Source organism: Mesorhizobium sp. M7A.F.Ca.US.010.02.1.1 (assembly GCF_004023085.1).
Classification (GTDB): Bacteria; Pseudomonadota; Alphaproteobacteria; order Rhizobiales; family Rhizobiaceae; genus Mesorhizobium.
Genome location: NZ_RZRV01000002.1, coordinates 172551 through 230221 on the forward strand (window position 1 = coordinate 172551; position 57671 = coordinate 230221).

Below are 57671 nucleotides of genomic sequence, written 5' to 3' on the forward strand. Positions count from 1 at the left end.
AAAGATGACCTGTATGTCCGACCTGAGTTTCCGGTCGATGGCGATGCCGCCGACACCCGGACGCGAATAGATACGCTCCCGCAGGGAGATGCTGCCCTCGTCCGGCCGGTCGAGCCCGGCGATCAGCCGGCCGATTGTCGACTTGCCGGAACCGGATTCGCCGACGAGACCGACGATCTCGTTTTCGCGGACGGTGAACGAGATATTCGTGAGCACCGGCCTGATCAGACCGCCTGCGGCGGAGCGGCCTGCGAACGAACGCGCGATTGCCGAGACGGAGAGCAAATCGGGCATCGACGGCAGCGCCGGGAGTAGCGATGATCGCGCCGCGCGGGCCACCAGGCCGCCAAGCCGCGCCGCACCGAGCAGCTCCCTGGTGTAGGCTTGGCGCGGTGCCCTGTAGATCAGCTCGGCCGGCGCCTGCTCCACCACATGCCCCGCACGCATCACCAAGACATCGTCGGCAATGTCCGAAACGACGGCCAGATCGTGGCTGACGAAGATCATCGCCGTGCCGTGGTCCTGCTGAATTCGTTTCAGCAGATCGAGGATCGACGCTTGCACGGTGACGTCGAGCGCCGTCGTCGGTTCGTCGGCGATGATCAGACCGGGATTGAGCGCGATCGCCGCTGCGATCATCACGCGCTGGCGCATGCCGCCGGAGAACTGCCTGGGATAGTCGTTCACGCGGGCCGAAGGGTCGGGGATGCCGACATCGGCCAGAAGATCGAGAACGCGCTGACGCAGCTCCCCACGTCCCACCCTGCGGTGGGCGGTGATCGCTTCGGCGATCTGCTGGCCGATCGTCTTCAACGGATGAAGATTGCTGAGCGGGTCCTGGAAGACGAAGCCGATGCCGGCACCTCTCCGCCGGCGCAGGTCGCCGGCGGAGAGGCCCAGTATCTCATCGCCCTTGTGCAGCACGCTGCCGCGAACGCTCGCCGCCGGCGGCAGAAGGCCGGTGGCGCCGAGCAGCGACACACTCTTGCCCGAGCCCGATTCGCCGACGATGGCGAGTGTCTTGCCTGGCTCGACTCCAAACGAGACGCCATGCACCACTTCCACCGCGCCGAATGCGACGCGCAGATCGGCGACAGAGAAGATGGGCACGCGCGCCTCCTTTTGCCAATCCGGCCTTGCTACTGCTTGAGGGCTATGTTGGTGATGTCGGCATTCACGGCCAGCGACGACCACACCCAGTTGGCGAGGCGATCGGAAGTGACCACGACCTTGCGCTTCTCGAACAACGGGATCCATGGCAGATCGGCGGAGACGAGTTTGTCGGCCTTCGTCCAGATCGGTCCCGGATCGTCGGAGGGATAGGCCTGCGCCGCGAGCTTGTTGAGTTCCGGATTGCTGTAGCAGATGGCGTGGACGTTGCCGGTGCCGCAAGGTGCCGCGTCCGAATTCAGCCAGCCGCCGAGGAGCATGCGCGTGCTCGGTCCCTGCCAGTCCGGGGAGAATGTGCCGCCGAGGGACACGTCCCAGCGGCTCTTCGGATCCTGGATGAAGGCGTACCACTGCGTCGGCGGGATCGGGATCAGGTTGAGCGTGATACCCGCTGCTTCCAGATCCTCCTTCAGCGTCACGGCAATCGCTTCGAACTGCGCGTTGCCCCTGTAGATCGCGTCGAACGCAATGCCATTCGGATATCCCGCTTCGGCGAGCAGTTCCTTTGCCTTGGCCGGATCACCCCTGTAGCTTTCGGTCGGATACGGGTCGAACTTCTCGTAGCCGAGAATGGTCGAGGTGATGATCTGGGTGAGCGGCACCGCGCCGATCGAGCCAGCCTGGGTCTGCGCCAGATGTTCGCGGTTCACCGCATAGGTCAGCGCCTGCCGGACCTTCAGCTTGCGCAGCGCCTCGGCCCCGTCGCTCTTGACCTCCGGCCGCTGGTTGAAGGTGATGAAGTTCGCCGATCCACTGTTCGTCACATGGATGTCGGGGCTCTTCTGCGACAGGAAGCGCTGGATCGTCGGAATGGGCGGGATGTCGAGATAGAGCGACAGATCAGCCTCACCGGCGATGATCTTCTGGACGACGCTGTCCTCGCTGTTGGCGGTGAAATCGATATCGATCTCATCGGCATAGGCCCTGCGCGCCTGGTCGGACTCCGCCTTGAAATTCTTTGCCTTCTTCAGAACCAGCTTCTGACCCTGCTCATAGGTGTCGACATAGTAAGGGCCGCTGGACGGCAGGTTCTTGCGCGACTCCAGCGAGTCCGGGAAATATTTGGACGCGATCTCGGGCGCCACCGGGGACACGAAATTCATCGAAAGGATGTTGAGGAAGTCGTAGTTCTTGGTGTCCGACTTGATGACCAGCGTGTGCTCGTCGGGAGCCGAGACGCCGGCAATCTCGTGCGTGTCGGTGAAAGCCTTGGTCGCAGCGAGATCGCCTGTCGGCACTTTCGCGAATTCCTTGCAATAGTCGACGAAGCCGGAGATCACGAGGTTGAAATAGTTGATGGCGGCGACCTGCTTGTTGGGATCGCAGAAGCGCTTGACGCCATAGACGAAATCACTGGCGACGATCTTGCGCTCGATGCTGCCGGAGAAGAACACGTCGTCCTTCAAATGGAAGGTGTAGACCTTGCCGTCGTCGCTGATGTCCCAGGACTTGGCGAGATCCGGCACGAGCGTGGTGTCCTCCTTGAGGCCGGCTGGCGAGCCGGGATAGGTCACCAACTGGCGCGTTGTTGCGCGCAGGATTTCCCAGGAATCGATGCTGTAGCCGGTGAGCGGATCGAACGCATCGAGATCGGACTGGATCGAAGCAATCCGCAGGACCCCGCCATGTTTCAGATCTTCCGCTTGCGCGGATGAACCAAGAACATAAATCGACAGAATGCCACCTGCAATTCCCAATAGTAACTTACGCGCAACATGTGTTGTCATTACTTCTCTCCGATTATAAATAATTCTTCAAAATACCATTGCATTTAGCGAGAATAATTTTGAGATAAAATTACCCATTTTTCAAACACACTTTCAAAATACATTTTATATTAGCTCCGCCTGTCAAAACATTGTTCCGGAATGAGGCAAGGCCGGCGCCGTGAACAGCGTGTCGAGCGTTTCGACCGCAGCCCGGTCGAAGTCGCCGAGGCGCCCCGTCTGCGCGAGCTGCCACCACTTCACGCCGCCGAGATAGGCCGCCGAAACCGCGGCCACGTCCGTCACCACGGCGGCGGACAGATTGGTGCGCTCGGCTCCTTCTGGCGAGAGGCGCAGCCTGGTCGCGTTCTCGGGCAGGATGGCATCGGAGACTTCCAGCACGACGCTGCCCTGCCCGGCATAGGACCGGGCTGTTAGAGCCTTTTCAGCGTCCAGGAGCCGCAGCCATGTTTCGTCGCGCGCCGCCGAAACGCGAACGCTTCGAAAATCCTCGAACAGCCACGGCAGCAGATCGTCCGCGGGACGGCTCCAGAAGACGATGCGATGCGGCAGGTCGACCGCCAGCAGATGTGCGACGAGCGCGACATAGGCGGCCGGACTGTAGGCCACGATATCATCGACCACGATGGTGCGTTCCGAGCTGGTGAACCAGCTGTCGAGGCCGACAGGGTGATAGCGCACGAACCCGGTTTCCGAACCCTTGTCGCCGTGAACGGCGACGTAGTTAGGCGTGCCGCTGTGCGTCTGGCGCAACGCCTGAAAATCCCACCAATAGGCCGAGCGTGTGATGACGCCCGCGCGCGAAACAGGCTGACCCGCGTAGATGCGCGCCTGTATCGCCCAGGCATCGTCGCTGTCGATCAGCCGAATCTTGTCGGAGTACGTCAGCCCTGCCCGCAGGCGCGCGCGCTGGGTGTCGACTTCCAGGCTGACAGAAGTATTGGCGATCGCATAGCCAAAGTTGCCGTAGATGCGCGCGTCGGAGGCCCGCAAGGTGGCCGCCGCCTCGCCCTGTTCGCGCGCGGCGCGCAGCTGCGCCTTGAACAGCGCCGTGGCGGCGCCACGCCGCGTATGGGTGGGCAGCACGCCGACATGGGTGACCGCGGCCTGCGGCAACCAGGCGCCGCCGGGAACCGCGATCCGTCCCGAATAGGAGTCGGTTGTGCCAACGAGCGTCTCGCCGTCGAAGGCGCCCCAGGTGCGATCCGGCTCGAACAGTCTGTCGATCAGCGCGTCGTCGATCGGGCCGAGCGGCGGCAGGCCGACCATGGCCGTGCGGAAGGTGCGTGCGGCCTGCGCGAGTTCGGCCTTCCCGGTCAGCAGGCGCACATCCGATATCATGATGCCTTCCGCGTGGGCACGGCTTCAGGCTTGTGCGCTTCCGGCTGCGGCGGCTGCGCATAGGTTCGCGGTCTCGGCAGCGTTTCGGCCAGCAGATATGTGCCGACCTCGCGCGCCCGGTAGGAGACCGGATCGTGGACGGTATGGGTGCGCGCGTTGCGCCAATAGATGTCGAGGCCATATTTGTTGGCCGTCGAGCGCGCGCCCGTCGCTTCGAAGATGCGCGCCGTCACGTCGAGCACGACGTCGTTGGCGACGATCTTGCCCTGGTCGATGATCGTTGCGAGTTCGCCCCATTGCTGCGCCGTCACCGACGCTCCGGCATGCAGTGCCGCCTCGTAAAGCGCCGCGGCCTTGTCGGCGATTGCTATGCCCGCCGCAATGCCGGCGGATAGCCGGCCGAACAGCACCAGATGGTAGGGATCGTCGATCGCCCGTTCCAGCCCGGACTCCGGCCAGGGCCGGCCGAAGCGGCGGACATGATCGGCGGCGGCGGCAAGAGCGCCCTCGGCGATGCCGAGATAGAAATTGATGAAGATGAGCTGGCTGAACAGGACGCGCAGGCCGTCGCGCAATTCGACATCGCCCTCATAATCGTCGAGGGCGCTGAGCAGCTCATCCTCGAAGACTTCGACACGGTCGAAAGTGACACTGCCGCTCGCCGTCAGTCTCTGGCCGAGATTGTCCCAGTCGCCGCCGAAGCTGATGCCCTTGCGCGTCGGCGGGATCTGATAGTGAGCGCGTTTGCCGTTGTCCCAGAGGCTGACGGTGATGACTTGGGCCACCGAGGCGCCGGTTGCGAAGGTGCGCCTGCCGTTCAGGAAGCGGCGGTCGCCGACATGCTCGATCTCGTTCCACTGGTCGCGCGGGTTGCTGACGCCGCCCTGGAACCAGCCTTGTGCGCCGACGCCACGCGCCGTCTTTTCCCACTGCTGACGCGTGCCGAGAATGTAAGTCCAGACACCGTTGGAATAATGATACGCGATCAGTTGTCCGATCGAGCCGTCGGCGGCCGCGATGATGCGGCTGATCTTGAGCGCCTGGACGAGGTTTGCGCCGGCGCCGCCGAATTCGCGTGGCGCAGCCAAGCCGAGCAGGCCGCTTTCGCGCAGCAGCGCCAGTTCTTCCACCGGGTCCTTGTTTGCCCGGTCGCGTTCGAGCGCCGTTGCCGCGAGTTGCCGCGCCACGTCGCGGGCCTTCTCGGCCCAGGTCTCGAATTCGGCGTCGCTGAGGCCCGGATAGATCTGAATGTCCGACATTGTCTTCTCGTCATGCTCCATTGTCGCGACCACCAAAGGCCGCACATGTTTCAGGCTGCGAGCAGCCCTTTCGATTTCAAGACCGCCAGCGCGCCTTCGGCGAAATGATAGGCTTCCTCGACATGCGGCTGGCCCGACAGGATGAAGTGGTCGAAACCGACGGCGTGGTACTCCTCGATGAGCGACGCCACCTGCTCGTGGCTGCCGACGATCGCGGTGCCGGCGCCGCCGCGAACCAGGCCGTAGCCGGCCCACAGATGCGGCGATATTTCGAGATCGCGCACGCTGCGCGCGGTGAGCGCCGCGGTGCCGCTGTCGCTATGCAACGCGTTCATCCGGCGCTGGCCGGCCGATTCCGTGCGCGCCAGGATTGCCTGCGCCTGCGCGATCCGCTCCGGCGTCAGTCTCTCCAGCAGCCTCTCGGCCTCCTCCCAGGCCTGCGCCTCGGTATCGCGACTGATGACATGCAGGCGTATGCCGAAGCTTAGTTTGCGGCCCTGCGCGGCGGCGAGTTCCCGCACATGGCCTATCCGGGCAGCCTCGGTTGCCGGGCTCTCGCCCCAGACCAGATAGGTGTCGACATGGCGCGCGGCGACCGCTTGCGCAGCACCACTTGCGCCACCGAAGAAGATATCGGGAAGCGGCCATTTGCCGAAATCGATCTGGGCGCCTTCGATGTCATAGTGCTTTCCCCTGAAATCGAAGCGCCGGCCCGAACCGGCTGGCAGGACCACGCCGCGCAGGATCTCGAGGAACTCTCCCGTGCGTTCATAGCGCTGGTCGTGGCCGAGATGATCGCCGAAGCGTTTCTGCTCCAGCGGATCGCCTCCGGTGACGACGTTGAGCAGCAGCCGCCCACCCGATATGCGCTGAAGGGTCGCCGCCTGGTGGGCGACCAGCGTCGGCGAGATCAGGCCGGGACGGAAGGCGACGAGGAACTTCAACCGCGTCGTGACCTGCGCCAGTGCTGCCGTGACTATCCAGGCATCCTCGCACCAGGTTCCGGTCGGCGTCAGCACGGCTTCGAAGCCCAACGTCTCCGCGGTCTTGGCGACCAGCGAGAGATAATCGAGGCTCGCTTCCCGAAACCGCGATCGTGACGGGCCGTTGCCGAGATGGGAATCATCGCCAGAGCCGACGATTTCCCGGCTGTCGCCGTTGGTCGGCAGATACCAGTGGAGATGGATGCCGCTCACTCGGCCGCCTCGACGATGGTACCCCAGTTCGAGCGGTCGCGTGCGGCTGTTCCCGGATGGTCGTCGCGCAGCAGCCGCTGGCCCGCTCCCTGGAAGCGCTCGCGGATCGTGGTGCCGGGCGCGCCACGTTCCCGGATGCGACCCCGCCGCCGCAGCTCCGGGACGACGAATTCGATGAAGTCCTCGAACGTGCCCGGACTGACGACATAGGCCAGGTTGAAGCCGTCGACGCCGGATTCATCGGCGATGCGTTCGAGCTCGTCGGCGATCCTCTGCGGTGAGCCGACCAGCTTGGGATGGATGCCGCCGAGCCCGATATACTCGGCGATCCCGGCCACGGTCCAGCGCCGGTCGGCATCGATCCGCGTCAGATTGGCAAGGGCTGAACGGCCGGCATTTGTCTCGATATATTCGAGCGGGTGGTCGAGTGGGTATTGCGACCAGTCGACGCCGGTCCATGCCGAAAACAGCGCCAGGGCCGCTTCGACACTGGTGTAGGATAGATAGTCCTTGTGCTTGGCCTCGGCCTCTTCGTCCGTGGCTCCGGTGATGACGGTGACCGCGGTGATAAACTTTATCGCATCCGGCGCCCGTCCGAGTTCGACGGCGCGGGCACGGATCGCCTCGACCGAGCGGCGGATGGAGGCCGTGCTGGTGCCGCCGAGGAACACCACCTCGCCGTTGCGAGCAGCGAATTCGCGCCCGCGCGGCGAGGTTCCCGCCTGGAACAGAAGCGGCGTGCGCTGCGGACTGGGCTGCGCGAGATGCGCGCCGGGCACGGAGAAATATTTGCCGAGATGGCCGATCGGATGGACTTTGGAAGAGTCGGTGTAGAGCCCCTTCTCACGATCGTGCACGACCGCCCCGTCCTCCCAGGATCCCTCCCAGAGCTTGTAGGTGACATCCAGGAATTCCTGCGCCAGATCATAACGCTCGTCATGGTCGATCTGGCGTTCCAGGCCGAGATTCTTCGCCGCCGATTCCAGAACCGAGGTGACGACGTTCCAGGCGATGCGGCCCTTGGTCAGATGATCCAACGTGGTGAACTTGCGGGCCAGGAGATAGGGCTGCTCGTAAGTGGTCGACACGGTGATGCCGAAGCCGAGATGCTTGGTGGCGGCGGCCATTGCCGAGACCAGCAGCAGCGGGTCGTTGACCGGCGACTGGGCTGCGGTGCGCAGCGACGCATCCGGTGTCCCCCGGAAGACATCGAGGTGGCCAAGCGCGTCGGCGAGGAACAGCGCGTCGAAGCCGCCGTCGTCGAGCAGCTTTGCCAGCGAGGTCCAGTATTCGAGGCTGGTGTAGGTGTTGGCGCGGTCGCTCGGATGACGCCAGAGGCCCGCCGACACGTGACCGACCACGGTCATACCGAAGCCGTTGAGGATGAGAGGCTTGACCGCCTTATGGGTGGAACTTGCCATGCTTCGGCTCACGAATAGTAGGTTGGCGGCGGCACACGGCCGTTAAGCGCGAAGTCACCGACTTCCAGCACCTTGTAGTGGACGGGATCATGCAGGCTGTGGGTGCGGACGTTGCGCCAGTAGCGGTCGAAGCCGAACGAGCGCGCCGTCGAGCGGGCGCCGGTGAGCTCGAATATCCGCGACGTCACTTCTAGGGCGACCTCGGTCGAATGCACCTTCGACTGGTAGGCGATTGCCGCGGCGCGGCCGCGCTCTTCCGCGGTGAGATCCTTACCGCGCTCGAAGGCGCGCTGCACGGCCTCGCCGGCGGCGTCCGCGAGCGCCTGCGCGGACGCCAGCGCGATCGAAAGCCGGCCGAAGCGCTCGACAACCAGCGTGTCCTCGGCGGCTTTCTTTGCCGGCGAGGACAGCCATGGCCTGCCGCGTTGGGTGATGTAATCCCTGGCGTCTTCCAGGGCAGCAAGGGCGGTGCCGAGATAAAGTTCGCCGAAGGCTGCATGAACGATCGGCACATGCAGCGTGGCATGCGGCGGATGAACCGTATCATCAGGCCAATGCCCGACCAGATCGTCGGCGGATGCGGCGACATTTTCGAGCGCCGCACTGCCGCTGACCGTCAGCCTCTGGCCGATATTGTCCCAGTCATTGCCGAAGCTGAGGCCTGACGTGGGGTTGGCGACGATGAACTGGCCGATATGACCGCTGGCATCGGTGCCGGCGATCCGCGTGCTCCCGGCAAAGCGCACCCAGACCTGCAGCGTGTCGGCCACCTGCGCACCACTGGTGAAAGGCTTGGCGCCGTTGAGCACGAAACCGCCGTCCACCTGCCTCGCCTCGACAAGCGGCTCATAGGCGGCCTGCGCGATGCCGGCATGAAACCAGCCCTTGGAGAGAAAGCCTTGAAGCCGTCTTTCGATCAGGGACTTGTTGTCGCCGTCCAATCCGATTGCCGTGCCGAAGAGATGGTAGATGACGATCTGGGCTATCGATGTATCGCCCCTGGCCAGGATGCGGACGATCCTGAGCACTTCGGCCGGCGTCGCGCCACCGCCGCCAAATCGCTTGGGAATATAGATCGTCAGCAGGCCGGCCAGACGCAAAAGGTCTATCTCGGCATGCGGGGCGGCCCCGGCCAGATCGCGCGCTGCAGCTGTTCGCTTGAGTTCGCGCACGACCTCCTCGGCCTTCTCGGCCCAGCCTTGGAAATCGCTGCGCTGTTCATGCTGAACGGTGGCGTGGATGGTCATGATACCAAAGCCTCCGGCTGACGGCCCTGCGAGAAAGCGTGTTGCGCCGCCGGATGATCGGCGGGCGGGCGGCTGTCACGCCCGAAGAGCCTGGAGCGCAGCGAGGGACCGAGATCCTCGCGAATGCGCCCGCGCCGCCGCAACTCGGGAACGACATGGGCGGAGAAATCGATGAAGCTGCCGGGGCTGACCACATGCGTCAAATTGATGCCGTCGGTATCGGTGGCTTCCAGCCATTGCTCGAGCTCGTCCGCAACGGTCTTCGGACCGCCGACAAACGACTTGCCGCGCCCAAAACCACCCTCCGGGGAAAACGCCTGGCGCAAGGTCCACTGGCGGCCCGACGACGGGTCGTCGAACATGCGCAGCAGGGAGCGGTTGGAATCGGTTTCGGTGTAGCGGATAGGCTGGTCGAGATCGTGCCTGGAAAAATCGATGCCGGTCGTTGCCGAATAATGCACCAGCGCGCCTTCGACATCGTAGTGCGACCTGTAGTCAGCGAGCTTGGCGGCCGCGGCGGCGTCGGTTTCATCCGTGATCACCGAGACCGCGGATATGAACTTGATGCTGCCTGGAGCCCTGCCTTCATCGCGGGCAAGCCGCTTCACCTCAGCGACATTGCGGCGGATGCCATCGACATCGGCACCGGCGACAAAGACCACCTCCGCGTGACGAGCGGCAAAGCGCTGGCCGCGCGGCGAACCGCCCGCCTGGAACAGCACCGGCACCCTCTGCGGACTGGGCTCCGAGAGATGCGGACCCGGAACGTTGAAGTAGCGACCGGAATGACCGATCGGATGGACCTTTTCCGGATCGGTATAGAGACCGTCCGGGTTGGCGGCGCTGCCGCGATCACGCACCAGGGCACCGTCTTCCCAGGAACCCTGCCAGAGCTTGTAGGCGACATCCATGAACTCGTCGGCGATCTCGTAGCGCTCGTCATGCGCCACCTGCCTGTCGAGACCGAGATTGCGCGCCGCGCTGTCGAGCTGCGAGGTGACGACGTTCCAGGCGATCCGCCCCTTGGTGAGATGATCGAGCGTGGTGAATTTGCGCGCCAGCAGATATGGCTTTTCGTAGGTCGTCGAAACGGTGACGCCGAAACCCAGCCGGCTTGTCGCGCCGGCAAGCGCTGAGACCAGCAACAGCGGATCGTTGACGGGGGACTGCACGCCCTTTGCCAGCGAGGCGTCGTATCCACCGCCATAGACGTCGAGAAGGCCCAGCGCGTCGGCGATGAACAAGCAATCGAAGCCGCCCTCCTCCAGTGCTTTGGCAAGTTCGATCCAGTAGTCCAGCTCGGCATGTCGATAGGCCTGGTCGGCCGGATGACGCCAAAGGCCGTAGGCGACATGGGAGACGGCATTCATGGTGAAGCCATTGAGAATAATAGGAGATTTTGCCATATGACAACCCAGACAAACGCGCTCAGCACGGGATCGATCTTTGTCTATCGATTTAGTGTAATTCAAAGCATCGCGCGTGGAGATTTTTCCTAAAGATCGCGGTGTTTGTGACAATCCATTACTGGATGGTGTCGAAGCGGCCAGTATCGAGCCGCATCACCAAGGTTGTCGTCAAGCCATGCGGACAATCCATGCCCAGCTTCGCCGAACTGCGGCAGCGCATGGCTGCCCTGGCGCGATGCGACCCAGGGCGTTTCTCAGCAATGTGGCATATAAGCACCGCGGAAGTGCAAAACCGGCGCGATAGTTTCAGATCCTGCCAGCCGAACTGAGGGGCCCGCTCAAGCCAGCTCGAACCGCTCGATGGCGCGCATGATGCCACGCAGCTCGGCGAGGCCTTTCAGCCGGCCGATCAGCGAATAGCCGGGATTGATCCTGGTCTTGCCGATGTCGTCGGCGAGCAGATGGCCATGGTCGGGCCGCATCGGAATACGCCAGTCGGCACGGCCCTCTCGGCGGCGGCGTGCCTCTTCCTGCATCAGAGCGAGAATCACATTCGCCATGTCCGTGCCGCCCTCGAGATGCTCGGCCTCGTGGAACGAGCCGTCATCCTCGATGGTGATGTTGCGCAGATGGGCGAAATGGATGCGGTCGGCGAATTCCTTGACCATGGCGACGATGTCGTTGTCGGCGCGCGTGCCATAAGAGCCGGTGCAGAACGTCAGGCCGTTGGCGGGGCTGTCGACGGCGTTGAGGATGAAACGCGCATCCTCGGCGGTCGAAACGATGCGTGGCAGGCCATAGAGCGAGAAGGGCGGGTCGTCGGGATGGATACACATGCGCACCCCCTCCTCTTCGGCCACAGGAATGATCTCGCGCAGGAACCAGGCAAGGTTGTCGCGCAGCTCCCCTGGCCCGATCGCGTCGTATTCCGCCAGGGCCTCGCGAAAACTGTCCCTGTTATAACTGCGCTCGGTTGCCGGCAGGCCGGCGATCAGATTGCGCTCGATCCTGTCGATCGCCTCGCCGCTCAATTCCTTCAGCCGCGCTTCCGCCTCGGCGATGCGGGCGGGGGTATAGCCGGCCTCGGCATTGACGCGCTTCAGCACAAACAAATCGTAGGCCGCGAAATCGATCGCGTCGAAACGCAGCGCATAACCTGTCGTTGGCAGCCGATAGGCGAGATCCGTGCGCGTCCAGTCGACCACCGGCATGAAATTGTAGCAGACCGTCGCAATGCCGGCCTTGGCGAGCGCGCGGATCGAGTCGCGATAGTAGCCGGCGTAGCGCTCGCGTTCCGGCGTGCCGATCTTGAAGGAGTTGTGGACCGGAATGCTCTCGACCACCGACCATGTCAGGCCGGCGGCCTCGATGACACGCTTGCGCTCCAGAATGCTCTCGAGCGGCCAGGCGCGACCGTCGTAGATATCGTGCAAGGCGCTCACCACGCCGGTCGCACCGGCCTGCCTGACATGATCGAGCGTTACCGGATCGTTCGGTCCATACCAGCGCCAGCACTGTTCCATTGCCGCTTCCTTCTGCGAGAGAACGGCAACCTATTGTTGGACCACAATGGGTGTCAAACTAGGAACGGTTTCGGACAGCGAATGAAGGAGTTTTCCCAATGAAGGATTTCGACGGCAAGGTGGCTTTGGTGACGGGCACGACCGGGATTGGCCTCGCAACCGCCAGACGCCTCGCTGCAGGGGGTGCTGCGATCGTCGCCTGCGGCATCGACCGCGCGGCCAACGCTGCGCTGAAATGGGAACTGGAAAGCTCCGCAGCCGGGGCGCTTGTCATAGGCGCCGACGTCTCCGTGCCCGATCAGGTTCGCGACGCGGTCGCGACTGGCGTCGAGCGGTTCGGCGGCCTCGATATCATCGTCAATTCGGCGGCGGTGCATCCGTACGGAACCGCGACCAGCACCGATTTCGAGACCTGGAACAGGGCGATGTCGGTCAATGTCGGGTCGATCTATCTGACAGCGCATTTCGGCATCCCGGAAATGGTCCGCAGGGGCGGCGGCGCCATCATCAACGTCGCTTCGGTGCAGGGCTTTGCCTGCCAGCAAAACGTCGCCGCCTATGCCACCACCAAGGGCGCCATCCACACGCTGACGCGTGCCCTGGCCCTCGACCATGCGCGCTCCGGCATCCGCGTCAATTCCGTCAGCCCGGGCTCGATCCGCACCCCGATCCTGGAGAAGGCCGCCCGCGGCGAGAACGGCACGGATGCCGATGTCGAGGCCGCCTACAAGCGCTTCGGCGAAGCGCACCCCATCGGGCGCATCGGCGAGCCGGAGGAAGTGGCTGAACTCATCGCTTTCCTGTGTTCGTCGAAGGCCGGCTTCTGCACTGGCGCGGACTACAAGATCGATGGCGGCCTGACCGCCGGCATCGGCGTGAAGTAAATCATGAGGGGTCGGGCGACCGGGAGTCGTTGACGTCCGACTATTTACACTTCGCCATTGAAGGCCGAGACAGGCTGCACGGTGAGCGCGCCCCGGCGCCGCACCCTAGCGAAATTTCGGAAACGCGCCGCCAGCCGGCGCGTTGGCCCAGCTCTGCAAGGTCTGGCCGCCGTCGATCAGCCAATCCACGCCTGTGACGTGCCTCGCCTCGTCGGAGGCCAGGAAAGCCACGGCGGCCGCGACATCGTCCGGCTGGCCGATGCGGCGCAACGGAATGCGGTCGGCGAAATGCTGGACGCTGCTCTTGAATTCGCCGTCGCCGGAAACCGGCACGCCAAGCGTCGTCTCGATCACGCCGGGGCAGATGGCGTTGACGCGTATGCCGTAAGGCGCGGCATCGAGCGCTGCGACCCGCGTCAGGCCGACCACCCCGTGTTTGGAAGCGACATAGCCGGCACCACCCGAAAGGATGTCCCAACCGGCCATGGACGAGCCCATGTTGACGATCGAGCCTTCGGTCCCGGCCTCGATCATCGCCCGAAGCGACGCCTGCAGCACGAGGAAGATGCCGCGCAGATTGATGCGGATGGTCGTATCCCAGTCTTCGACCGGCAGGTCGTGAACGGGAGCGACGACGCCGGAAATTCCGGCATTGTTGAACACCACGTCGAGGCCGCCGAACGCCTCGACGATCGTTGCGACGGCGCGCCGCACATCCGCTTCATCGGTGACGTCAGCCTCGATCGCCAGGGCGTCGTCGCCGAGGGAGCTGGCCAATTGCCGCGCCGCCGCGCCATTGCGGTCGACAATGGCGACCCGCGCGCCTTCGTCAAGGAAACGCCGCACCGCTGCGCTGCCGATCGCGCCGGCGCCGCCGGTGACGAGGACCTTTTTCTGGTCGAACCGTTTCATCCTTCGGTCTCCGGCTTTGGATAGGAACGCCATGAATACTTTGGTTCGAAACCGATCGTTTCGCGCGCATGGACCGTGTCGAGCACGGCGCCGAAGCCGGCGATCGGCCGCGACAGAGCGACATCAGGATAGACCCGGCGCACGAGCGCTTCGGTCTCCTCTTCCATGAATGTGTCGGCGGCGCTCAGGAGGACGCGCAGATGGCCATCGCCTTGCCATTCAAGCGCCCGCAGGAAGCCCTGCCCGGCGTCGCGCGCATCGAGATAGGCCCACAGGTCGCGGGCACTGTCGGCGGTGGCGCGGCGCGGCCCGACGCCCTCGAAAAAAGAACCCGGCGTCTGGATCCACGGCAGGCGGATACTGACCGCCGAGAAGGCCCCCCGGCGCACCGCCGCGTCGACGATTTCCTCGCCCAGCCATTTCGACAGGCCGTACGGGTCCTGCGCGCCGACCGGATGGTTCAAGTCGACCGGCAGATAGGGCGGCCGCACAGGTTTCTCGAAAAAGGGATAGCCGAAAACGCTGAAGGACGAGGCATAGACGAAGCGCCTGGCGCCGGCCATGGCAGCTGCCTCGACCACATTGTAGGCGGTCGTGATGTTGGTCTTGAACACCTCGCCGCCGGCCCGGCCGGTCGGCCGCGGAATGGCCGCGACATGCACAACGGCATCGCAATCGCGCACCAGCTGCAGCGTCGATCCCAGATCGGTTAAATCGGCGGTTGCGTGGCGCCATGCGACCTCACCCGGCACCACGGCATCGACACCAAGCACATCGTGGCCGGCCGCAACCAGAGCCTCGGCCACATGGCGGCCAAGCAGGCCGCTGGCTCCGGTGACGATGGTTTTCATATCTCGGCCTCGGCTCCGCAATTAAGCGGCTTGAATATTGTTGATGGTCATACAAATCGAGCACATGCCTGACAAGCGTTGTCAAGGCCATTTCGCGATGGACAAATAGCGCATACGCTTGTCGGAGCGCGGTGCGCAAGGCCGACCAGCACGCTTTGCGTCGAACGGGATTGACTTGGCATCCGCTAGGGTTTTTTGTATGAGCATCAACGATCGGTCAAAGGAGCTCGCCATGTCCGTGGACAGTTTTTCCTCACATCGGCACGATGACGCGGTGCGCCTCGATCCACGCCGTGCAGCCGTTATCGTCATCGATATGGTCAATGAGTTCTGCAAGCCCGGCGGGGCCATGGTCCTGCCTGGGTACGAGACGCTGGTCGCGCCGCAACTGGCCGTGATCGAGGCCGCGCGCGCCGCCGGCGTGCCGGTGATCTGGGTCCATGACAGCCACCGGCCGGGCATGCGACGCGAGCGCGAATGGCTGAAGCGCACACCGCATTGCCTGGATGGAAGCTGGGGGCCGGAGATCATCGAGGATCTCGGCGCCCGCGATGACGAGATCCATGTGATCAAGCGGCGCTACTCGGCCTTCTTTCAAACCGACCTCGACCTGACGCTGAAAGACATGCAGACCGATCAGTTGATCATCTTCGGCGTGGTCACCAACATCTGTGTGCGCTCGACCGTCCATGATGCCTTTTTCGAGGGCTATGAGGTGGTGGTGCCAAGCGATTGCTGCGCGGCGACGGGACCACGCGAGCAGGAAAGCTCGCTCTATGACATAGCGACCCATTTCGGCGTGGTCAGCGATTCGGCTGATGTCGTCGCAGCCCTCCGCGACGGGAGGTCGCTTCAACCAGCGGAGGTCGCGGCTTGAGCTTTTTTCAAACCGGCGACATCCAAGACAGCGGCGATAGGAGTCCGGTGTGACGACTGAAAAGAAACCGCAATCCGAAAAAGGCGCGACGCCGAAAACGCCGAGCGGCGATGCACCCCCGAGCCGCGAGCAAGTGCTGCAACAATACGCCGAGACCGGCTATGAATTGGACCGCCACCCGGCGCACGTCATCCGCCGGGCGCATCAGCGCGCGACGTTGCGCTTCCAGCAGGTGATGGCCGGCGAAGACCTTTCGCCAACGCAATTCGCGGCGCTCGCCACGATCCTCAAGCATGGCGAAGTCTCGCAGAACCATCTCGGCCGGCTGACGGCGATGGACCCGTCGACCATCAGCATCGTCATGCGCAAACTGCTCAAACACGGGCTGATCACGCGCAGCGCCTCCGAAACCGACCAACGCCTGACGATGATCGCGCTGACCGGCAAAGGGACCGACTATACGCTGGAGCGGCTCGAACGCAGCGTCGAGGTCGGGCGGCGGTTCCTGTCGCCGCTCTCACCGGCTGAGCAGGCGACGCTGCTTCGCCTGCTCCAGCGCATCAACGACGACGACCCATCGAATGGCGACGGCGGCAAATAAGCCGCGTCCAGTCCTTTTTTCCATAACAGCAAAAGTGAGAACCGATGTCGTCCGACTCCCAGTCGTCTGCCAACACGCTCGTCGTCCGCAATATCGGTCTCATGCTGAGTGGCGATCTCGCACAACCGATCATCGACGCCGACACCATCGTCGTGAGCGATGGACGCATCACCAGCATTGGCAAGGCAGGCGACATTGATGGCGGCAGCGCGGCGACGATCATCGATGCGATGGGCTGTGCGGTCTCGCCGGGTCTTATCGATAACCACGCCCATCCGGTGGCCGGCGACTGGACGCCTCGGCAGAACCAGATCGGCTGGATGGATTCGACTGTGCATGGCGGCGTCACCACCATGATCTCGGCGGGGGAAGTCCACACGCCGGGCCGACCGCGCGACCTTGTCGGGCTGAAGGCGCTGGCGATCGCTGCCCAACGCACCTTCTCCAACTTCCGTCCGAACGGCATGAAGATCCTGGCCGGGGCACCGATCCTGGAACCCGGCCTTACCGAGGAAGACTTCCGCAGTCTCGCCGAGGCCGGCGTGACGCTTGTCGGCGAGGTCGGACTTGGCGGCGTCAAGGACGGTCCGACCGGCCGGCAGATGATCGCCTGGGCGCGCAAATACGGCATGACCTCGATGACCCACACGGGCGGTCCATCCCTGCCCGGCTCCGGCCGCATCGGCGCGGATGTCGTGCTGGAGGTCGACGCCGACATCGTCGCCCACGTCAATGGCGGGCCAACCGCCCTGCCCGACGCGGAAATACGGCAGATCTGCGAGAAGGGCTCGAGGGCGCTTGAAATCGTCCATAACGGCAATTTGCGCACCGGACTGTTCGTGCTCGACCTGGCAAGGCAGCGCGGCGAACTTTCGCGCGTCATCCTCGGCACCGACAGCCCGGCCGGATCCGGCGTGCAGCCGCTCGGCATCCTGCGAACCCTGACCATGCTGGCTTCGCTGGGTGGTATCGCGCCGGAAGTGGCGTTCTGTCTTGCCAGCGGCAACACGGCGCGTGTGCGCGGACTGGATGATCGCGGCATCATCGAGGCCGGTCGCGCCGCCGACCTGATCTTCATGGATCAAGCGATCGGCGGTGCCGGCGACGGGCTGCTCGACAGCGTGGCGCTGGGCAATCTTCCAGGCATTGGAATGGTCGTCATCGACGGCGTGGTGCGGACCGGCCGGAGCAGAAATACGCCTCCGGCGATGCGGGTGCCGGAAGTCCTGGCGGCCTGACGGTCAGCCGACGCCGTCAATCCCGACAATCTTGTCCTTGGTCAGCCCGCCGACGCGCGGGTGCGGCCTGCCGGAATCGGTGACGGCGATAGCGACGACGATCTCGTCGGCCCGCGGTGCGTCGGGAACACGAACCTCCATGCCGTCGAAATGGCTGCGCACCCGCGCCGCATCCTTGTGACCGAGCGGAATATCGAGCGGCACGCCGAGGCCGCCGCGCTTCTTCGATGAAGGAATGAGCGCGGCCCCCTTGCCGAGCACATCGCGGAACGGGGCACCGAGCTTTGGATGAAGGATGGCGGCGGCATGTTCGAGCTCACCGTCGGCGCCGACGGCGGCGGCCTTGCCGAAGCTCTCGACCCGGTCGCCGGCAATGCCCAGAGCAGCGACGGCGCGCTTGGGCAAGATATCTCCCAATGCTTCGCCTATGGCGCTCAGTGCCGACAGGTCCTCGACGTAGGTACCCGCATAGGGGTTGCGGATCACCGCGATGGCCGCGGCACGCCGCGTCGGCGGATCGACGGGCCGCCCGCCTTCGATCCGGGTTTCCTCGACGATGGTGATGATACGGCGGATTTCCGGGTTCATCGCAATCCGTCCTCGCCCTTGATGTCGGCGGCGGCAAGGCCGCCGACCCGTGCATGAACGCGTGCGCCGGTGGTCATCGCCAGGATGACGGCCATTTCGTCGCCGCGCGGCGCATCGGCAATGCCGATCTCGATCGCATCGAAATGGCTGCGCACATAGGAGGCGTTTATGTGCGTGATCGGGATATCGATGCGCGTTCCGGGGCCGCCGACCTTCTTGGTCGAAGGCACGATCGCCTTGGCATTGCCGAGCAGTTCGCGCATCGCATAGCCGCCCGGATTGTGCCAGAGCGCGCCATGTTCAAGCTCGCCGGCGGCACCGACTATGGCACCCTTGCCATAGCCTTCGATAGCCTGGCCGCCTTCACCAATGGCGTCGATCAGGCGCCGAGCCATATCGAGACCGAGCGGCTTCAGGTCTTCCATGAAGCCGGTGATCTCTTCGACATAACGTCCGGCAAAAGGGTTGGCGATGACCGCGACGACCGCGCCCCGCTTGAGCGGGCGTGCCGCGTGGGGTCCGCCCTCATGGAATATCTCTTCGACCTGAACCAAAAATTTCCTGACCACCACAGCCGGCATCGTTCGCTTCCTTCATCCCGTCGTTCATAAAAACTCATTAGAGTATCAACAATTATGCCCATGGACATTTGTCAAGCGCAGACGTCGAGCAAGTGGGCGAAGGGCCAAGAAAACTGCATCGGATGACGATTGACAGCCTGTTAAGCCGCTCCTAAACTCATATGACCATCAACGAACTCGCCGTTGTCCCGGCGGACACGTGGGGATGGTCAAAGCGTGGCTTCAAAAGCTGAAAAAAGCTGAAGGGGAATGACATGAAAAGGGCGCTCAAGAGTTTATTTCTGGCCGGCACGATGCTTGCCATTTCGTTCGGACCGGCCGCGGCACAGGCCAAGGTTTCCGTGGCCGCCATCTCGGGATATTTTGCCCAGGGCTTCGGCGTTTCGATCGTCAACGGCCTCAACAAGGCCAAGACCGATTTCGGCATCGACCTCAAGCTGGTCGACACCGGCAATCGCGCGCTCGACTACCAGCAGCAGTTCGAGAATCTTGCCAAGGGCAAACAGTACGACCTCATCTTCGTGATGGGCTGGGAGCTGGTGGACTCGCTGCAAAAGGTCAGCGCCGAATATCCTGACCAGCGCTTCGTGTTCATCGATGGCGTCCTCGACAACCCCAAGATGATCTACGCCAATTTCGCCGAGGAGCAGGGATCCTTCGTCGCCGGCGCGCTTGCCGGCATGATCGAAGCCAAGGGCACCGCCTTCGACAAGATCGGCGACGGCAAGGCGATCGGCTTTGTCGGCGGCCGAGATATCCCGGTGATCCGCAACTTCCTGGGCGGCTACGAGCAAGGCGCTAAATATGCCGCGCCCGACGTCAAGGTAAACTCCGTCTTCGCCGGAACCTTCGACGACCCGGCCAAGGGAAGCGAACTTGCCCAGGCGCTTTACGGCCAGGGCTCCGACATTGTCTACAACGTCGCCGGCCCGACGGGTGAAGGCGTGATGCAGGCAAGTGCCGCGGTCGACAAATATTCGATCGGCGTCGACATCGACATGTGTGGCTCGGCTCCCGGAAATGTGCTCGCCAGCATGCTGAAGCGCGGCGACATCGCCGTCTACACGCTGATCAAGGACGAGGTCGAGGGCCGCAAGATCACCGCCGGCACCCGCACTTTCGACCTCGCCTCGGGCGGTGTCGAGGTCAAGGTCTGCGATGACATCGCCGCCAAGATCCCGGCAGAGATGACCGCCAAGCTCGATGAGATCAAAAAGGGCATCGTTGACGGCAAGATCGTGATCGCCAAGGCAAAATAAGCCAACAACAGCGCCTCCCTCCCAAGAAAGCGCTACACTGATCCGCCGCGGCTTGCCGCGGCGGATCAGTGTCCAATCTGCGAGAGCCACGTTGTCGAACACGCCGGGGTCGCCGACCCTCCACAGCAATGCCGCGATGGCCGTCGAGTTGACTGGCATCACCAAGCGTTTTGGCGCATTCGTCGCCAATGACGGCATCGACCTTGCGGTCCGCTGCGGCGAGATCCACGCCATCATCGGCGAGAACGGTGCCGGCAAGACGACGCTGATGAACATCCTGTTCGGCCTCTTGCAGCCGGACGAAGGCTCGATCCGGCTGAACGGTGAAGAGATCGTGATCGCCGACCCGTCCGTGGCGATAAAGGCCGGCCTCGGCATGGTTCACCAGCATTTCAAGCTGGTTCCCTCGCTCTCGGTTGCCGACAACGTCTTTCTCGGTATGGAAATCCGTCGCCATGGGCTGATCGACCACGCCGCACAAATTGCGCGCACGCGCGACCTGTCGAAGCGCTTCGGCCTGCAGGTCGATCCGACCGAGCGCGTCGGGCTGCTCTCGGTCGGCATAGAGCAACGCATCGAAATCCTGAAGGTCCTGGTGCGCGGCGCGCGCACCATCATCCTCGACGAACCGACCGCCGTGCTGACGCCGCAGGAGAGCCGTGAGCTGTTCCAGACGCTGCGCAGCTTCGTGGCCGAGGGCATGACGGTGATCTTCATTTCGCACCACCTGGAGGAGGTGATGGAAGTGTCCGACACGGTGACGGTGCTGCGCAATGGCAGGAAGGTGGCGACCCGGCCGACGGCCGAGCTCAGCAAGGACGAGTTGGTGCACATGATGGTCGGCCGCGAGGTCAGCTTCGACCGCCGGGCGCGTGCGTCGCTGCACGGCGATGTAGTGCTCGAAGTGAAGGATCTGTGGGCGCGCGACGATCGCCTGCTGCCGGCCCTTCGCAACGCCAGTTTCACCGTCCGCTCCGGCGAGGTGGTGGGGATCGCGGGTGTGGCCGGCAATGGTCAGACGGAGCTGGCGGAAGTGCTTTCGGGCCTGCGACCGGCAAGCCATGGCGGGGCGTGGCTGAAGGGCCGGAATCTCACCGCTCTCTCCCCCGCCGCGATCCGCCAGGCAGGCCTCGCCCATGTTCCAGGCGACCGCATGGTGCGCGGGGTCGATCGCAACGCTTCGATAGCGGCCAACACCCTGATGGGCCGCCAGCATCGCGCACCATGGAGCCGCGGCGGCATGCTCAACTGGAATGCCATAAATCAAAACGCCGAAACACTGATCAAGAGCTTCGATATTCGCGCGCGCGCAACCGGCGATGCCGTCAAGCGGCTTTCGGGCGGAAACATCCAGAAGGTCGTTCTGCCACGCGAGTTCACCAACGGCGCCGACTTCCTGCTGATCGATCAGCCGACGCGTGGCGTCGACATCGGCGCCCAGGAGGCCATTCATGACGAGATCATGCGCCAGCGGGCCGCCGGCCGCGCAATCCTGCTGATTTCCGTGCAGCTCGACGAACTGGCCGCTCTTGCCGACCGTATCCTGGTGATGTTCAACGGGCGGATCATGGGCGAGGTAGCCGGCGACGACGCCGACGAGGAGCGCATCGGCATGATGATGGCAGGCGTGGCGGCGCCGGGATTCGCCGCGGAGACCGCATGATGAACGACCATTTGCGTGCCGTTTCAGGCCAGATCATCGCCATCGGCGTGGCGCTGCTGATGGGCGCGATCATCATCCTCATGGTTGGCGAAAGCCCGGTGCGTGTGTTCATGACACTGCTTCGCGGCGCCTTCGGCGATCAGGAGAAGATCGCCGGGACCCTGCTGCAGACGACGCCGATCCTGATCTGCGGTGTCGCCGCCTGTATCGGCTTGCGCGGCGGCATGTTCAACGTCGGCATCGAGGGCCAGCTGTTCCTCGGCGGTTTCGCCGCCGCGTGGGTCGGCTTTGCCATGCCCCTGCCCGCGGGCATTCACACGCTGGCCGCGCTTGCGCTCGCGGTCGTGGCAGGCGCGGCCTGGGTCGCCATCCCCGCCTATTTCCGCGCCCGCTACAACACCAACGAGGTCGTCTCGACGATCCTGTCGAACTACGTGGCGGTGCTGCTCACCTCCTATTTCACCATCTTCCTGTTCAAGCGGCCGGGTGGCTGGTCGGAGACGCCGCCGATCCTGGCGACATCCTATCTGCCGGAGATCTTCACCTTTTCGCGGTTGAACTGGGGCCTGGTCATTGGCCTGGTGCTGGCGGTCGGCGCAGCCCTTGTCTTCCGCTACACCAAATGGGGTTACAGCGTCTCGATGGTCGGTTCGGCGCCGAAATTCGCCGAATATGGCGGCGTCAACGTGAAACGGCAGGGTTTCCTGGTCCTGCTGCTTTCAGGGGCCGTCGGCGGGCTGGCCGGCGGCGTCGAGACGCTCGGCGTCCATCACCGCTTCATGGAAGGATTTGCCCCCGGTTTCGGCTTCGACGGGCTGATCGCCGCCCTGCTTGCCAATGGCTCGCCTGTCGCCACCGTCTTCACCGCACTGTTCTTCGGCGCCCTGCGCAACGGATCGCTGCTGCTCGAGGTCGATACCAGCGCATCACGCGAGATCATCACCGTGATCCAGGCGCTGATCATCCTCAGCGTCTCGGCCCAGGTGCTGGTGAGAAAGCGCGGCGACAGCCAGGCAGGGGAGCGGCGATGGAAATTCTAGACAAGCTCATCAACGTCGCGCTGATCGCGGCGACGCTTCGCACCACCGCGCCCATCCTTCTGGTCGCGCTTGGCGGCTCGTTCACCACCAAGGCCGGCATCTTCAACATCGGCCTCGAGGGGCAGATGCTGGTCGGCGCCTTCTTCGCCGTCCTCGGTTCGATCTGGACCGGTTCCGCACTGGCGGGGGTCGCCTGCGGCGTTGCGGCGGCGCTCGTCTTCGCCCTGGTTTTTGCTGTCCTGGTGGTGAGCTTCAAGGCCAATGAAGTGGTCGTCGGGCTGGCGCTCAACATCCTGGCCGGCGGCATGACGATCTCGCTGATGAAAGCGATCTTCGGCACGCGCGGCTCGATCGTCGGTCACGGCATCGTCGGCCTGCCGAAAGTCCAGCTGCCCGGTGCCCGCGACCTTCTCGGCTCATGGGCGCCGCTGATCTCCGGCTTCACGCCGCTCGTCTATGTCGCCTTCATCGCCGTGCCGCTGCTGGTCGTCTGCTACAACCGGACGCGGCTCGGCCTCTATATCCGTGTCGTCGGCGAAAAGCCGGAAGCCGCCGAGGCGCTTGGCATCTCGATCACCCGCGTCCGCTACATCGCGTCCCTGCTGTGCGGATTGCTGGCGGGCCTCGCCGGCGCCCATCTGTCACTCGGCTACATCACCATGTTCACCGAAAACATGTCGTCGGGCCGTGGTTTCATGGCGGTGGCGATCCTGATCTTTTCCAACGGCGATCCGCTGAAGGTGCTGGCCGGCTGCCTGCTGTTCGGCTTCGCCGATGCTTTTTCGTTGCGCCTGCAGACGTTCGGCTATCCGTCCTACCTGGTTCTCACCGTCCCTTATGTCGTCGCGCTGATAGCATTGTTCGCGCTGTCCTACCGGGCGCGTCCAAGGGTTATCGCGGAGACGCTGGAATCGATGCGTAAGCTGCTGTCGGTAGACAAGAACACTGAACCCGGCGGCAAAAATCCCCAGTGAAGGAAGCCTTTATGGAACGCATAATCCTCGACGTGGATTCGGCCGGCGACGATATTCTCGCCGTGCTGTTTGCAGCGGTCAATCCGAAGCTCCGGCTCGAGGGGGTGACCACCGTGACCGGTGCGGCCGGCCCGATCGAACAGGTCACCAACGTCGTGCTCAACACGCTGACGCTCGCCGGGCGTGACGATATCCCGGTTCACGCCGGCGCGTGGCGGCCGATCGTCGGCAACGCCAAGGCCGACATGGAGGCGCCGGTGCATTTCGAAAGACGGCTCGTTGCCCGTTTCGGCGATCGCCTGAAGAAGTTCAACCCGCCGGCGCCGACGCCGGTGCGGCAGGCTACATCGGGACATGCGGTCGATTTCATCATCGGCACGGTCATGGCCAATCCGGGCGAGATCACGCTGGTGACGACCGGCCCGCTGACCAACGCGGCCATGGCGCTGTTGCAGGAGCCGGGACTGACCGGTGCACTGAAGCGGCTGATCGTGCTCGGCGGCAATTTCCAGACGCCGGGCAACATCACGCCTTTGTCGGAGTACAACATCTGGGCCGATCCGGAGGCTTCGCGCATCGTGCTCAACGCCGATGTCGAGAAGATCCTCGTCCCGCTCGACATCTGCGAGGACAACCGCGTCGCCGATTCGATGCTGACACGCGACGACATCGCCGACATGCAGGCCGTCGCGAGGGACAATCCGGTCCTGGAGATGATCGCCGACAGCTTTCCGATCTACATCGACATCTGGCGCGAATTCTTCGACCTCGTCGGGTTCCCGATGGACGACGTGATCACCGTGGCGCTGGCTTTCGATCCCGGCCTGGCGACGATGACCGAGCCGCTGTTCGCCGATGTCGTGCTCGATGGCAGGCTGGCGCGCGGCCAGACCGTCGCCTATCGCGGCCGGCAATTGCTGCCAGGCGGCGGGCCCAAGACCACCCGCATCTGCACCGGCCTCGACGGCCGGCGTTTCCTCGACGGCTTCAAGAAAACCATAGCGCGCTACGAGCGGGCGGCGTGAAAGACGACATGATGACCAAGCCAACTCCTATCCTGTTCGACTGCGACCCCGGCCACGACGACGCCATCGCGCTGGTCATGGCGCATCGCTCGCCGGCCATCGAACTCATCGGCGTCACCACGACCTGCGGCAATGCGGAAGTCGAGAAGACGACCGCCAATGCCTTGCGCATCCTGGAGTATATCGGCGCCGGCGACGTGCCTGTCGCGCAAGGCTGTCACCGTCCGCTGGCGCGTCCGCTGGTGCTCGGCACCGCCGATGGCCCAAGCGGGCTCGAGGGCTCGCCCTACCTGCCGCAGGCGACGATCAAGCCGGTTGACCAGCACGCCGTCGATTTCCTGGCCGACAGACTGCGCGCCGCGCCCGAACCGATCCTGGTCGTCGCCACCGGCCCGCTCAGCAATATCGGCCTGATGATCCTCAAGCATCGCGACGTGCTGCCCAAGATCAAGGAGCTGATCTGGATGGGCGGCGTGTTCTACCGCAAGAGCGAGATCATCACGCCGACCGAGTTCAATGCGTTCTGCGACCCCGAGGCGCTGAAGATCGTTCTGGACAGCGGCGTGCCGATCCTGATGGTCGGTCTCGACGTCACCATGCAGGTGCTGATCGAGGCGCCGCAATATGCCGAACTCGCCACCATCGACACGCCGCTCGGCCGGCTCGTCAACGACTGGCTGCTGTTCTACGAGAAGCTGCACCGCAACTCGATGGGCGTCGGCGGGGCCATGCACGATCCGCTCGCGCTGGCACTGGCCATCGACCCGACATTGGTGCGCACGCGCCCTGCCCATATCGGCGTCGATCTGTCCGGCACCTACGCCTTCGGCGCGACCATCGCCGATTACTGGGGCGAGCGCGGTGAAAAGGACAATGCCCGCATCGCCCACGAGGTCGATGCGGACCGCTTCTTCAAGCTGATGTTCGATCTGCTGCGGGACTGAACGGAGCGCAAGCTGCGCCTGGCAGCGTTTCACGATAGGAATTTTTTCTTGACTCCCTGCCCTCAGCTATGGTATATTTTTGTCTATGGTGCAGATTTACGCCAATGACCCGCCGCACAGGCGGGTTTTTGTTTGCTCCGTCAAATCTCCCTGACAATTCAGCCGCGTGAGATGTCAGGGTCAGTTGAGCTGGTTGAGGATTCCAGAGCTGCTCGCGACCATCAAACTCCTGTAGATCAGGAACGCCAGCGTACAGATCGCTGCCAGCGAGATCGGCACGCCGAATGGCACCACGCCCTTGCGGTCCAGATGCTGCACGACAAGCCGAAAAGCGCCCGCGGGCAGCATGAACGGGTTTTTCACGATCGCCGCGGTCGCCAGGGCGAAAACCAGAAGCAGCACCGAAAACACCGCGAGGGCGCCGCCGCTGATCAGGAATGGCACAACTGCCAGCAGCTTGACATCGCCGGCGCCGATCTTGCGCAAGACCCAGAAGGGCAAGAGCGCGACGAACAGCAGAAGCCCTGCACTGGCGCTCAGCCCCATGTCCCACCACGAGCCGGACTGGAGCGACAGCAGCAGCAGGCCCCCAGCGCCCAGGCAGAGCAGCAGCAGCACGTCGCGATTGGAAATTTTCTGGGTGGTGAAATCGAGCCAGCCAATCCTTGCTAGCAGAGGGATGGCGAGCACCTTCAGCAGCAGCGCCTCGACCAGCAGCATGCTAGCGCTCGACGTTCTGCACGCTTGACGACAAAAGCTTCAGATTGTTGGCGACGGTCGGGTCGTTGGGCGCCAGTTCGTAAGCCTTGAGGAAGTTCGAGCGCGCATCCTGCAGCTTACCGCGCAGCAGGTAGGAATAGCCGACATTGTTGTAATATTCGGGCGTCGCGCCGACCAGCTTGAAGGCCCTGGCATAGGCCTTGTCGGAAAGGTCGAAGCGGTGGATCCGGTCGGTGCAGGCGGCCAGCCCCATCCAGGCGTTACCATCATTGGGCGCCAGCTGCGTCGCCTTGAAGAACAGCGCGCCGGCATTGCCGTAATTTTCGGCGCGGAACTGGTTCTTGGCTTCGGCGACGGCCTGGTCCGAAGCATAATATTCGACATCGCTGACGGTTTTCAGTCCGTCGAAAGCATCGCCAAAAGACGTCACGTCGCCTTTCGACGGCTCGTTGGTGCGAACGACACCGTCGGTTGTGTCCGCCGTCTGGCAACCGGCGAGCACCGCCATGAGCAGACAGGCCGCGGCCGCGATAACCCTCTTCATAAATTGTGTCCCCTGGGGTCCCCGACTCACATTAGGATCAAATCATATACCAAACTAGAAGAAAATGCCTTTCATCCGGATGATGACCGGCAACATGATCACCATCATAACCACAGGAAAGATACACAGTCCCAACGGAATCATCATCTTTACCGGGAGTGCATTGGCGCGCTCCTCGGCACTCAGAATTCTCTGGCTGCGCATCTCGGCGCTATAAACACGCAAGGCATCGGTAAGGCTGGTGCCCAGTTCTTCCGATTGCCGGAACAGCACAGCCAATGCCCGCGCCTCGTCAAGACCGATCCGGTCCGAGAGTTCGCGTAGTGCCTCACGCAATGGTTTGCCGGCGCGCAACTGCAAATTCATGATCGACAGTTGTATTCCCAGCCATTTGTGGGTGGCAGCCATTTCGTGACTGACACGTTCGACCGCCGCCTCCAGACTCATGCCGGCATCGGCGCAGGTGATCATCATGTCCATGAAGTCGGGAAAGGCCCGGCGATAGATTCGTTTCTGACCGTTCTCGAAGCGATCGAGCATGATGCTCGGAATCACCATGCAGGCGAGGCCAAATAGAGCAGAGCCAGCAAAGGTTATGAAACCGGGCAGCTGAGGCGGCAGTATCCGCGACAACAGTGCATAGATGGCCAAAAACCCCACGCAGACCGCGACCAGACGGGACAGGGTATAAAACAGAGGCGCGCTTGATTGATAAAAGCCGGCGCGAAAGAGCTTCGCTTCCAAGGCGTTTGGCTCATCCCGTTCCTTCTCGATCGACTTGAAATAGGCATCGACCGGCCGCTGCGCCGCAATTTTGGCGAGCTGATCTTGTCCAAGCATGGACCGGCGGTCTGTAATTTCCTCCCCTATCAAGCTCTGCGCGACAAGCTTTCGTGTCTGCAGAGCCGGCAAAAAGACAAGCGCACCGAACAGGAAAAAGGACGCCGCCGCCGCAAATACGACGATAGACACCAAGAAACCAATATCCTGAATATTTGGAAACAAGTTATTCTTCGCTCCTGTCAGAAATCGAAATTCACCATCCGATACATGATAAAATCTCCCAGCAAAGCCAACATCCCGAATAATGTGAAGATTGGGAATATTAGTTGGTCGTGCCACACGCCCCCATAATAAGATGGGGAAATTATTTGGAGGACCGCGAACATAACGAGGGGGAACAGTGATATGACCCAGGCCGACACGCGCCCCTCGGCGGAAAGCGCCCGGATTTTCATTCGAAGCTTCTGCCTTTCTCGGAGCACAGAGGATAGGTTGGACAAGATTTCGGTCAAATTGCCACCCGTCTTCGCCTGGATCGACAGCGACACCGATAGCAGTTGAAGGCCCTCGAAGCCGACACGCTGCGAAAGCTTTCGCACGGCCTGCTCGATGCTGAGACCGAAGGTGATCTCATCGGAGACGATGCCGAACTCGGTGCCGAGCGGATCGGGCATTTCGCGCGCGACCAGACCGATCGCGACCGAAGCCGGGTGTCCGGCGCGCAGCGAACGAACGATCATGTCGAGCGCATCCGGCAGCTGCTTGGCAAACTTCTGGATTCGTTTGTTGCGGGCACGCCGGAGGACGAGAAGCGGCAAGACCAATCCGACGACCAGAAAGACAATGAGCGATGCCAAAGCGGAAAAATTGAAAAAGATCGCCAGCAGCAACGCCATCGCCAGCCCCGCAAACAGGAACGTTGCGGCGAACGTCAGGGGATTCCCGGTAATGCCGGACTGGGTATAGAGCCTGTTCAACCAGACCATGCCAAAGAGAAAGTCGCCGGAGTCCGTGAGGCCGCGCTCTCGCAGCAACCCTTGTAGCGTTTGTTCAGCCGGGACCTCGCCGGCGAGCCGCTTCAGCCGGCGATTGACTGCCATGGACCGTGAGCGGCGACCGGCAAAGGAAAGATACAGGGCCTCGCCGGCGAGAATGAGTGAGGCTGCCGCCAGCATGTAGATGAAGTAGAGCAGAGCTTGACCGGTCGGCATCAGAGGGCCACCTGCGGATTAAAAGCGTCCTTGGCGAAATGATGGCCAAGCGTCGCGGCCTCCGGAGCGAAGCGCGGACGGACACCCGTTGCGCGAAAATCTCCGATGACCTTGCCTTCAGCTGTCACCTCACGGCGGACGAAATGATAGATTTCCTGAAGTTGCACGACATTGCCTTCCATGCCGGTCAGTTCCGATATGGAGGTGACACGCCGGCCGCCGTCCGAAAGGCGCTGTGTCTGGACGATGATGTCGATGGCCGAGGCGATCTGCGCCCGGATTGAATCATGCGTCATCGGCATGCCGGCCATGCCCACCATCTGCTCCAGCCGCGAGATCGCATCGCGCGGCGTGTTGGCATGGATGGTGGTCATCGAGCCTTCATGGCCGGTGTTCATCGCCTGCAGCATGTCGAAGGCTTCCTCGCCACGCACCTCGCCGACGATGATGCGGTCCGGTCGCATGCGCAGCGCGTTCTTCAGCAATTCACGCTGGCGCACCTCACCCTTGCCCTCGACATTGGGTGGACGCGTTTCCAGCCGCCCGACATGCGGCTGCTGCAATTGCAGTTCCGCCGCATCCTCGATGGTGATCAGCCGCTCCTTAGAAGGGATGTAGCTCGACAGTGCATTGAGCAGCGTCGTCTTGCCGCTGCCGGTGCCGCCGGAAACCAGAATCGATTTGCGCGCCTGGACTGCGATCCGCAGCAGGTCGATCATCGGTGGCCGGATCGAATTGAATGCCATCAAACGCTCAAGCGAATAGGGATTCTTGGAGAATTTGCGGATCGACACCAGGGGGCCGTCGACCGAGACCGGCCGCACCGCGATGTTGACGCGCGAACCGTCCTCCAGCCGCGCATCGACCATAGGCGACGATTCATCGACACGCCGGCCGATAGCCGAAACGATCTTGTTGATGACGCGCAGCAGATGCGCCTCGTCCCGAAACCGGATTGGCGTCTCTTCGACGATGCCCCGCCGCTCGATGAAAACGCGCTTGTGGGTGTTGATCATGATGTCGGTAATTGAATCGTCCTTGAGCAGTGGCTCGATCGGTCCGAGACCCAGCATCTCGTCGGCGGTGTCGCTGGTGAGTTGATCGAGTTCGCGCGCATTCAGCGGCACCGCACGAGCGCGGACGAACTCGCGCACGATCGGACGGATCTCATTCAGGATCTCATCCTTGGAAGCACTTTCAAGTGCGGTCAGGTTGAACCGGTCGATCAAATGGCGATGCAGTTCGACCTTGATCGTCAGAAAATCGTCACCATGCGCTTCGATCTCAGCTGGCGGAGATACTGCGGAAACAACAGCCAGCGCTGCGAACGGCTCGGGTTTTGCCTCGACCTTCGACTCACTTGGTCCCTTGATGAACCGGCCCAGCATAATCGCTTATACTCCCCTTAGTCCTTCATTAGCGGAAACTAACTGTTAACCACGGGAGGCACAAGCGCCCAAGTGGTCGACCTACCATCAATACTTTCTACATAGTTAAGATCAGGAGCCTGTAATAACGCGCTTATTTGACATGGCTGCCGTCTCGTGGCCAAGGCGTCGGTATCGCTTTCCAGGCCCAATCCGATCCCGGGACAAACCGCCCAGGATAGACAGCTAAACCCTTAGATATAAAGGAATATGCATTATTGCTAATGCTTGCGCAATCCTGCCCCACCCGGGGCGAAATTGTGAACGAATGGTTAAGATCGGTTGAAAAATGAAAAGAATCAAGCTCTTGGCAAGATTCACCTTTGCAATCTTCTTGCCGAATCACGTATATGAAAGTTAAGGGACTCTTAATCCCGTTTGACTCTGCGTTTTCTCGGGACCTAGGATCGAGATGACGGGGGATGCTTGGGTATGGATTTCATCTCTTGCTCTGTCTCGTCGGGTTCAAACTCCAAGGGAGAAATTGACATGAAGAAGCTCATGACGATGACCCGGCAGTTCCGCGACGATGAAAACGGCGCTGCCATGGTCGAATATTCCATTCTGATCGGAATCATTGCGGTCGCCGCGATCGGTTTCATCATCGGCATCGGCGGGTGGGTCACGGGTCGCTTCACCGGTCTTTGCACGGCAATGCAAGCCAGCGGCGTAGGCGCCTGCGCAGAGAATGCCGGCAGCTAATCCATAATCCCCAGGCCCGGAATTGACCTTCCGGGCCTGGGTTCAAATCGCCGCGGGCGAATTCCCGCGTCTGCTGGGGCTTGGGGTTCATGCGTGCCAATACACTGATCATGGTCGTGCTCGCCGGCGTGTTCGGCGTTCTCGCGGTGGTACTTGTCAACATATGGCTCGCCGGCCAGCGAAGCGCCATGGCGCAAACGGGCATCGTCCAAGGCAGCACGGTTGTCGTTGCGGCGATGCCGCTGAAGTTCGGCGATGCGCTGAGCGCAGATAAATTGCGCGAAGTCGCATGGCCTGCGGGTGCGGTTCCGGCCGGGGCGTTCAAGACAACGAAAGACCTGTTGGCTGGTGACGGTGCCAAGCAGGCACTGCAAGCGATCGGCGTCAATGAGCCGATTCTTGCTACCAAGATTACTGGCCCCGGCCAACGCGCCACACTCTCGGCAGTGCTTGGCGAAGGCATGAAGGCCGTTTCCATCCGCGTCAATGACGTGCTCGGCGTCGCCGGCTTCGTTTTCCCGGGCGATCGAGTCGATATTCTACTCACGCGCACGGCGCGCGGCGATGATGGCACGGACAAGAGTTTCGTCGACGTGTTGCTGCAGAGCATGAAGGTGCTCGCCATCGACCAGGTGGCCGACGAAAGCAAGGACAGCCCGACGGTGGTGAAATCCGTGACGCTGGAGGCCAGCACCAGGGACGCGCAGAAGCTGACGCTGGCGGCAGGGGCCGGGCAGCTGTCGCTGGCGCTGCGCCAGGCCGCCGCCAACAAGGGCGAGACGACCGAACGGGTGACGCTTTCCGACCTGACCGGCGAAACGCCGGCCGATGTCGTCGCCAGGCAGGCGGAGCTCGACAGGAAGGCAGCGGCGGAAGCCGCGGCTGCAGCCGAGCGCAAGCGCGCCGAAGACAAGATCGCCGGGTTGACCCAGGCTGTGGAGAAAGTGGGAAGCCGCCTCGATGAGTTGGGCAAGGTAAAACCGGCGCCGGCTGTGGCAGCTGAGCCGCAGGTGAAAGAAGTTGTCAAGGAAGTGGTCAAATATGTGCAGCCGGAACCACCGGCGCGGGCGACAGTCGGTGTCTTTCGGGGTATAAAGCTTGAAACATATGATGTGCCGCGACAAAAATAACACCGGCATATCAGATACGTGGAGAGCGAATCAGCCGGCGAGGGGGTAGTGTTAATGCGCGTATTTCGGGGATCACTGACCACCGTTCTGGCCTTTTTCTGTGTGTTGCTGTCGTTTAGCTTCGCCGTTCAGGCTGCAGACCGCTTCATCGACGTGTCGACCCCCAGCGTCCACCGGGTTTTCCTGCCGATGTCGCAATCGGTGACGATCCAGGTGAGCGCCAATCTGGGCGACATCGTCGTCGGCGACGAGAAGATCGCCGATGCCCAGCCGATGACCGACCGCACGCTCTATGTCATCGGCAAGGGGGCCGGTACCACCACGGTCAACCTGTTCTCGACGGACAAGCGTTCGCTCGGCGCCCTGCAGATCGAGGTCGGCGTCGATGTCAGCGACATGGCGCAGGCGATCCGCCAGGTGGCGCCAAAGTCGCGCATCGAAATCGGCTCGGTCAACGGCAGGGTCAGGCTTGGCGGCCATGTCAAGGACGGCCCCACGCTGGCGGCGATCCTGGAGGTGGCGCAGCAATATGGACCCGATGCCATCATCAACTCGGTCATCGTAGACGACAGCCAGCAGGTCAATCTGGAAGTGCGCGTGCTGGAAGCCAAGCGCAACGCCGGCCGCGATCTCGGCGTGTCGATCAAAACCACGAACCGCGACGGCTCCACTCAGGTCGGAACAGGCATCGCCGCTGCCGATAAAGACAACGTGATTTTAGGCACTGGAGGATTGCTCAGCAACCTGCTGTCTGTATCCTCTCCGTTTGGCGCACTGCTGACACGCGTCATTGATAGCAACATCAAAGTCGATTTGTACATTGAGGCGCTCGAAGCCAAGGGCGTGGTGCGCACGCTCGCCAACCCCAACCTCACTACGCTTTCCGGCGAGGAAGCCAGCTTCAATGCCGGCGGCGAAGTGCCTATCCGTACTCTCGACAAGGATGGCCAGATAAGCATCGAGTACAAGCAATTCGGCGTCAATCTGATGTTCACACCGGTGGTACTCGACGACGGCAAGATCCACATGAGGCTGGCACCGGAAGTCAGCGACCTGACTGGCTTCACCACCGCCGGCGACCCGATCTTCACCAACCGCAAGCTGGCCACCGTCGTCGAATTGCGCGACGGCCAGAGCTTCGCCGTCGGCGGGCTGCTGTCCAGCAAGACCACCAAGCTTCAGGAGCAGGTGCCATGGCTCGGCCAGGTGCCTGTGATCGGAACGCTGTTCCGCAATTCGAGCAACCAGAAGGAAGAGACCGAGCTGGTTGTCATCGTCACGCCGCACATCGTGCGGCCGGTGAAGCCCGGCGAGCAGCTGGCAACGCCGTTCGACAAGACCCGGCCCGCCAACGATCCGGAATTCTTCGTGCTGGGCCAGCTTGAAGTGACCAGGGACATGGTCCGCAAATATGAACTGGGCGAAGGCGTCACCGGCCCCTATGGCCACATGCTCGACTTCAAATCGAAGGACAAGATGCTCTATGTCAAGAAATAGCGCCTTGATCCTCATTCTCTGTGCCGGTGCGCTGTCGGGTTGCGCCGCGGACTATCTGAACCACTATGACACGGTGACCCTGGCCGCCGGCGACACGCAGAAATTCAATTCGATGCTGCAGACGGTCGACCCGCTCAACCCGGCGTCCAGGAACACACATATCGAAGGCGACGGCACGCGCGCCGCACTTGTCGCACGTAACTACAAATTTCCACCGCCACCGCCGCCGCCGCCGGCGATCACGGTCAATGTCGGCGGGTCGGGCGTGACGCAGTGAACTGAACGGAAGGATGCGGAGGGCGCCGGGCATGCGAGGGGCCCTGGCGCAATGAGAGAAAGCAAGGTCATGTTGGGGACCATTCGGGCCTTCTGGAACGATCAACGCGGCGTTGCGATGATCCTCGTGGCTATCATGCTGCCGGTGATCATCGGCTTCGCTCTGCTGGCAATCGATATGAGCCGGGCCAACGGACTGCATAACGATCTGCAGAAAGGTGTCGATGCGCTCGCGCTTGCTGTAGCGGCGGAACTGGACGGCAGAGCCGATTCAATCACTCGGGCCAACTTGGCGAAGACCACCCTACTTACCAACAAAACCAAATTCTCTACCTCCGACGATCCCACTTCTCACGATCACACGCTTGGCGTGGCTGATGTGACCGTCACATATCTGACCGGAATACCTGCCGACGACAGCATCGGGTTGAATGCCGCCGGTGTCGACACCAATGGCGTGAACTGGGCAAGCACCGACCCCAAAGCCGTGACATTCTCTCTGGTGACGGTGAACGCTTCCGGCCTGGCGGATGGCCCCGGTGCTTTCGCGACAATTTTTCCGGCCAGCTTTGTCGGCAGCAACAATACGTTCGACATCCGGCCCCAGGCTGTGGCCGGATTTGTCCAGTCGATCTGCGAAACGGTGCCAATCTTCATGTGCAATCCGTTCGAGACGACCGACCCGTTAACCAGCAAGACCATCCAGCAGGCTTTTGCCGCCGGCCTCACCTATAGCCGCGAGTACCGTATTCTCAAGGTTGACTCGAATCCTGGCCCTGGCAATTTCGGGCTGATCGACAACAGCCTGGCCTCACTGCGCGACGCCCTGGCTACCGGTACCGCAGGCACTTGCTATCAACGCGACAAGCTCATCACGAAAACCGGCGTCACCTTGGGTCAGGTCAATGCTGGGCTCAACGTCCGCTTCGACATCTACAGTTCCTCGCTTAAGTCACATGACAAGGACTGGGCATATCGGCCGGCAACCAATGTGCGCAAGGGCGTGGACAAGACCGCTAACTGCAACAAATACACACCCAACACAGACGGAACGGCCATGGCGCTGCCGCCGGGCGATAGCTTCGATTCCGCCACGGGCATGACGAATTCGACATGGGACCGCAGCAATTATTGGCAGATCAATCATGGTGCGTCATATCCCAACGTCCCTAGCACCACCAACCCGACCGGCGCCGCTGTGCCGGCTTCCAGATATGACGTCTATAAATACGAGATCGCGAACGGGCTCGTCGGGGACAAGTCCCTCGCGCCGACAAAGGAAACCGGCGTTCCAGCCTGCTTCAAAGGCGCGACGCCGAACTTGGATCCCGATCGCCGGCTGCTCAACATGGCGATCGTCGACTGCATTGCCAACCGAGCCAAGATCAATGGCCATATCCAGCTCAAGCCGGACGGCTATGCCAGCGTCTTTTTGAACAGCCCGATCCAGAAGCAGGACAACAGCAAGGACGATGAGGACTCCACGGCCGGCGAGAAGCCCATCAGTCTGGAGATCGTCGACGTCGATGGAGGGTTTGCCAACAACACCCTTCTAGACAAAGCATTCCGCAACGAAGCCCAGCTGTATCGGTAAAGTCGACATGACCAGGTTCGGCAAAATCATTGGGCGGTTCCGAGGCGACGAAAGTGGCGCTGCTTTGGTGGAAGTCGCGATTACCGCACCACTCGTGCTGCTGTTATCGGCTGGTGTGTTTGAGTTCTCCAACATCCTGAACACGCGCCTGCTTCTCGAAGCCGGCGTCGAGGATGCGGGTCGCTACATGGCACGATGCAGCAGCGATTGGGATACCTGCAAGGCGCGGGCTCAAAACCTTGCCGCCAATGGGGCGGTCGCTGGCGGTAGCGCTAGGGTGACCGGATGGCTTCCAGCCACAGTTTTGATCACCAAAGCTTTGTCCACGCCGGCGGTCGATGTGGCCACGGGCACGCAGCTTTATCTTAGCAGCACGGCCAATGTCGACGTCGTGGACGTCAGCACGTCCTATTCTTATCCGGGCGTTGGATTCTGGTCGTATCTTGGCTTTGGGGCCCTGACCCTTAGCGTATCCCATCAGGAACGAGTCATTGGATGGTGACGGGACGCACCAAGTTTTGGGCTAACCAGTCTGGAGCGGCAATGGTCGAAATGGCCATTGCAATGCCGCTGCTGTTGACGCTTCTGCTTGGCTTCGTCGATTTCGGCTATGCGTTTTACCAATGGAATGCAGGGAATAAAGCGGTGCAAGCCGGCGCAAGGCTGGCGCAGATTTCTACACCCGTCGCCAGCGGGCTCCTGGCCGAGACGATAACGCAGAGCGATGTAACCAAAGTCGGCACTGCGGTGGCCGCAAACACCTATAACTATATCTGCACGGCCAATACCGCCGGAAGCGTCTCTTGCATTTGCGGCACAGGCGCTACGTGTCAGAACCTCAATGTGAGCCAGGCCGCCTTTGATTTCATTTTCAGCGGCAACAGCAGCCGGGCCGGAATGAAGACATTCCTGCCAATGCTGGCTAAGTCCGAAGTGCGGATACAATATCAGGCGTCCGGTCTCGGCTATTGGACGCGTCCCAGCGGGCCGGTGCCGACCATCACTGTCAGCATCACCAATCATCCCTTCCAGTTCTTCTTCCTAGGCGGACTGCTCGGATTCGGGAACATCACCATGCCCTCCATGCTGAGCACGGTCACGGGCGAAGACATGAAAAGCACCTGGCCATGAACGCGATCAACACCAAGGTTACGCCGACCAAGCGCAAGCAGGTGGCGCTGTTCTCGTCGGATCCGAATTTCAAGCGCGATGTGGCGACGCGGCTCGATGCGCTGGCGATCTATGATGTCCGGGTTTCCGAGACGAGCGACTTCCTCAAGGGGCCGCCGGCCGATACGCGCCCGGGCATCGTCATCCTCGATCTGGGCAATGGCGAGCTGCTCGGCAGGCCCGGCATCGTCGAGGCGCGCGCGCTGTGGGCCAGCGTTCCGCTGATCGCGGTTTCCGACGAGCTGACCTCTGAACAGACGCGCGTGCTGGTGCGCATGAACGCCTCGGACTGGCTGCACAAGCCGCTCGACGGCAAGGAGCTGCTCAATGCGGTGACCTTCCACGACACCGGCAACCAGGGAACGAAGAGCCGGATCATCACCTTCATCGGCGCCAGCGGCGGCGCCGGCGCGACGACGCTGGCGCTGTCGGCGGCCGAATTCCTGGCTTCGAAATCGGCTGAGCGCGCGGCGTCCACCTGTCTCGTCGACCTGGATTTCCAGAGCGCCAATTGCGGCGCCTATCTCAACCTGTTCAACCAGTTCGACCTCGCCGGCATCATCGGCCAGCCGGAGCGGCTCGATGTCGAGCTGATGGACGTCATCAAGCTGTCGCGCCCGTCCGGGCTCACGCTCTACGCATTCGAGCGGCCGCAACTGCCATTCGAGCCGCATGGCAGCGATTTCGTCTTCCGGCTGCTCGACCTCGTCGCCTACCGCTTCGACGACATCGTCATCGACCTGCCCAATCTCGAGACGCCCTGGCACAATTCCGTGCTGTCGACGAGCGACGAGATCTTCATCGTGTTCGAGCTCAATGTCGCTTCGCTGCGGCAAGGCAAGCGGCTCTACAAGAAGATCCGCGAGCTGCGCGGCAATGCGGTCTCGATCACGCTGGTCGCCAACAAGCACAAGCGCAAATGGTTCGGGAACCATTTTTCGCGCAGCGAGCTCGAAAAGATCTTCAAGGCGCCGCACATCAAATCGGTCGCGCTTGACAACGCGCTTCTGACCGATGCGCTGAACAGGGCTATTCCGCCATCGGAAGTGGATGGACGGGCGCGCTTCAACAAGGATCTGAAGCGGATGTTCAAAGAGCGGCTCGATGACGCTGCCCGGTAGATATCGGATCGTCCCAAAGCTCGCCGGCGCATGTGCGCTCGGCGTGGCGCTGGCGCTGTCCGTCCACGATTTCGCCGAGGCGCGATCGGCGCTTTCGGAGCGGCCGCCGCTGCCGGCGATGGGGCCCAGCCTGCGCAAGGCCGTTGCCTTTAGAACCGCCGAGCAGCCGGGCACGATCGTCATCCGCAAGGACGAGAAGGCGCTTTACCTGGTGACCCGCCAGGGCCAGGCGCTGCGCTACCAGATCAGCGTCGGGCGCGACGGGTTCGGCTGGACCGGCACCGTCAAGGTCGGGGCGAAGACCGAATGGCCGGAGTGGCGCCCACCGCAGGAAATGCGGGCCCGCCAGCCGGAGCTGCCGAAAATGGTGCCCGCCGGCCCCTACAACCCGCTCGGCGCAAGGGCGCTCTATTTGTCGCGGGACGGGCGCGACACGCTCTACCGCATTCACGGCACCAACGACCCGTCGGGTGTCGGCTTCGACGGGACATCGGGCTGTTTTCGTCTCACCAACACGGATGTGATCGATCTCTTCAAACGCGTCGCGGTCGGCGCAAAGGTGGTGGTCCAATGACGATGATCAGCGAACCGGACATGCCGGCGATCGATATCGGAAACCAGGAACAGCGCGAACCGGCTGCCACCGCGAAACCCAGCAAGGCAAAGACGATCGGCGTCATCGTCGCCGGTGGCGCGCTTCTGATCACCGCGATCAACATGGCGGCCGCGGTCTATCTCTATCGGGGCATGAGCGACCTGCGTTTCGTGGAAGCGCGGCTGGAGCAGCTCGGCGCGTTCGAGCAGCGGATCGCGGCCCGGCTCGACACGGTCAACAACGGCTTCCAGAGCCGTTTCGAGAAACTGGACAGCCAGTTGCAAGGCAGCTTCAACGAGATCGATGGCAACATTGCCCGGTTGGGGCAGAATGTACCGGTCGCCGGCGGCGAGGCCATGCCGGGTGCGGAGGAACCGTCCGAGATCGCCACCAGCACGCTGGCGCAGGCGCCCGAGGCCCTCGACGGCGAGAACGCGAGCGAGCCCGGCGTCATCGAGGCGCCCGCACCCAGGAAGAGAATCGCGTCGGCGTCGCCCCCTGCCCCAAGCTCCAACTACCAGCGCATCCAGCAGCCCGACGGCAAGGTCTATTACCGCCGGATCAACTAGACCCGGCCGAGCCTAAAGCGGGCGGGGTACAGGTGGCGAACGGTTCTAGAGATCGCGCTGCAGCGCCAGGATGCGGATGGCCCGGACGGACCGCTCCCGCGCCTCAGTGAGGAAGGCGATGTGGCAGTAGGAACAGGCCACGATGCCCAAAAGCAGCACCAGGCTGTTCTTCAAGGTGAAATCAACCGTCAGAGTGAATGGAAAACCGCCGGGCGAGGTGAATGCGGCGATCGTGCTCGCGGTTTCCGAATGGCTGCCGACGGCGATCATCAGCCCGGCGAAAATCAAGGCGATATGGTTGGCGAGGAAGAAGAAAGCCGACCGCTTGGCGTGGCACGCTATCCAGCAGGCGATCGATGCGGCGGCAAGGATGGCGGCGTCGAGAGCCATGGAGCCGCCCAGATAGACATCGACCTGCTGCCAGAACATCGCCGACAAGGGGCGCAGTTCAAGCCATAGCCACCATGCGGTGGGGCTGGCTGGATAGGTGCCCAGCAACAAGGTCGCCATGCGCTCCCCTGCCAGGACCGCCAGAATGAGAAACGGAAAGGCGAAAAGCAGGAGCGGCTTGCGTTTCATGTTCCCTCGACAATCTGCAAGCCAGGATAGACCGCATAGATTGCTCAAGGCTTAACAGCCTACTTCCTGCCCTCTCCCGATTGCGAGCGTTCGAGGACGGCGAAAAAGATCACGGTGAGCAGAAGGACGATCAGCAGCAGCACGAACGCGGCTGCCGCGCCTTCGTTGAGCGAAAGGCCGAGAAAGGCACGGCGATAGGCAAAGAAGCTCAGCACTTCGGTCGCATTGCCTGGCCCGCCCTTGGTCAGGACATAGGGCAGATCGTAGGTCCGGAACTCGTTGATCAGCTGGATGATGATGGTGATCGCCGCGACCGGCCGAAGCATCGGCAGCGTGATGTAGAAGAATTGCTGCCAGCCGCGCGCGCCATCCACTTCAGCTGCCTCATAGGGATCGCGCGGCAGAGCGGCGAGCCCCGCGGCGAGGATCAGCACGACGAAGGACATTTGCTGCCAGATGTCGATCGCCGCCATCGTCCAGAGCGCCATGCCTGGCGTGCCGAGCCAGTCGAGGCGCGGCAGGCCGAACGTTTCCATCAGATGATTGGCGATGCCGAGATTGGGCTGGAGCAGCATGCGCCAGATCAAGGCGACGCTGATCGGCGACATCGCCATGGGAATGGTCAGAATCGCGAAATAGACCGGCTTCATCCGGACCGTCCGGTTGAGCATCAGGGCAATACCGAGCCCGATCACGAATTCGCCGACAACCGTCACCGCCGAATAGCGCACGGTGAGCCAGAGCGCGTTCCAGAACAGCTCATCGCCGATCATCGAGGCGAAATTCTTGAACCCGACAAGCGGCAGAAGCTGCGGCTTGATCAAGGTCATCGAGGAGATCGAGAGGATGCAGGCATAGGCCAGCGGAAAGCCCATCACGATCGCCAGCAGCAGCAGGCCGGGCAAGGCAAAGGCCCAGCCGGTCCGCCACTCGCGGCCACGGGCAGCCCATCCTTTTTTGATCGCATTGTGCATCGTAGCCGAGCCTTGGTCGGGGTGGCGTTGCTGATCTCGTCAAGATCCGGGGTCTGGACAAGATCCGGCGCGGCTGACACCGCCGCGCCGGATCTCCTTGCCGAGCCGGACCGCTATTTATCGAGGAGCCCCTGCAAGCCGTCGGAAGCCGCCTTCAGCGCCGCGTCCGATGTCGCCTGGCCGCCAGCCGCCAGCGAGAGCTGGGTACCGAGCAGATCCTCGTATTGCGCCGAATAGGTGAAGATCGGGAACGACTTGCCGGTCGCCACCACATCCTCGGCGGTCTTGTAGAAGGGATATTTCGCCAGCACCGCCGCATCGGCATAGACATCGCTGCGCACGGGCGCGTGGCCCTGGAGCGCGCGCTTCACCGAAACATCCTTGCTCTGCACCCACTGGATGAAGGTCCAGGCGGCTTCCTGCTCTTCCGGCGACGTGTTCTTGGGAATGCCCCAGCCCCAACCGCCGCTTTCGCCGTGGCCACCCGGCATCACCGACAGGCCGACCTTGCCGGCGACCGTCGGACACTTCACGGCATCGTCCATCTGCGGCAGCATCCACCAATAGGTGACCATGCTGAAGGCCGAACCGCTGCACATCAGGCGCATGGTGTCATCGAGCGTCGCCGACACGGCACCCTGCTGGGCGCCGTGCTGGATGTTGTCGACATAGAGATCGAGCGCCTTCTTGGCCTCTGCCGTGTCGAGGCTCGCCTTGCCGTCGGCATTGAGATAGCTGCCGCCGGCGGAGAACAGGTAGTTGGAGAATTCCATGCTGTTGGGATCGCCGCGCTGGCCCTGCATCGCGGCTCCGGCGACGCCTGCATTGGCCTTCATGAATTTGGAAATCGCCACATAATCTTCGAGGGTCGTCGGCAAAGCGAGTTCCTTGCCGGTTGCCGTCTTGTAGGCGGCCTTGAGCTTCTCGTCGCCGATCAGGTCCGTCCGGTAGAGGAGGCCCATCGAGTAGTTGTACATGGGCACCAGGAACAGCTGGTCCTTGGTCCGGCCGAGCAGGTCAAGCGTCGAGGGAATGAAGGGGCTCAGATCGTATTTGGATTTCTCGACGAAGGGTTTCAGATCGGCGAGCCAGCCGGCGGCCGGAAATTCGCCGGCCCACAGGAAGTCGACCTCGAGCACATTGTAGTAGCTCTGCGGCGCGGTCAGCTGGGACACCAGCTTGTCGTGCATGTCGGGATAGCCGATCTTCTCGAACTCGACCTTGATGCCGGTCTGCTTCTCGAATTCGGGCAACAGCGCTTCGATGATCTTGGTTTCCGGCACGTCCTCCATCAAGGCGTGCAAGGTGATGGGCTCAGCCGCCCTGGCCGGAAGCGATGCGCTGACAACAGCTGCCCCGCTCACGGCCGTCATCAGCATTTTGATCAAGGTCTGCTTGTTCCAAGTCATAACTCTCTACTCCTCTTTCCCTCTGGACGCGGCGGTGATCCCGCCACGATTTCCTAACCGGCTAGCGAGCCATGTCGGCTCTCGGAGCGGCCGGCCTATTTCACGCTGCCGAACGTCAAGCCCTGGACGATGAAACGCTGGATGAAGCGGGAAGCCACGACCAGCGGCAGGATGGCAAGCACGACGCCGGCAGAAACCTTGGCGATCTGGACGCCGTTCGAGGTCTGCAACGCGGCGAGCGCAACCGGTATGGTCGCCGTCTTCGGCCCGCTCAAAACCAGGGCAAACAAAAACTCATTCCACGCCAGGATGAAACCGAGCACGCCGGCGGCCGCGATACCGGGCATCGACACCGGCAGCACAATGCGCCAGAAGGCGCCCCAGGCGGTCGCGCCGTCGGTCATCGCCGCCCACTCCAGATCGACTGGAATGCCTTCGAAGAAGCCCATCAGGATCCAGGTCAGGAAAGGCAGGTTGAGCGCGGCATAGACAATGATCAGCCCGGTCAGCGAATTGCTGAGCTCCAGGCTTCGGAACAGCGTGAAGGTCGGCAGCACAAGCGCCACGGGCGGCAGCATTTGCGTCGCCAGAACCGCAAAGCGCGCCCAACGACCGCCCGTACGGAAGCGGGCGAAGGCATAGCCGGTGGTGGCGGCGAAAGGCAAAGCGAGCAGAACCGAGCCGAGCGCGACGATCAGGCTGTTGAGGTAGGACTGACCAAAGCGACCTGACAGCAGCGCCGAATAATTGTCCGTCGTAAAGGCCGGCATCAGCTCGTTGCTGTAGGATAGCTGCTCGGGCACGAAGCTCGTCCGCAGTACCCAGAGCGGCGGCAGCAGCACGATGGCGCAAACGACAATCAGCCCGAAATGCAGGCCGAAGCGGCGGCGAAAGGCAGGCCGTTCGTTTCCGTCCATGCTGGTCATTGAGCGGCCCCCATGAGGCTCGGCCGTGCGATGACCAGTTCGGTCTCGGGATCAAACAGGTGCATCGGCAACGGGTCGATGTAGAGCTCGACGATCGAGCCGACGGGCGCCGTGAAATAACGGCTCAGGCGGGCGGCGATTTCCAACGGCTTGTCGTCTCCGGCGGGGTGGGCATCATCCATGCCGGTGGCCTGACCCGCAATCTGGCCGATCAGGACGTTCTCGGCGCCGAGAGCCTCGACGGCCACGACCCGTACGGCAATCTTCTGCCAGTCCGGCTTGTCGGCGCGTTCGTGGAAATCTTCGGCTCGAACGCCCAGAATGACGCGGCGCCCGACACGCTCGCCATAGGCGTTGCGGTGGCGGGCGGGGACGGTAAGCACGGCACCACTGTCGGTCACGACGGAGAGCCCTTCGCCAGGTGCGGGCTGAAGCGTGGCCGGAATGAGGTTCATCGGCGGCGTCGCCAGGAAGCGCGCGACGAAGGTGTTGACCGGGTCGGCATAGACTTCAAGCGGCCGGCCGGCCTGGACCAGGCGACCATCGCGCATGATGCATATGCGATCGCCCATGGTCATGGCCTCGACCTGGTCGTGCGTGACATGGACGATGGTGCGGCCAAGGCGCCGGTGCAGCTTGACGAGTTCGAGCCGCATCTCTGCACGCAGCTGCGCGTCGAGGTTGGACAGCGGCTCGTCAAGCAGGAAGGCCGCCGGTTCGCGAACGATCGCCCGGCCGAGCGCAACACGCTGCCGCTGGCCGCCCGAAAGCGCTGCCGGCTTGCGGCCGAGAAGATTCTGCAGACCGAGCAGGTTAGCGGCGTCCGCAATCTTGGCATCGATCACTGCGGCGTCGGTGCCGCGCATCTTCAGCCCGAAGGCCATGTTCTGCCGCACCGACATATGCGGATAGAGCGCGTAGCTCTGGAACACGACCGCGACGTTGCGGTCGCGCGGCGCGACATTGGCGACGCTCTTGCCACCGATGCGAAGATCGCCGGAGGAGATACTCTCCAGGCCGGCAATCATCCGCAGCGTCGTCGACTTGCCGCATCCCGACGGGCCGAGAAAGATCACGAATTCACCATCGGGAATGGTGAGATCGACCTCATGCACCCCGTAAGTGCCATTGCCGTAGAGCTTGGAAACGCGATCGAGCTCGATAGACGCCATAGACTTTCCTCATAAACCCCGCCTGACCCGGTCGAACGCCGCGGTCGAAGTCGAGCGAACGGCTACCTTAGAGAACAAAATAGAACATTTAAAGCCTGTTTTCTGATCGTATGTGTTCACTTTTTGGACGGGCACGTGCCGGGCACCAAGATCCGGCCACGACATCGAGGAACCGTCAGGTCATATAGACGCCGCCGGTCACGTTGACCCCTTGGCCGGTCATGAAGCGGGCTTGATCCGAGCAGAGGAAGACGACGACGTCGGCGACATCCTCCGGCAGCTCGAGCCGGCCGAGCGGGGTCTGCGCGACATAGTCGGCGACCACCCGTTCGGGCGTGACCTGCCGCAGATGCGCCTCCCATTCCACTTCGCGCGATTGCATGCCGGTCTTGACGAACCCCGGACAGACAGCATTGACGCGTATCCCTTTGGGCGCGAGCTCGCGGGCAAAGGCCTGCGTCCAGCCGAGCACGGCGAACTTGGACGCCGAATAATGCGCCAGGAGCGGCGCACCGACCTTCGCGGCAAGCGAGGCGGTGTTGACGATGCAGCCCGTGCCCTGCTTGACAAAATGCCGTCCAGCGATCTGATTTGCCAGGAATACACCACGTGCATTGACGGAGAAGTTGAAGTCCCACTCCTCGTCGGTCAGATCCAGCGCATGCTGCATGGTGGACACGCCGGCATTGGCGATCAGGATGTCGCAGCCGCCAAGCGCTTCCAGCATGGCGGCAAAGGCCGCCTCGACGGAATCGCGACGGCGAACATCGACCGTGACGGCGACGGCACCGCCGCCAATCTCCTCGGCCGCCTTGCGCGCCGCGTCGGGATCCAGATCGCCGATCGCCACGGCGACACCCTGCCGCGTCAGGGCGGCCGCGATCGCGCGACCGATCCCCGCGCCGCCACCCGTCACAAAGGCACGCTTGCCCGCGAGTTCGGCAAGCACTGGAGGAATGACGGAGACAGCCGGCATGGTCGTATTCTCTCTGCTTGGTGACGGAATGCGTTCTGTTGATATGGAGATGCATACCAATAAATTCGAACACTGCAAACATATTTTTGTTTGAAAATGTTTGATCATGCGATAGAGTCAAAACTGCAGACCGCTTCGTAAGCGGCTTACCCACCGGATACATCGATGGCAGACGACACCGCCCCTCCTGAGACATCCACGCATGGCGCACCGCGCGATGCCGATCGTCAGCGCCTTCTCGCGCACGATCGACAAGCCCGCATCCTCGCTTTCCTGCGCCGGACGGGGTCGCTCACCGTCGCCGCGGCAGCGGCCGACCTCGCCGTTTCCGACATGACGATCCGCCGCGATCTCGTCGAACTGGAACGCGAGGGCAGGCTGGTGCGAATCCATGGCGGCGCGATCGAGGCCGATAACCCGCCGCTGGTCGCCATGGACAGTGAGGAGCCGAGTTTCGATTCGCGCTTGCGCCAGCGCCGTGACCCGAAGGCCGCGATTGCCGCCGCCGCGGCCGCCTTGGTTTCGGGATACCGCACGATCGCATTGGATGTCGGCACCACCACCTATCTGATGGCCGAGCACCTCAAGGACCTTCCGCACGCCAAGGTGTTCACCAACAGCCTCAGGATCGCGGCGGCGCTGAACGGCGGTATGCCCGAAGTCTATGTTGCCGGCGGCCGCGTACGAGCCGACGAGATGTCGACCGGCGGACCCGCGGCCATCGCCCAGTTCGAGGCGCTGTGGTTCGACGTCGCCGTGATCGGCGTCTCCGGCATCACGGCGGACGGCCTTTTCGACTATTCCTTCGATGATACCGATATGAAGCGCGCCTATCTGAGACGCTCAGGCACCAAGATCCTGCTCTGCGATTCCGCCAAATTCCTGCGCATGTCGCTGGTGCGGATAGCGCCACTATCGGACATCGATATCCTCATCACCGATGCCGAGCCGCCGGCCAAGATCGCCGCGGCGCTCGCCGCGGCCAAGGTCGACCTGCGCATCGCGCCGCCACTGACGCGCGACTGAGGCGCAACATTCTCACTTTATCCCCAAGGAGACGATTCGATGGTATTTGAATTTTTCGGCGACAAGAAGAAGGCTGTCATCTCGATGGCCCACATCGGTGCCCTGCCGGGAACGCCCCTCTATGATGCCGATGGCGGCCTCGACAAGCTGATCGATGGCGTGCTCTCCGACATTCGCAAGCTGCAGAGCGGCGGCGTCGATGCCATCATGTTCGGCAACGAGAACGACCGCCCCTATGTCTTCAAGGCGCCGCCCGAAGGCATTGCCGCCATGACTGCGATCGTCCAGGCGGTGAAGCCCGAACTGAAAGTGCCGTTTGGCGTCAATTATCTCTGGGATCCGACCGCCAGCGTCGCGATCGGGGCTGCCACCGGAGCCCGTTTCGTGCGCGAGATCTTCACCGGCCTGTTCGCTTCCGACATGGGCTTGTGGGAGCCCGATTGCGCCGCCGCCTCGCGCCTGCGGCACAATCTTGGCCGCGACGACATGAAGCTTCTCTTCAACATCAATGCAGAGTTCGCACACTCGCTCGACCAGCGTCCTATTGAATTGCGCGCCAAGAGCGCGGTGTTCTCGTCGATGGCCGACGCCATCCTCGTTTCCGGTCCGATCACTGGCCAGCCGGCCGACCAGTCCCACCTGCGCAGCGTCTGCGAGACGATCAAGGACGTGCCGGTCTTCGCCAACACCGGCGTGAACATCGACAATGTCCGCGATGTCCTTTCGCTGGCGAGCGGCGTCGTGATCGGCACCCATTTCAAGATCGATGGCAATACCTGGAACGCCGTCGACAGCGATCGGGTCAAGCGCTTCATGGACGTTGTCGCCACCTTGCGCTGAGGACGGCTTCCACGGCGATGCCGGCCACCGCCGGCTCGCGGTGATCATATCGATCGTTGCGGGCCGGCGTCCGGAATGATCGACTGGTATCGAGCAGTGGGACACAACGAGGCAGACAGGTTCGCCCGCCTGCCCTTCCCGGCATTTCAATGGATTCGACATGACGTTCGTTCTCGGTCTCGATATCGGCACCACCTCGACGATCGGCATTCTGATCCGGCTTCCCGATCAGGTGCTGGGCCTCGCCTCGCGCCCCGTCACGCTGCATTCCGAGCATGCGGGCTGGGCCGAGGAAGATCCCGCGCAATGGTGGATCAATGTCCGCGACATCGTGCAGGAGTTGCTCAGGACCAGCGGCATCAAGGCCGAGGAGATCGTGGCGGTCGGCACCACCGGCATGCTGCCGGCGGTCGTTCTCCTGGACGACCAGGGCGAAGTGCTGCGGCCAAGCATTCAGCAGAGCGACGGCCGCTGTGGCGCCGAAGTGGCCGAACTGCGGACCGAATGCGATGAGGCGGCTTTCATCGCCAAGGCCGGCAACGGCATCAACCAACAGCTCGTCACCGCAAAGCTGCGCTGGATAGAGCGTCACGAGCCGGAGGTGTTCAGCCGCATCGCCACCGTTTTCGGCTCCTATGACTATATCAACTGGCGCCTCACCGGCGAACGTGCGGTCGAGCAGAACTGGGCGCTGGAGGCAGGCTTCGTCGATGTTTCGACGCACCGGATCGACGACGATCTGGTGGCGCTCGCTCACATACCGCGCTCGGCCGTGCCACGAAAGATCGCCTCGCATGAGATCCTCGGTTCCGTCTCGGCGAAGGCCGCGGATGAGACCGGCCTGATGGCGGGAACACCTGTCGTCGGTGGTGCGGCCGACATGATCGCTTCCGCGCTCGGCGCCGGAGTTGCCAAAGCAGGCGATGTCCTCCTGAAATTCGGCGGCTCGGTTGATATCCTGATCGCCACCGATCAGATCAAGCCAGATCCGCGCATGTATCTCGATTACCATCTGGTGCCGGGCCTGTTCATGCCCAATGGCTGCATGTCGACCGGCGGCTCGGGCCTCAACTGGTTCGTACGCAATTTCGCCGGCGGCGAGATGGTCGCGGCACAGGCCGAGGGTAGTTCGGTACACCAGCGGCTCGATGCGCTGGCGGCAGAGCGTCCCGCCGGTGCCGATGGCCTCATCATCCTGCCCTATTTCCTCGGCGAGAAGACGCCGATCCATGATCCAGCGGCCCGTGGCGTGATCGATGGGCTGACGCTGTCGCACGATATCGGCCATGTCTGGCGCGCTTTGCTCGAGGCCTATGCCTTTGCCATCGCGCATCATGTCGAGGTGCTCAACGACATGGGCCACCGGACCGAGCGCTATCTCGCCTCCGACGGCGGCTCAAGCAGCAAGGTCTGGATGCAGATTGTCGCGGATGTCCTGCAAAAGCCGGTCCAACGCCTGACCGGGCACCCCGGCTCTTGCATCGGCGCTGCCTGGACGGCGGCGATCGGCGTCGGCCTAACCGACGACTGGTCGGGCGTTTCCGGTTTCGTCAGCTTCGCCGACCGGCTCGATCCCGACCCGCGCAAGGCTGACATCTACCGCGACGGCTATCGCCGCTATCGCGATCTTTATGCGCGCCTGTCGGCTCCTGGCGCGACCAGAGCGGGATCGTCATCGTGATGTATCGCGCCGTCGCCTGGGACATCGACGGAACGCTGATCGACAGCGAGCCGTTGCATCATCAATCCCTCCTCGCCGGCTGCCGCAACTGGAACGTCGATCTTGACGACCTGCCCGACCAAGCCTTTCGCGGCATCCATATGGGCGACGTCTGGACAATGCTGCGTCCGCGTCTCCCAGTCGGGCTCGACCAGGCGGAGTGGCTCGCCGCTATCAATGCCCACTACGTCGCGAACCGGGCGAACGCCGTCCCAATCCCCGAGGCGGTCGAGACGATTCGGACCCTGGCTGACCGCGGCGTCCCGCAGGTCTGCGTCTCGAATTCCGGCCGGCAAGTCGTCAATGCCAATCTCGATGCGCTCGGCGTGCTCGATCATATGAGTCTCACAATCAGCCTCGACGACGTGTCGGCCGGCAAGCCCGACCCCACGCCCTATTGCGAGGCCTGCCGGCAGCTCGCCGTAGCTCCAGGGTCGGTGGTGGCCGTGGAAGACAGCCGCACCGGCACTAAGGCAGCACGAGCCGCCGGTCTGTTCGTGGTTGGCTATCTCCCCAGTGGCGGCCTGCTCGGCGACGTCGATCTCAGCACCAACCGTCTGTCGTCGATCCTGGATCTGTTTCCAGGCTGAGGGTTTGCGCGTCGTTACCTTCCAGGTGTGCGCTTGACCATGCATCAGGATCGTAGCGTGATGGCAACTGATCGATTCACATCGACCGGTAGGAATCCCCCTTGCGCCTCGGCGTCGTGAAACCGCAAACGACACCACACCAGGATGGACGCTTGATGAACGACCTCCCCCAAACACTTGCAGCGGACTCGCTCGGGCCAACCGTGACGATTGGAGAAATCCTGGTAGAGATCGTCGCGAGGCAGACAGGCACCGGCTTCCGGGAACCTATCGACCTCATTGGCCCCTTTCCGAGCGGCGCGCCCGCCATCTTCATCGATCAATGCGCACGTATGGGCGGAGCGGCCGCAATGGTGGGCGTGGTCGGCGACGACGATTTCGGCGTCGTCAACGTGGAGCGCCTGAAGCGGGACGGCGTAGACACTTCCGCCATCGCTGTTTCCCCGGATTATCCGACGGGCAGCGCCTTTGTTCGCTACCGCACGGACGGAAGCCGCGATTTCGTCTACAACATCGCCAAATCCGCCGCCGCTCGATTGGAATGGACCCCGCAGGTCGAGGCGCTGATCGCGCGTTGCGGGCATATCCATGTCATGGGAACGGTGTTCGCAAGTCCCGCAGCCTGGGCGATCACCGAACGCGCGATCCCGCTGATCAAGGCACGCGGCGGCACGATGTCGCTCGATCCGAACCTGCGCAAGGAATTGCTGGCGCACGGCCAGACCGAGGAGAAATTCGCCGGTCTGGTGGACGAAGCGGACCTGCTGCTGCCGTCGGGCAATGAATTGTTCCTGGCCGCCGGCACGGACGGGGAGGAACGCGCGATCGAGGCGCTGTTCAGACGAGGGGTCAAGGAGATCGCTGTGAAGCGCGGCGAACATGGCGCGTCAGCCCGTCAAAGCACCGGAGCCCGCGCCGATTGCCCCGGCCTCATCGTCGAGGAAACGGACCCCACCGGCGCCGGCGACTGTTTCGGGGGAGCCTATGTCGCATGCCGGCGGCTGGGCATGGCGCTGCAGACGGCGCTCGAATTCGCCAACGCGGCAGGGGCGCGCAACGTCACACGCCACGGTCCCATGGAGGGAGCCGGCACGCCGGCCGAGCTGGAAGATTTCATGGCAAGAACGGCGAGAAGAAATTGATGCGTGTGGCGATCGAAGATTTGCCGGCCCTGCACAGAGACGGGAAGAAAATCGGGGTAACCTCGGTGTGCTCGGCGCACCCGCTGGTGCTTAAAGCCGCACTGCGCCACGGCCGGGAAACCGGCACCACCGTGCTGATCGAGGCGACGTGCAATCAGGTCAATCATCTGGGCGGTTATACGGGCATGACGCCGGCCGATTTCGCGGCGATGGTGGAAGCGCTCGCGGCAGCCGAGCGGTGCCCGGAAGAGCTGATCGTGCTTGGCGGGGATCATCTCGGTCCTAATCCCTGGAAAGACCGGCCCGCCGAGGAGGCGATGGCGCAGGCCGGGACGATGGTCGATGCCTATGTCCGCGCCGGCTTCCGCAAGATCCACCTCGATGCTTCGATGGGCTGCGCGGGTGAACCGGCGACGCTAGACGACCACACGGTGGCCGGGCGCGCGGCCAGGCTGGCGGGCGTCGCGGAGCAGGCGGCAGCGCAGAGCGGCGGGGCAAGCCCGGTCTACATCATCGGGACGGAGGTGCCGCCGCCCGGTGGCGCCGATCACGCTTTGGATGCGATCACCCCGACCAGTCCGGAGGCGGGTAGCCAGACACATGCCATTCACGCCCAGGCGTTCCAAACCGCCGGGCTTGAAAGCGCATTTTCCCGCGTCATCGGGCTTGTCGTGCAGCCGGGCGTGGAGTTCGGCAACCAGAATGTGATTTTCTACGATCGGACCAAGGCCGGCGACCTGGCGGCAACCCTCGACAGATTGCCGTCGCTCATTTTCGAAGCCCATTCGACGGACTATCAGGGTGAGAGGCCGTTGCGTGAACTCGTCGAGGACGGCTTCGCCGTCCTCAAGGTCGGACCCGAGTTGACCTTCAAGCTGCGCGAGGCGCTGTACTCGCTCGACCTGATCGCTTCCGACCTGGTGCCTGACTATGGCGAGCGGCCGCTTTACCACGCAATGGAAGAGCTGATGCAAGGCACCCCCAAGAATTGGGCAAGCCACTATCATGGAAGCGATGCCGACAAGCGGACGCTGCGCCACTACTCCTATTCCGATCGCATCCGATATTATTGGGCGATCCCGCAAGCCCGTGCCGCCTGCAACCGTCTCTTCGATACGTTGAACGGCCGCAAGGTGCCGGTGATGCTGTTTCTCCAGCACCTGCCTTCTGCAGTCACATGGGCTGACCGCGCCTGCGACGTCGAGGAGATCGCGATCGGTCACGTCCGGCGGAGCATCGAGGCCTACGCCCGGGCATGCGGCACCTGAGATCCTCGTCCGGTCCTTCAAGGCCAGAGCGGATGGGCTGGCGGGCGGCAGGAACGCTTACAGCGATGGCCCCAATCGGATCGGACTGCCGTCGCTGAAACGGGATTGACGGAACCTGTAGAGGTTGTGCCCAGTCTCGTTGCCTTGGACGAGGTCAGACAACACACGGCCGATGCCGGGTCCGATGCCGAAGCCGTGGCCGCTCATCCCGGTCGCTATAACGAGACCCGGGATCGCAGCGGCGCGATCGACGATGGGCACGACATCAGGCATCGCATCGATCATGCCCGCCCAGCTCGCCTTGAGCGGTACAGTCGTGAACTGAGGGAAAAGCTCCCTGAACCCGCGGTCGATGGCGCGGAGCGCCGACGTCTCGGGAGCGGGATTGAGGACCCGCATCCGTTCGAAAGGGCTTTCTTCATCCGCGTTCCATCTGCGCGGCGTCGACCAGCCATCCGGGTATCCTCGCGGCGCGCCCGGCAGGTAGCGCGTGCCGAAGGGATTGGCCATCAGGGCGCTGAAATATTTGCCCGCATGGCGAAATGCGTCCGGCCCTATGTAGAGTTGGCTGCTGCCTCCCGATGCGAGCGTATACCCGCCATCCTGCCTGCGCCGGAAAGCGATGCGTTCATCCGCGGCGGCACCGGCGTGGATCTCCGGCATCGGTGCTGTCGCGGCGACGGTCGCCCTGACGCTGAGCTGCGGAATCGAGATGCCGTGGGCGCGCAGAAAGAGCGACGTCCACGCGCCGCTGGCGACGACGACGCTCGAGGTCGCGATGCGCCCTTTCTCGGTCCAGACGCCACTGATGCGTCCCGCGGAGATGTCGAGCATACGTGCCGCGCAATTCTCGATGATCGTCACACCTTCGCGGGCCGCCAGGCGAGCAAGCGCGGGCACCGCGACCCAAGGTTCCGCCCGCATGTCCGATGGGGTGATCATTGCGCCTTTGAACGGTCGCGACATGGCCGGGATCAGGCTTGCCAACTCACCTTGGTCGAGGAGACGCGTGTCGACGCCATGAGCCTGGGCAATCTCGAGAAACTTCGCGAAACCGGCCATCTCCTTGTCTGTCCGCGCAAGATAGGTAACGCCCGTCTGCTTCAGTCCTATGTCCTCGCCACATTCCTGCGCCAGTTGCCGCCAGAGGCGCTGCGCTTCGATGACGATCGGCAGTTCGTCGGCATCGCGGCCCTGCTGCCGGATCCAGCCCCAATTGCGCGAGGATTGCTCGGCGGCGATGCGGCCCTTTTCCAGCAGCGTCACCGAGACGTTCCGTCGCGCCAGGAACAGTGCCGTGCTCACGCCAATGACCCCGCCGCCGATGATCACGACGTCCGAAGTCTTCGGCAGGGGCTGCTGGAACTGGATCGAGGTGGCTTCGGTGAAGGGGAAGATTGTCAAAGAGCACCGTCCTTCTTGGTATGCTGCGGCGACATCCGGTCCACGCTGGCAGCGAGATCTGGGCAGCGATATCTGGCCGCCGTGAAATGTCGATACCACGCGAGGAGATTGATCGTCAGCTACTGCTTGCCGACAAGGACAGCGACAGATCGCGGGTCTGGAAGTCCCTCTGGACAATGAGTTTTGAAACTGCCGGCCAAAGGCTGGCGACTGTGCAAGCGTGCCCCACTATAGCGTTATCGGCGGCGGCATCGTCGACCTGGCGACGGCCATGCGGCTGGTTGAGACATATCCCGGCTGCAGCCTGATGCTGTTGGCCGGAAATACTGTCCGAGCCTCGGCCTCGCCGACCTGCTCCCGCACGAAGCAGGCATCCGCGCGCAAGCCGTGCGCAAAGACAGTGCCCTCATCCATGATTTCCTGTTCGCACAAACGGACCGCATGCTGCACGTCTGCAACGCCCCTTCACCCGCCGCCTCCTCGGCGATCCCGATTGCAGAGATGATTCGAGATCGCCTCATGCAGGGCTGCTGAAAACGAGGCGGTATGCATGGAGCCGCAACGCCCGCTGAACGCTGGAGTATCCGTCTTGGCCAAGAAAGGGATTGGGGCACCGGCCGCGGGCAACGCAGCTTTTGCGTCAGAACCAGATCCGCTCACCACCGGGCCAGCAACTCCGCTCCCGGCGAGAAGGTACTTGGCCTGCCGGCCATAGCCGCTCGGCCTCAGGCCTGCGGTTTCCGCAAGCGTTAGCCTCCTGTGGACGCCGGCATTTTTGGCTGCGCAAAGATCTCAAGCGAAACGACGGCCGACGTCGCAGGTTCGACCGTCATAGGCATAGCTCGACGAGCTCCCTATGGTACACGTCCACAGGATGCACTGACACTCAAGCCAGCTTGGCTAAGCCAGAAATCTTTAAGTCTTTGAAATGACGTGACTATTTATGGTACCGTTGGCTGGGATCGAACCAGCGACCTCCGGATCCACAATCCGGCGCTCTAACCATCTGAGCTACAACGGCACGTTGCCCGAGCGGATCGAAACAGAAACTCATCCGCCCGCTCTGTCGTTCGGCGATGCGTCCTTACGGGCTTATGGATTCTAATTCAAGGCTTTTGGAAAGCAAAGGTCACTTCCCCACATCGACGCGGCATTTGCCTGGCAAGAAGACCAGGCGCCGGACAAAGAAAAAGGCCGGCGGGAGGAGGTGCCGGCCTTTTCCTGTTACGAGCCAGCGGGAGGAGGTGCTGGCTGGTCACCCCGGGGAGCAGAGGGAGGAGGTTCCACTCACCGGGTATTCCTTGATGGCTGCCATCATACACCCGATCGTTTTTAAGAAAATGCGACCTTTTGTTGCATCTTCCGATCATGCGCAAATGTTAGGCAACCTTGATTTCCTTCATCGCCTTCTCGAAGGCGGTCTTGATCGGCTTGGAGACGTCCTCGGCCGCCTTGGAGGCAACGGCCTGGAAGTCCTTGGCCTGCTCGACGGTCGATTCGACGCGCTTGCGCAGGAAGGCGGTCTGCAGCTCGACGACTTCCGACAGCGACTTGGCGCCGATCAGGGCCTCGAGGTGGGAAAAACCGGCCTCGGCATTGGCACGCAAAGCGGAGATGGTCTTGAGCGACAGGTCGTTGGAAACGGTCTTGGCGGTCTCGTAGGTCGACTCCAGAGCCTTCTGGGTCTCCTCGGCGCCGGTCTTCAGCTTGGCGTAGGCCTCTTTCGACTGCTCAACGCCCTTTTCGGCGAAAGCGCGGATCTGGTCGGTGGCCTTGGAAGCGTCGAAGCTCGGGAATTCAACGTTTTCGATCGTCTCGGCGGTCTTGGTCCTGGACATTTTCCATCCTTTTCAGCGGCAGCGGCTTTGACAGAAAGCCGTCTCGTTCATGTATGATGGCAATATAAAGGCAAATTTTGTGCATTGCAATATCTTTGTTGCAGTGCACCATAAATTTCTTTGGGCCGTTAACCAAGAGCCCAGATTCCGGCCTTTGCACGTTCTGGCTTGTGGACCTTCGCGCCTCCGGCTTTTATTAACAAAGCGTTAACTGCAAAATCGCCGCTCCGTGAGGTCCGCCAAGCGCATGCCGTCCGAATACTCCTTCCTCGATGTCGCCGTGCTCGACGCGGTCCGCCAGCGCTTTGCGGCAGGCGACGCGATCGCGATCCTGTCGGCGGATCTGGAGCAGGTGATCTGGGCCAACGGGCCAGGAGCCGCGATGTTCGGGTATCCCGACATCGAGGCGATCATCGGCGCCTCGGCGCAGTTGCCCGTGATCGCCAGGCGCCAGATCATGGCGACCAGCGGATTTCCCGAGATTGGCAGTGACCGCGCCATCATGGTGCGGCTGGCGACCGGAATGACCAGCCGCGCCGTCGGCTTCCTGGCCAGTGCGGTGACCATGCCGGACGCCGAAAAGGCGATCATGCTGGCAGTCCCGGCGGCTCAGACCGGGTCACGCAATGCCAGCGAAATCGCCGCGCGCGCCATTAGCGGCTTCACCGAGGATGGTCATTTCATCGCCTTTGTCGATGCCAGGGGCAGCGTCGAGGCGGCCTCGGAAGGATTTTCGGCACTGGGCATCCTGCCGGAGACGCTGGCGGCACTGGTTGCCGACGTCGCAGCCGAGAGCGACCGCATCGTCAAGCGCCTTGTCCCCGGCGGCACGGCCTCCTATCCAGCGGGGCTGGCAAGATTGACCGAGGAGCGGCATCTGCTGGTGGTGATTGACGAGGACCAGCTCGACGACACCGCCCCTGCGGGCGAACATCCTACGCAAACCATTGCCGAGACGGCACCTGCTGGCGACGCGGCCTCCCAGCCGGAACAGGGTCGCGAGGCACCGACCGACGAACCGAGCGCCTCGCAGCCGGCCGGCGACATCGCCGCATCGCAGCAGCATGGGATCGCCGATGCGATCGGACAGGCGCCGACGGCGGCCAACGGCGATCAGCCGGCAGCAGAGCGTATGCCCGCGCAGCACGACCATTGGTACTTCAACGCCGGCGAAGACGGAGGGCAACAGGCGCCGCGACCTGCCGCGTCCGGACCTGAAGCGCCTCAAGAGCCGGCCGCCCTGGAAGTCCAGTCCACGGCCACGCCGACGACCGTCTCGGCGATAGACAGCGCAGCGGCGCCGGTGCGCTTCGTCTGGCGCACCGATGCCGAAGGCAAGTTCAGCGCGCTGTCGCCGGAATTCGCCGACATCGTTGGCAAGCCGGCGGCCGACGTGATCGGCCGCCGCTTCAGGGATGTCGCCGCTACATTCGGCCTCGACCCCTCCGGCGAGATATCGGGGCTCCTCGAACGGCGCGATACCTGGTCCGGGCGCTCCGTGCTGTGGCCGGTCGTCGGCACCGATCTGAAGATACCGGTCGACCTGGCGGCGCTGCCTGTCTATGGCCGCAGCCGCGCCTTCGAGGGTTTCCGCGGCTTCGGCGTCGCCCGCGCCAGCGACGCGGTCGTCGATCCGGAGGCCATCGGCATGGCGCTGGTGCCCAATAGCCAGGCGCCGGCAACGCCGGAACCACAAGCCATCCAACCCGCACCCGAACAGCCGAACGCTGAGGAGCCCAAGGCCGAGGACACGCAGGCATCGGATCCGTTCAAGGGCGAGGTGCCGGCGTTGACTATCGTGCCGAAACAGGAGCGGCGCTTTGCCGACAAGGTGATCCGGCTCGCCGAACACCGCCAGCCAGCCAATGACAAGGGTCTGTCGACCCTGGAACGCAGCGCGTTCCGCGAAATCGGCGAGCGGCTGAAGAAGGATAGTGCTCCGGTCGAGCCGCCTGAGGCTGAGACTGCGGAGGCGTCGACAGCGGAGGCCGAGGCTCCGGTCAAGCCGTCCGACGACCCGATGCACAGCGGCGTCATCCCTGCGTCAGGGCCAGAGAACGAACCGGTCGAGCCACCCGATGTCGATGCCGAAGACGAGCGGGATCTGGTACGGCTTGACGGTCACGCGGACGAAGCGGCTCGTGAAGCCCCCCCTGGGATGAATGTGACGGGCTCGTTGCTCGACTATGCCGGCCAAGATGACGAACGTGGCCCCGTGGCGGCGGAACCAGAGAACACCGCTGCCGTTTCGCCCGGCGAAAAGCCTGAAGCCACTGACGCGACACATGATGGCCTCGATGACGACAGCATGACGTCAGCAGATTTTCGCGATGCCGAAGACAGTGAGGATTGGGCGCAGCCCGACGAGGAAGCCGCGCCGCCCGACGAGCAGGCGGTTGCCGAGGAAACCGTCAATGCAGGCGGCGACGCGGCGGAAATACGCGTCGAGCGCCCTCGCCTGCAGGTGCCGCCGCTCAAGGCCGAAGGGTTCGTACCGTCGGCGTTTTCCGCCGGAGATGAACACAAGGCTCCGGACACGTCGCTGCTCGGCAAGCTGCCCGTGCCGCTGCTCATCCATTCCGGAGACCAGTTGCACTATGCGAACGAGGAATTCCTCAGCCTGACCGGCTACGAGGCGCTTGACGATCTGGCGGATGCCGGCGGCCTCGGCGCGTTGTTTGCCGACCCCTACGCCGATGACGGCGTTTCCGACGGCACCGATCGCGCGCTGCGGTTGA

At 62.9% G+C, this 57671-nt stretch carries 53 protein-coding genes, 1 tRNA gene and 1 pseudogene (2 of these 55 cut by a window edge); 28 read left to right on the top strand and 27 right to left on the bottom strand.

The genetic code is table 11. The features are described 5' to 3' along the window. The 9 genes from EOA19_RS02730 to uxuA form a co-directional block, all read right to left on the bottom strand. A protein-coding gene (locus EOA19_RS02730) for an ABC transporter ATP-binding protein (RefSeq protein ID WP_206637987.1) crosses the window boundary here: on the bottom strand, nt 1-1110 show its 5' portion. Its footprint begins 537 nt before the window's first position; 1110 of the gene's 1647 nt are visible here — the first part of the coding sequence; the start codon lies at nt 1108-1110; its stop codon lies beyond the left edge, outside the window. A 29-nt stretch (nt 1111-1139) separates the two neighbouring features. Further along, nucleotides 1140-2897 carry an ABC transporter substrate-binding protein gene (locus EOA19_RS02735; RefSeq protein ID WP_128302607.1) on the bottom strand — a complete coding sequence of 586 codons (1758 nt, stop codon included), beginning with the start codon at nt 2895-2897 and terminating at the stop codon, nt 1140-1142. A gap of 123 nt (nt 2898-3020) precedes the next feature. Next, nucleotides 3021-4238, bottom strand: a complete 1218-nt coding sequence (locus EOA19_RS02740; RefSeq protein WP_128302608.1) for a GNAT family N-acetyltransferase — start codon at nt 4236-4238, stop codon at nt 3021-3023. Next, nucleotides 4235-5497 (bottom strand): acyl-CoA dehydrogenase family protein, encoded by a 1263-nt coding sequence (locus EOA19_RS02745; RefSeq protein WP_206637988.1) that lies wholly within the window; start codon nt 5495-5497, stop codon nt 4235-4237. The genes EOA19_RS02740 and EOA19_RS02745 overlap by 4 nt, the downstream gene beginning before the upstream one ends. 50 nt (nt 5498-5547) lie before the next feature. Next, complete coding sequence (locus EOA19_RS02750; RefSeq protein ID WP_164892822.1) at nt 5548-6693, bottom strand: LLM class flavin-dependent oxidoreductase; 1146 nt, start codon at nt 6691-6693, stop codon at nt 5548-5550. Next, nucleotides 6690-8114, bottom strand: coding sequence for an LLM class flavin-dependent oxidoreductase (locus EOA19_RS02755; RefSeq protein WP_128302609.1), 1425 nt, complete (start codon nt 8112-8114; stop codon nt 6690-6692). The genes EOA19_RS02750 and EOA19_RS02755 overlap by 4 nt, the downstream gene beginning before the upstream one ends. Before the next feature lie 8 nt (nt 8115-8122). After that, complete coding sequence (locus EOA19_RS02760; protein ID WP_128302610.1) at nt 8123-9361, bottom strand: acyl-CoA dehydrogenase family protein; 1239 nt, start codon at nt 9359-9361, stop codon at nt 8123-8125. Beyond that, nucleotides 9358-10767, bottom strand: a complete 1410-nt coding sequence (locus tag EOA19_RS02765; protein WP_128302611.1) for an LLM class flavin-dependent oxidoreductase — start codon at nt 10765-10767, stop codon at nt 9358-9360. The genes EOA19_RS02760 and EOA19_RS02765 overlap by 4 nt, the downstream gene beginning before the upstream one ends. A gap of 341 nt (nt 10768-11108) precedes the next feature. After that, nucleotides 11109-12293 (bottom strand): mannonate dehydratase, encoded by a 1185-nt coding sequence (gene uxuA, locus EOA19_RS02770; RefSeq protein WP_128302612.1) that lies wholly within the window; start codon nt 12291-12293, stop codon nt 11109-11111. Between the two features lie 98 nt (nt 12294-12391). On the opposite strand from uxuA, the gene EOA19_RS02775 reads away from it, so the two are divergent. Beyond that, nucleotides 12392-13177, top strand: a complete 786-nt coding sequence (locus tag EOA19_RS02775; RefSeq protein WP_128302613.1) for an SDR family oxidoreductase — start codon at nt 12392-12394, stop codon at nt 13175-13177. Nucleotides 13178-13282: 105 nt separating this feature from the next. On the opposite strand, the gene EOA19_RS02780 is transcribed toward EOA19_RS02775, so the two are convergent. After that, nucleotides 13283-14089 (bottom strand): SDR family NAD(P)-dependent oxidoreductase, encoded by an 807-nt coding sequence (locus EOA19_RS02780; RefSeq protein ID WP_023809097.1) that lies wholly within the window; start codon nt 14087-14089, stop codon nt 13283-13285. Next, on the bottom strand, nt 14086-14940 hold the full coding sequence (locus EOA19_RS02785; protein ID WP_128302614.1) for an NAD(P)-dependent oxidoreductase: 855 nt from the start codon (nt 14938-14940) through the stop codon (nt 14086-14088). Before EOA19_RS02785 ends, EOA19_RS02780 begins: the two co-directional genes overlap by 4 nt. 232 nt (nt 14941-15172) lie before the next feature. Between EOA19_RS02785 and EOA19_RS02790 the strand changes: the two genes are divergently transcribed. Genes EOA19_RS02790 through EOA19_RS02800 form a run of 3 tightly spaced genes read left to right on the top strand, consistent with a single transcriptional unit; the run spans nt 15173 to nt 17656 of the window. After that, nucleotides 15173-15817 carry an isochorismatase family cysteine hydrolase gene (locus EOA19_RS02790; RefSeq protein ID WP_128302615.1) on the top strand — a complete coding sequence of 215 codons (645 nt, stop codon included), beginning with the start codon at nt 15173-15175 and terminating at the stop codon, nt 15815-15817. A 49-nt stretch (nt 15818-15866) separates the two neighbouring features. After that, nucleotides 15867-16418 carry a MarR family winged helix-turn-helix transcriptional regulator gene (locus EOA19_RS02795; protein WP_023809100.1) on the top strand — a complete coding sequence of 184 codons (552 nt, stop codon included), beginning with the start codon at nt 15867-15869 and terminating at the stop codon, nt 16416-16418. A gap of 44 nt (nt 16419-16462) precedes the next feature. Continuing rightward, nucleotides 16463-17656 (top strand): amidohydrolase family protein, encoded by a 1194-nt coding sequence (locus EOA19_RS02800; protein WP_023809101.1) that lies wholly within the window; start codon nt 16463-16465, stop codon nt 17654-17656. 3 nt (nt 17657-17659) lie between these two features. On the opposite strand, the gene EOA19_RS02805 is transcribed toward EOA19_RS02800, so the two are convergent. Together EOA19_RS02805 and EOA19_RS02810 are read right to left on the bottom strand one after the other, a co-directional pair. Then, entirely contained in the window at nt 17660-18244 is a 585-nt protein-coding gene (locus EOA19_RS02805; protein ID WP_023809102.1) for an amino acid synthesis family protein, read from the bottom strand. Continuing rightward, a complete protein-coding gene (locus EOA19_RS02810) occupies nt 18241-18825 on the bottom strand; it encodes an amino acid synthesis family protein (protein ID WP_023809103.1) in 585 nt (194 codons plus the stop codon). The genes EOA19_RS02805 and EOA19_RS02810 overlap by 4 nt, the downstream gene beginning before the upstream one ends. 254 nt (nt 18826-19079) lie before the next feature. Between EOA19_RS02810 and EOA19_RS02815 the strand changes: the two genes are divergently transcribed. The 6 genes from EOA19_RS02815 to EOA19_RS02840 all read left to right on the top strand — a co-directional run bounded on the left by EOA19_RS02815 (nt 19080) and on the right by EOA19_RS02840 (nt 25730). After that, entirely contained in the window at nt 19080-20084 is a 1005-nt protein-coding gene (locus EOA19_RS02815; RefSeq protein ID WP_013530296.1) for a BMP family ABC transporter substrate-binding protein, read from the top strand. A gap of 91 nt (nt 20085-20175) precedes the next feature. Beyond that, nucleotides 20176-21747 (top strand): ABC transporter ATP-binding protein, encoded by a 1572-nt coding sequence (locus EOA19_RS02820; protein WP_164892823.1) that lies wholly within the window; start codon nt 20176-20178, stop codon nt 21745-21747. Next, the gene (locus EOA19_RS02825; protein WP_164892824.1) at nt 21744-22787 is read left to right on the top strand and encodes an ABC transporter permease; all 1044 of its coding nucleotides are present in this window, start codon (nt 21744-21746) and stop codon (nt 22785-22787) included. The genes EOA19_RS02820 and EOA19_RS02825 overlap by 4 nt, the downstream gene beginning before the upstream one ends. Continuing rightward, a complete protein-coding gene (locus tag EOA19_RS02830) occupies nt 22775-23761 on the top strand; it encodes an ABC transporter permease (RefSeq protein ID WP_128302616.1) in 987 nt (328 codons plus the stop codon). Before EOA19_RS02825 ends, EOA19_RS02830 begins: the two co-directional genes overlap by 13 nt. Before the next feature lie 11 nt (nt 23762-23772). Beyond that, entirely contained in the window at nt 23773-24786 is a 1014-nt protein-coding gene (locus tag EOA19_RS02835) for a nucleoside hydrolase (protein WP_128302617.1), read from the top strand. Continuing rightward, on the top strand, nt 24783-25730 hold the full coding sequence (locus EOA19_RS02840; protein WP_024502284.1) for a nucleoside hydrolase: 948 nt from the start codon (nt 24783-24785) through the stop codon (nt 25728-25730). The genes EOA19_RS02835 and EOA19_RS02840 overlap by 4 nt, the downstream gene beginning before the upstream one ends. Before the next feature lie 180 nt (nt 25731-25910). On the opposite strand, the gene EOA19_RS02845 is transcribed toward EOA19_RS02840, so the two are convergent. Genes EOA19_RS02845 through EOA19_RS02865 form a run of 5 tightly spaced genes read right to left on the bottom strand, consistent with a single transcriptional unit; the run spans nt 25911 to nt 30376 of the window. Continuing rightward, on the bottom strand, nt 25911-26450 hold the full coding sequence (locus EOA19_RS02845; protein WP_128302618.1) for a prepilin peptidase: 540 nt from the start codon (nt 26448-26450) through the stop codon (nt 25911-25913). Between the two features lies 1 nt (nt 26451). Next, complete coding sequence (locus EOA19_RS02850) at nt 26452-26994, bottom strand: tetratricopeptide repeat protein (RefSeq protein WP_064994625.1); 543 nt, start codon at nt 26992-26994, stop codon at nt 26452-26454. A 54-nt stretch (nt 26995-27048) separates the two neighbouring features. After that, nucleotides 27049-27999, bottom strand: a complete 951-nt coding sequence (locus tag EOA19_RS02855; protein WP_128302619.1) for a type II secretion system F family protein — start codon at nt 27997-27999, stop codon at nt 27049-27051. Between the two features lie 17 nt (nt 28000-28016). Further along, nucleotides 28017-28988 carry a type II secretion system F family protein gene (locus EOA19_RS02860; protein WP_128302620.1) on the bottom strand — a complete coding sequence of 324 codons (972 nt, stop codon included), beginning with the start codon at nt 28986-28988 and terminating at the stop codon, nt 28017-28019. Then, nucleotides 28988-30376 (bottom strand): CpaF family protein, encoded by a 1389-nt coding sequence (locus EOA19_RS02865; protein WP_128302621.1) that lies wholly within the window; start codon nt 30374-30376, stop codon nt 28988-28990. The genes EOA19_RS02860 and EOA19_RS02865 overlap by 1 nt, the downstream gene beginning before the upstream one ends. Nucleotides 30377-30904: 528 nt before the next feature. Between EOA19_RS02865 and EOA19_RS02870 the strand changes: the two genes are divergently transcribed. From EOA19_RS02870 to EOA19_RS02915, 10 genes are all read left to right on the top strand, one after another. After that, on the top strand, nt 30905-31117 hold the full coding sequence (locus tag EOA19_RS02870; protein WP_128302622.1) for a Flp family type IVb pilin: 213 nt from the start codon (nt 30905-30907) through the stop codon (nt 31115-31117). An 89-nt stretch (nt 31118-31206) separates the two neighbouring features. Then, nucleotides 31207-32247 (top strand): Flp pilus assembly protein CpaB, encoded by a 1041-nt coding sequence (cpaB, locus tag EOA19_RS02875; RefSeq protein ID WP_128302623.1) that lies wholly within the window; start codon nt 31207-31209, stop codon nt 32245-32247. A 54-nt stretch (nt 32248-32301) separates the two neighbouring features. Beyond that, nucleotides 32302-33744: a type II and III secretion system protein family protein gene (locus EOA19_RS02880; RefSeq protein ID WP_128302624.1), complete on the top strand. Its 1443-nt coding sequence runs from the start codon at nt 32302-32304 to the stop codon at nt 33742-33744. Then, nucleotides 33731-34021, top strand: coding sequence for a hypothetical protein (locus EOA19_RS02885; RefSeq protein WP_128302625.1), 291 nt, complete (start codon nt 33731-33733; stop codon nt 34019-34021). Before EOA19_RS02880 ends, EOA19_RS02885 begins: the two co-directional genes overlap by 14 nt. 51 nt (nt 34022-34072) lie before the next feature. After that, nucleotides 34073-35614, top strand: a complete 1542-nt coding sequence (locus EOA19_RS02890) for a pilus assembly protein TadG-related protein (RefSeq protein ID WP_128302626.1) — start codon at nt 34073-34075, stop codon at nt 35612-35614. Between the two features lie 7 nt (nt 35615-35621). Then, nucleotides 35622-36116, top strand: coding sequence for a TadE/TadG family type IV pilus assembly protein (locus EOA19_RS02895; RefSeq protein ID WP_128302627.1), 495 nt, complete (start codon nt 35622-35624; stop codon nt 36114-36116). Between the two features lie 41 nt (nt 36117-36157). Continuing rightward, nucleotides 36158-36745: a TadE/TadG family type IV pilus assembly protein gene (locus EOA19_RS02900; protein ID WP_245486046.1), complete on the top strand. Its 588-nt coding sequence runs from the start codon at nt 36158-36160 to the stop codon at nt 36743-36745. After that, nucleotides 36742-37905 (top strand): AAA family ATPase, encoded by a 1164-nt coding sequence (locus tag EOA19_RS02905; RefSeq protein ID WP_128302629.1) that lies wholly within the window; start codon nt 36742-36744, stop codon nt 37903-37905. The genes EOA19_RS02900 and EOA19_RS02905 overlap by 4 nt, the downstream gene beginning before the upstream one ends. Beyond that, nucleotides 37889-38479 carry a L,D-transpeptidase gene (locus EOA19_RS02910; protein WP_128302630.1) on the top strand — a complete coding sequence of 197 codons (591 nt, stop codon included), beginning with the start codon at nt 37889-37891 and terminating at the stop codon, nt 38477-38479. Before EOA19_RS02905 ends, EOA19_RS02910 begins: the two co-directional genes overlap by 17 nt. A 20-nt stretch (nt 38480-38499) precedes the next feature. Beyond that, nucleotides 38500-39069, top strand: coding sequence for a hypothetical protein (locus tag EOA19_RS02915; RefSeq protein ID WP_245486048.1), 570 nt, complete (start codon nt 38500-38502; stop codon nt 39067-39069). 45 nt (nt 39070-39114) lie between these two features. On the opposite strand, the gene EOA19_RS02920 is transcribed toward EOA19_RS02915, so the two are convergent. From EOA19_RS02920 to EOA19_RS02945, 6 genes are all read right to left on the bottom strand, one after another. Further along, a complete protein-coding gene (locus EOA19_RS02920; protein ID WP_128302632.1) occupies nt 39115-39648 on the bottom strand; it encodes a hypothetical protein in 534 nt (177 codons plus the stop codon). A 59-nt stretch (nt 39649-39707) separates the two neighbouring features. Continuing rightward, nucleotides 39708-40622: a sugar ABC transporter permease gene (locus tag EOA19_RS02925; protein WP_128302633.1), complete on the bottom strand. Its 915-nt coding sequence runs from the start codon at nt 40620-40622 to the stop codon at nt 39708-39710. A 113-nt stretch (nt 40623-40735) separates the two neighbouring features. Continuing rightward, the gene (locus EOA19_RS02930; RefSeq protein WP_128302634.1) at nt 40736-42031 is read right to left on the bottom strand and encodes a sugar ABC transporter substrate-binding protein; all 1296 of its coding nucleotides are present in this window, start codon (nt 42029-42031) and stop codon (nt 40736-40738) included. Between the two features lie 95 nt (nt 42032-42126). Then, nucleotides 42127-42957, bottom strand: coding sequence for a carbohydrate ABC transporter permease (locus tag EOA19_RS02935; protein ID WP_128302635.1), 831 nt, complete (start codon nt 42955-42957; stop codon nt 42127-42129). After that, entirely contained in the window at nt 42954-44129 is a 1176-nt protein-coding gene (locus EOA19_RS02940) for an ATP-binding cassette domain-containing protein (RefSeq protein WP_128302636.1), read from the bottom strand. The genes EOA19_RS02935 and EOA19_RS02940 overlap by 4 nt, the downstream gene beginning before the upstream one ends. 175 nt (nt 44130-44304) lie before the next feature. Next, complete coding sequence (locus EOA19_RS02945; protein WP_128302637.1) at nt 44305-45105, bottom strand: SDR family NAD(P)-dependent oxidoreductase; 801 nt, start codon at nt 45103-45105, stop codon at nt 44305-44307. Between the two features lie 165 nt (nt 45106-45270). Here EOA19_RS02945 and EOA19_RS02950 point away from each other — a divergent pair, with 165 nt between their 5' ends. The 6 genes from EOA19_RS02950 (at nt 45271) to EOA19_RS02975 (ending at nt 51691) form a co-directional block, all read left to right on the top strand. Then, nucleotides 45271-46131, top strand: coding sequence for a DeoR/GlpR family DNA-binding transcription regulator (locus EOA19_RS02950; RefSeq protein WP_128302638.1), 861 nt, complete (start codon nt 45271-45273; stop codon nt 46129-46131). 39 nt (nt 46132-46170) lie between these two features. Continuing rightward, nucleotides 46171-46971, top strand: coding sequence for a BtpA/SgcQ family protein (locus EOA19_RS02955; protein ID WP_128302639.1), 801 nt, complete (start codon nt 46171-46173; stop codon nt 46969-46971). Nucleotides 46972-47131: 160 nt separating this feature from the next. Then, nucleotides 47132-48652, top strand: coding sequence for an FGGY-family carbohydrate kinase (locus tag EOA19_RS02960; RefSeq protein ID WP_128302640.1), 1521 nt, complete (start codon nt 47132-47134; stop codon nt 48650-48652). Then, on the top strand, nt 48652-49281 hold the full coding sequence (locus EOA19_RS02965) for an HAD family phosphatase (protein WP_128302641.1): 630 nt from the start codon (nt 48652-48654) through the stop codon (nt 49279-49281). Before EOA19_RS02960 ends, EOA19_RS02965 begins: the two co-directional genes overlap by 1 nt. 155 nt (nt 49282-49436) lie before the next feature. Beyond that, a complete protein-coding gene (locus tag EOA19_RS02970; protein ID WP_128302642.1) occupies nt 49437-50423 on the top strand; it encodes a sugar kinase in 987 nt (328 codons plus the stop codon). Beyond that, nucleotides 50423-51691, top strand: a complete 1269-nt coding sequence (locus tag EOA19_RS02975) for a D-tagatose-bisphosphate aldolase, class II, non-catalytic subunit (RefSeq protein ID WP_128302643.1) — start codon at nt 50423-50425, stop codon at nt 51689-51691. Before EOA19_RS02970 ends, EOA19_RS02975 begins: the two co-directional genes overlap by 1 nt. A 57-nt stretch (nt 51692-51748) precedes the next feature. Here EOA19_RS02975 and EOA19_RS02980 read toward each other — a convergent pair whose 3' ends face one another. Further along, nucleotides 51749-53095 (bottom strand): FAD-binding oxidoreductase, encoded by a 1347-nt coding sequence (locus tag EOA19_RS02980; RefSeq protein ID WP_128302644.1) that lies wholly within the window; start codon nt 53093-53095, stop codon nt 51749-51751. Nucleotides 53096-53413: 318 nt separating this feature from the next. Between EOA19_RS02980 and EOA19_RS35765 the strand changes: the two are divergent. Continuing rightward, nucleotides 53414-53629, top strand: a pseudogene (locus EOA19_RS35765) (L-2-hydroxyglutarate oxidase); the annotation flags it as partial. Between the two features lie 410 nt (nt 53630-54039). Here the strand turns inward: EOA19_RS35765 and EOA19_RS02990 are convergent. Together EOA19_RS02990 and EOA19_RS02995 are read right to left on the bottom strand one after the other, a co-directional pair. After that, a tRNA-His gene (locus EOA19_RS02990) sits at nt 54040-54116 on the bottom strand. 358 nt (nt 54117-54474) lie between these two features. Beyond that, nucleotides 54475-54933, bottom strand: a complete 459-nt coding sequence (locus EOA19_RS02995; RefSeq protein ID WP_013530255.1) for a phasin — start codon at nt 54931-54933, stop codon at nt 54475-54477. Nucleotides 54934-55180: 247 nt separating this feature from the next. Here EOA19_RS02995 and EOA19_RS03000 point away from each other — a divergent pair, with 247 nt between their 5' ends. Next, on the top strand, nt 55181-57671 hold the 5' portion of the coding sequence (locus EOA19_RS03000; protein WP_023809173.1) for a PAS domain S-box protein. It continues 1283 nt past the right edge of the window; 2491 of the gene's 3774 nt are visible here — the first part of the coding sequence; it begins with the start codon at nt 55181-55183; its stop codon lies beyond the right edge, outside the window.

Coding starts and splice junctions, on each gene's coding strand:
- EOA19_RS02735 (WP_128302607.1), bottom strand. CDS start 2,897: ATGACAACACATGTTGCGCGTAAGTTACTATTGGGAATTGCAGGTGGC.
- EOA19_RS02740 (WP_128302608.1), bottom strand. CDS start 4,238: ATGATATCGGATGTGCGCCTGCTGACCGGGAAGGCCGAACTCGCGCAG.
- EOA19_RS02745 (WP_206637988.1), bottom strand. CDS start 5,497: ATGTCGGACATTCAGATCTATCCGGGCCTCAGCGACGCCGAATTCGAG.
- EOA19_RS02755 (WP_128302609.1), bottom strand. CDS start 8,114: ATGGCAAGTTCCACCCATAAGGCGGTCAAGCCTCTCATCCTCAACGGC.
- EOA19_RS02760 (WP_128302610.1), bottom strand. CDS start 9,361: ATGACCATCCACGCCACCGTTCAGCATGAACAGCGCAGCGATTTCCAA.
- EOA19_RS02765 (WP_128302611.1), bottom strand. CDS start 10,767: ATGGCAAAATCTCCTATTATTCTCAATGGCTTCACCATGAATGCCGTC.
- uxuA (WP_128302612.1), bottom strand. CDS start 12,293: ATGGAACAGTGCTGGCGCTGGTATGGACCGAACGATCCGGTAACGCTC.
- EOA19_RS02775 (WP_128302613.1), top strand. CDS start 12,392: ATGAAGGATTTCGACGGCAAGGTGGCTTTGGTGACGGGCACGACCGGG.
- EOA19_RS02780 (WP_023809097.1), bottom strand. CDS start 14,089: ATGAAACGGTTCGACCAGAAAAAGGTCCTCGTCACCGGCGGCGCCGGC.
- EOA19_RS02785 (WP_128302614.1), bottom strand. CDS start 14,940: ATGAAAACCATCGTCACCGGAGCCAGCGGCCTGCTTGGCCGCCATGTG.
- EOA19_RS02790 (WP_128302615.1), top strand. CDS start 15,173: ATGTCCGTGGACAGTTTTTCCTCACATCGGCACGATGACGCGGTGCGC.
- EOA19_RS02800 (WP_023809101.1), top strand. CDS start 16,463: ATGTCGTCCGACTCCCAGTCGTCTGCCAACACGCTCGTCGTCCGCAAT.
- EOA19_RS02805 (WP_023809102.1), bottom strand. CDS start 18,244: ATGAACCCGGAAATCCGCCGTATCATCACCATCGTCGAGGAAACCCGG.
- EOA19_RS02810 (WP_023809103.1), bottom strand. CDS start 18,825: ATGCCGGCTGTGGTGGTCAGGAAATTTTTGGTTCAGGTCGAAGAGATA.
- EOA19_RS02815 (WP_013530296.1), top strand. CDS start 19,080: ATGAAAAGGGCGCTCAAGAGTTTATTTCTGGCCGGCACGATGCTTGCC.
- EOA19_RS02825 (WP_164892824.1), top strand. CDS start 21,744: ATGATGAACGACCATTTGCGTGCCGTTTCAGGCCAGATCATCGCCATC.
- EOA19_RS02830 (WP_128302616.1), top strand. CDS start 22,775: ATGGAAATTCTAGACAAGCTCATCAACGTCGCGCTGATCGCGGCGACG.
- EOA19_RS02835 (WP_128302617.1), top strand. CDS start 23,773: ATGGAACGCATAATCCTCGACGTGGATTCGGCCGGCGACGATATTCTC.
- EOA19_RS02845 (WP_128302618.1), bottom strand. CDS start 26,450: ATGCTGCTGGTCGAGGCGCTGCTGCTGAAGGTGCTCGCCATCCCTCTG.
- EOA19_RS02850 (WP_064994625.1), bottom strand. CDS start 26,994: ATGAAGAGGGTTATCGCGGCCGCGGCCTGTCTGCTCATGGCGGTGCTC.
- EOA19_RS02860 (WP_128302620.1), bottom strand. CDS start 28,988: ATGCCGACCGGTCAAGCTCTGCTCTACTTCATCTACATGCTGGCGGCA.
- EOA19_RS02865 (WP_128302621.1), bottom strand. CDS start 30,376: ATGCTGGGCCGGTTCATCAAGGGACCAAGTGAGTCGAAGGTCGAGGCA.
- EOA19_RS02870 (WP_128302622.1), top strand. CDS start 30,905: ATGAAGAAGCTCATGACGATGACCCGGCAGTTCCGCGACGATGAAAAC.
- cpaB (WP_128302623.1), top strand. CDS start 31,207: ATGCGTGCCAATACACTGATCATGGTCGTGCTCGCCGGCGTGTTCGGC.
- EOA19_RS02880 (WP_128302624.1), top strand. CDS start 32,302: ATGCGCGTATTTCGGGGATCACTGACCACCGTTCTGGCCTTTTTCTGT.
- EOA19_RS02885 (WP_128302625.1), top strand. CDS start 33,731: ATGTCAAGAAATAGCGCCTTGATCCTCATTCTCTGTGCCGGTGCGCTG.
- EOA19_RS02890 (WP_128302626.1), top strand. CDS start 34,073: ATGAGAGAAAGCAAGGTCATGTTGGGGACCATTCGGGCCTTCTGGAAC.
- EOA19_RS02895 (WP_128302627.1), top strand. CDS start 35,622: ATGACCAGGTTCGGCAAAATCATTGGGCGGTTCCGAGGCGACGAAAGT.
- EOA19_RS02900 (WP_245486046.1), top strand. CDS start 36,158: ATGGTCGAAATGGCCATTGCAATGCCGCTGCTGTTGACGCTTCTGCTT.
- EOA19_RS02905 (WP_128302629.1), top strand. CDS start 36,742: ATGAACGCGATCAACACCAAGGTTACGCCGACCAAGCGCAAGCAGGTG.
- EOA19_RS02910 (WP_128302630.1), top strand. CDS start 37,889: ATGACGCTGCCCGGTAGATATCGGATCGTCCCAAAGCTCGCCGGCGCA.
- EOA19_RS02915 (WP_245486048.1), top strand. CDS start 38,500: ATGCCGGCGATCGATATCGGAAACCAGGAACAGCGCGAACCGGCTGCC.
- EOA19_RS02920 (WP_128302632.1), bottom strand. CDS start 39,648: ATGAAACGCAAGCCGCTCCTGCTTTTCGCCTTTCCGTTTCTCATTCTG.
- EOA19_RS02925 (WP_128302633.1), bottom strand. CDS start 40,622: ATGCACAATGCGATCAAAAAAGGATGGGCTGCCCGTGGCCGCGAGTGG.
- EOA19_RS02930 (WP_128302634.1), bottom strand. CDS start 42,031: ATGACTTGGAACAAGCAGACCTTGATCAAAATGCTGATGACGGCCGTG.
- EOA19_RS02935 (WP_128302635.1), bottom strand. CDS start 42,957: ATGACCAGCATGGACGGAAACGAACGGCCTGCCTTTCGCCGCCGCTTC.
- EOA19_RS02940 (WP_128302636.1), bottom strand. CDS start 44,129: ATGGCGTCTATCGAGCTCGATCGCGTTTCCAAGCTCTACGGCAATGGC.
- EOA19_RS02945 (WP_128302637.1), bottom strand. CDS start 45,105: ATGCCGGCTGTCTCCGTCATTCCTCCAGTGCTTGCCGAACTCGCGGGC.
- EOA19_RS02950 (WP_128302638.1), top strand. CDS start 45,271: ATGGCAGACGACACCGCCCCTCCTGAGACATCCACGCATGGCGCACCG.
- EOA19_RS02955 (WP_128302639.1), top strand. CDS start 46,171: ATGGTATTTGAATTTTTCGGCGACAAGAAGAAGGCTGTCATCTCGATG.
- EOA19_RS02960 (WP_128302640.1), top strand. CDS start 47,132: ATGACGTTCGTTCTCGGTCTCGATATCGGCACCACCTCGACGATCGGC.
- EOA19_RS02965 (WP_128302641.1), top strand. CDS start 48,652: ATGTATCGCGCCGTCGCCTGGGACATCGACGGAACGCTGATCGACAGC.
- EOA19_RS02970 (WP_128302642.1), top strand. CDS start 49,437: ATGAACGACCTCCCCCAAACACTTGCAGCGGACTCGCTCGGGCCAACC.
- EOA19_RS02975 (WP_128302643.1), top strand. CDS start 50,423: ATGCGTGTGGCGATCGAAGATTTGCCGGCCCTGCACAGAGACGGGAAG.
- EOA19_RS02995 (WP_013530255.1), bottom strand. CDS start 54,933: ATGTCCAGGACCAAGACCGCCGAGACGATCGAAAACGTTGAATTCCCG.